This window comes from Variovorax boronicumulans, assembly GCF_029892485.1.
Classification (GTDB): Bacteria; Pseudomonadota; Gammaproteobacteria; order Burkholderiales; family Burkholderiaceae_C; genus Variovorax; species Variovorax boronicumulans_B.
The window spans coordinates 616,724-672,067 of sequence record NZ_JARXVG010000001.1 but is presented as its reverse complement, the minus strand read 5'-3'; the positions used below and the strand labels follow the sequence as shown (position 1 = coordinate 672,067).

55 protein-coding genes (2 of these 55 only partly in view) are annotated in these 55,344 nt (G+C 67.0%); 27 read left to right on the top strand and 28 right to left on the bottom strand.

Annotated features, from left to right (window positions below):
• The 3 genes in view from M2282_RS03245 to M2282_RS03235 are tightly spaced (at most 6 nt apart) and all read right to left on the bottom strand, a layout consistent with a single transcriptional unit that may run on beyond the window.
• Positions 1–257 carry the start of an FAD binding domain-containing protein gene (locus M2282_RS03245; RefSeq protein WP_280807342.1) on the bottom strand. Its footprint begins 625 nt before the window's first position, so 257 of the gene's 882 nt are visible here — the first part of the coding sequence; the start codon lies at positions 255–257; its stop codon lies off the left edge, out of view.
• Positions 250–2,547 carry a xanthine dehydrogenase family protein molybdopterin-binding subunit gene (locus M2282_RS03240; RefSeq protein WP_280807341.1) on the bottom strand — a complete coding sequence of 766 codons (2,298 nt, stop codon included), beginning with the start codon at positions 2,545–2,547 and terminating at the stop codon, positions 250–252. Before M2282_RS03240 ends, M2282_RS03245 begins: the two co-directional genes overlap by 8 nt.
• 6 nt (positions 2,548–2,553) lie before the next feature.
• Entirely contained in the window at positions 2,554–3,546 is a 993-nt protein-coding gene (locus tag M2282_RS03235; RefSeq protein ID WP_280807340.1) for a Bug family tripartite tricarboxylate transporter substrate binding protein, read from the bottom strand.
• A 256-nt stretch (positions 3,547–3,802) separates the two neighbouring features.
• On the opposite strand from M2282_RS03235, the gene M2282_RS03230 reads away from it, so the two are divergent.
• Together M2282_RS03230 and M2282_RS03225 are read left to right on the top strand one after the other, a co-directional pair.
• Positions 3,803–4,384 carry a MarR family winged helix-turn-helix transcriptional regulator gene (locus M2282_RS03230; RefSeq protein WP_280807339.1) on the top strand — a complete coding sequence of 194 codons (582 nt, stop codon included), beginning with the start codon at positions 3,803–3,805 and terminating at the stop codon, positions 4,382–4,384.
• Positions 4,385–4,832: 448 nt separating this feature from the next.
• Positions 4,833–5,561: a DUF4145 domain-containing protein gene (locus M2282_RS03225; protein ID WP_280807338.1), complete on the top strand. Its 729-nt coding sequence runs from the start codon at positions 4,833–4,835 to the stop codon at positions 5,559–5,561.
• Positions 5,562–5,624: 63 nt separating this feature from the next.
• Here M2282_RS03225 and M2282_RS03220 read toward each other — a convergent pair whose 3' ends face one another.
• From M2282_RS03220 to M2282_RS03195, 6 genes are all read right to left on the bottom strand, one after another.
• A complete protein-coding gene (locus tag M2282_RS03220; protein ID WP_280807337.1) occupies positions 5,625–5,768 on the bottom strand; it encodes a hypothetical protein in 144 nt (47 codons plus the stop codon).
• Positions 5,769–5,818: 50 nt separating this feature from the next.
• Entirely contained in the window at positions 5,819–7,693 is a 1,875-nt protein-coding gene (locus tag M2282_RS03215; RefSeq protein ID WP_280807336.1) for an ATP-dependent helicase, read from the bottom strand.
• Positions 7,694–7,967: 274 nt separating this feature from the next.
• Complete coding sequence (locus tag M2282_RS03210; RefSeq protein ID WP_280807335.1) at positions 7,968–8,798, bottom strand: hypothetical protein; 831 nt, start codon at positions 8,796–8,798, stop codon at positions 7,968–7,970.
• 44 nt (positions 8,799–8,842) lie between these two features.
• A complete protein-coding gene (locus tag M2282_RS03205; protein ID WP_280807334.1) occupies positions 8,843–9,787 on the bottom strand; it encodes a hypothetical protein in 945 nt (314 codons plus the stop codon).
• Between the two features lie 666 nt (positions 9,788–10,453).
• Entirely contained in the window at positions 10,454–11,881 is a 1,428-nt protein-coding gene (locus tag M2282_RS03200; RefSeq protein WP_280807333.1) for a tyrosine-type recombinase/integrase, read from the bottom strand.
• A gap of 405 nt (positions 11,882–12,286) precedes the next feature.
• The gene (locus M2282_RS03195) at positions 12,287–12,727 is read right to left on the bottom strand and encodes a hypothetical protein (protein WP_280807332.1); all 441 of its coding nucleotides are present in this window, start codon (positions 12,725–12,727) and stop codon (positions 12,287–12,289) included.
• A gap of 186 nt (positions 12,728–12,913) precedes the next feature.
• On the opposite strand from M2282_RS03195, the gene M2282_RS03190 reads away from it, so the two are divergent.
• The 4 genes from M2282_RS03190 to M2282_RS03175 all read left to right on the top strand — a co-directional run bounded on the left by M2282_RS03190 (position 12,914) and on the right by M2282_RS03175 (position 15,064).
• Positions 12,914–13,336 carry a BLUF domain-containing protein gene (locus M2282_RS03190; RefSeq protein ID WP_280807331.1) on the top strand — a complete coding sequence of 141 codons (423 nt, stop codon included), beginning with the start codon at positions 12,914–12,916 and terminating at the stop codon, positions 13,334–13,336.
• A gap of 289 nt (positions 13,337–13,625) precedes the next feature.
• The gene (locus M2282_RS03185; RefSeq protein WP_280807330.1) at positions 13,626–14,231 is read left to right on the top strand and encodes a hemerythrin domain-containing protein; all 606 of its coding nucleotides are present in this window, start codon (positions 13,626–13,628) and stop codon (positions 14,229–14,231) included.
• Positions 14,218–14,838, top strand: a complete 621-nt coding sequence (locus M2282_RS03180; protein ID WP_280807329.1) for a DUF2243 domain-containing protein — start codon at positions 14,218–14,220, stop codon at positions 14,836–14,838. The genes M2282_RS03185 and M2282_RS03180 overlap by 14 nt, the downstream gene beginning before the upstream one ends.
• 1 nt (position 14,839) lies before the next feature.
• Positions 14,840–15,064, top strand: coding sequence for a hypothetical protein (locus M2282_RS03175; RefSeq protein ID WP_280807328.1), 225 nt, complete (start codon positions 14,840–14,842; stop codon positions 15,062–15,064).
• Between the two features lie 29 nt (positions 15,065–15,093).
• Here the strand turns inward: M2282_RS03175 and M2282_RS03170 are convergent, their stop codons facing one another.
• The gene (locus M2282_RS03170; RefSeq protein WP_280807327.1) at positions 15,094–15,996 is read right to left on the bottom strand and encodes an SDR family oxidoreductase; all 903 of its coding nucleotides are present in this window, start codon (positions 15,994–15,996) and stop codon (positions 15,094–15,096) included.
• Between the two features lie 139 nt (positions 15,997–16,135).
• Between M2282_RS03170 and M2282_RS03165 the strand changes: the two genes are divergently transcribed.
• Both M2282_RS03165 and M2282_RS03160 read left to right on the top strand, forming a co-directional pair.
• Positions 16,136–17,293: a zinc-dependent alcohol dehydrogenase gene (locus M2282_RS03165; RefSeq protein WP_280807326.1), complete on the top strand. Its 1,158-nt coding sequence runs from the start codon at positions 16,136–16,138 to the stop codon at positions 17,291–17,293.
• 40 nt (positions 17,294–17,333) lie between these two features.
• Entirely contained in the window at positions 17,334–17,852 is a 519-nt protein-coding gene (locus M2282_RS03160; RefSeq protein WP_280807325.1) for a hypothetical protein, read from the top strand.
• Positions 17,853–17,904: 52 nt separating this feature from the next.
• On the opposite strand, the gene M2282_RS03155 is transcribed toward M2282_RS03160, so the two are convergent.
• The 3 genes from M2282_RS03155 to M2282_RS03145 are packed head-to-tail and all read right to left on the bottom strand — an operon-like array spanning position 17,905 to position 20,495.
• Entirely contained in the window at positions 17,905–18,072 is a 168-nt protein-coding gene (locus M2282_RS03155; RefSeq protein ID WP_348541721.1) for a DUF2474 domain-containing protein, read from the bottom strand.
• Positions 18,053–19,060 (bottom strand): cytochrome d ubiquinol oxidase subunit II, encoded by a 1,008-nt coding sequence (gene cydB, locus M2282_RS03150; RefSeq protein WP_280807324.1) that lies wholly within the window; start codon positions 19,058–19,060, stop codon positions 18,053–18,055. Before cydB ends, M2282_RS03155 begins: the two co-directional genes overlap by 20 nt.
• Entirely contained in the window at positions 19,050–20,495 is a 1,446-nt protein-coding gene (locus M2282_RS03145) for a cytochrome ubiquinol oxidase subunit I (protein ID WP_280807323.1), read from the bottom strand. The genes cydB and M2282_RS03145 overlap by 11 nt, the downstream gene beginning before the upstream one ends.
• Before the next feature lie 100 nt (positions 20,496–20,595).
• Between M2282_RS03145 and M2282_RS03140 the strand changes: the two genes are divergently transcribed.
• On the top strand, positions 20,596–20,877 hold the full coding sequence (locus M2282_RS03140) for a hypothetical protein (protein ID WP_280807322.1): 282 nt from the start codon (positions 20,596–20,598) through the stop codon (positions 20,875–20,877).
• A gap of 152 nt (positions 20,878–21,029) precedes the next feature.
• On the opposite strand, the gene M2282_RS03135 is transcribed toward M2282_RS03140, so the two are convergent.
• Entirely contained in the window at positions 21,030–23,111 is a 2,082-nt protein-coding gene (locus M2282_RS03135; protein WP_280807321.1) for a hybrid sensor histidine kinase/response regulator, read from the bottom strand.
• A 341-nt stretch (positions 23,112–23,452) separates the two neighbouring features.
• Positions 23,453–24,916 carry an RNA polymerase factor sigma-54 gene (rpoN, locus tag M2282_RS03130; protein WP_280807320.1) on the bottom strand — a complete coding sequence of 488 codons (1,464 nt, stop codon included), beginning with the start codon at positions 24,914–24,916 and terminating at the stop codon, positions 23,453–23,455.
• Positions 24,917–25,166: 250 nt separating this feature from the next.
• Between rpoN and M2282_RS03125 the strand changes: the two genes are divergently transcribed.
• The 4 genes from M2282_RS03125 (at position 25,167) to M2282_RS03110 (ending at position 32,830) form a co-directional block, all read left to right on the top strand.
• Complete coding sequence (locus M2282_RS03125; protein WP_280807319.1) at positions 25,167–25,505, top strand: histidine kinase dimerization/phospho-acceptor domain-containing protein; 339 nt, start codon at positions 25,167–25,169, stop codon at positions 25,503–25,505.
• 93 nt (positions 25,506–25,598) lie between these two features.
• The gene (locus M2282_RS03120; RefSeq protein WP_280807710.1) at positions 25,599–27,074 is read left to right on the top strand and encodes a sigma-54-dependent transcriptional regulator; all 1,476 of its coding nucleotides are present in this window, start codon (positions 25,599–25,601) and stop codon (positions 27,072–27,074) included.
• On the top strand, positions 27,071–31,714 hold the full coding sequence (locus M2282_RS03115; protein ID WP_280807318.1) for a PAS domain S-box protein: 4,644 nt from the start codon (positions 27,071–27,073) through the stop codon (positions 31,712–31,714). Before M2282_RS03120 ends, M2282_RS03115 begins: the two co-directional genes overlap by 4 nt.
• An 84-nt stretch (positions 31,715–31,798) precedes the next feature.
• Positions 31,799–32,830: a chemotaxis protein CheB gene (locus M2282_RS03110; RefSeq protein ID WP_280807317.1), complete on the top strand. Its 1,032-nt coding sequence runs from the start codon at positions 31,799–31,801 to the stop codon at positions 32,828–32,830.
• A 30-nt stretch (positions 32,831–32,860) separates the two neighbouring features.
• Here the strand turns inward: M2282_RS03110 and M2282_RS03105 are convergent, their stop codons facing one another.
• Positions 32,861–33,277 (bottom strand): hypothetical protein, encoded by a 417-nt coding sequence (locus M2282_RS03105; RefSeq protein WP_280807316.1) that lies wholly within the window; start codon positions 33,275–33,277, stop codon positions 32,861–32,863.
• Positions 33,274–34,203, bottom strand: coding sequence for a manganese catalase family protein (locus M2282_RS03100; protein ID WP_280807315.1), 930 nt, complete (start codon positions 34,201–34,203; stop codon positions 33,274–33,276). The genes M2282_RS03105 and M2282_RS03100 overlap by 4 nt, the downstream gene beginning before the upstream one ends.
• Before the next feature lie 284 nt (positions 34,204–34,487).
• Between M2282_RS03100 and M2282_RS03095 the strand changes: the two genes are divergently transcribed.
• The 5 genes from M2282_RS03095 to M2282_RS03075 all read left to right on the top strand — a co-directional run bounded on the left by M2282_RS03095 (position 34,488) and on the right by M2282_RS03075 (position 37,477).
• Complete coding sequence (locus tag M2282_RS03095; RefSeq protein WP_280807314.1) at positions 34,488–34,994, top strand: CinA family protein; 507 nt, start codon at positions 34,488–34,490, stop codon at positions 34,992–34,994.
• Positions 34,991–35,836 carry an ammonia-dependent NAD(+) synthetase gene (gene nadE / locus M2282_RS03090; RefSeq protein ID WP_280807313.1) on the top strand — a complete coding sequence of 282 codons (846 nt, stop codon included), beginning with the start codon at positions 34,991–34,993 and terminating at the stop codon, positions 35,834–35,836. Before M2282_RS03095 ends, nadE begins: the two co-directional genes overlap by 4 nt.
• 40 nt (positions 35,837–35,876) lie before the next feature.
• Complete coding sequence (locus M2282_RS03085) at positions 35,877–36,248, top strand: TraR/DksA family transcriptional regulator (protein WP_280807312.1); 372 nt, start codon at positions 35,877–35,879, stop codon at positions 36,246–36,248.
• Positions 36,245–37,204, top strand: coding sequence for an NAD(P)/FAD-dependent oxidoreductase (locus tag M2282_RS03080; RefSeq protein ID WP_280807311.1), 960 nt, complete (start codon positions 36,245–36,247; stop codon positions 37,202–37,204). Before M2282_RS03085 ends, M2282_RS03080 begins: the two co-directional genes overlap by 4 nt.
• Positions 37,205–37,270: 66 nt before the next feature.
• On the top strand, positions 37,271–37,477 hold the full coding sequence (locus tag M2282_RS03075; protein WP_432422861.1) for a KGG domain-containing protein: 207 nt from the start codon (positions 37,271–37,273) through the stop codon (positions 37,475–37,477).
• A gap of 17 nt (positions 37,478–37,494) precedes the next feature.
• On the opposite strand, the gene M2282_RS03070 is transcribed toward M2282_RS03075, so the two are convergent.
• The gene (locus tag M2282_RS03070) at positions 37,495–38,073 is read right to left on the bottom strand and encodes a hypothetical protein (protein ID WP_280807310.1); all 579 of its coding nucleotides are present in this window, start codon (positions 38,071–38,073) and stop codon (positions 37,495–37,497) included.
• 268 nt (positions 38,074–38,341) lie between these two features.
• Here M2282_RS03070 and M2282_RS03065 point away from each other — a divergent pair, with 268 nt between their 5' ends.
• The 3 genes from M2282_RS03065 to M2282_RS03055 are packed head-to-tail and all read left to right on the top strand — an operon-like array spanning position 38,342 to position 39,365.
• Positions 38,342–38,836 (top strand): ferritin-like domain-containing protein, encoded by a 495-nt coding sequence (locus M2282_RS03065; RefSeq protein ID WP_280807309.1) that lies wholly within the window; start codon positions 38,342–38,344, stop codon positions 38,834–38,836.
• A gap of 14 nt (positions 38,837–38,850) precedes the next feature.
• Positions 38,851–39,051 carry a hypothetical protein gene (locus M2282_RS03060; RefSeq protein WP_280807308.1) on the top strand — a complete coding sequence of 67 codons (201 nt, stop codon included), beginning with the start codon at positions 38,851–38,853 and terminating at the stop codon, positions 39,049–39,051.
• Between the two features lie 44 nt (positions 39,052–39,095).
• Positions 39,096–39,365: a hypothetical protein gene (locus tag M2282_RS03055; protein WP_280807307.1), complete on the top strand. Its 270-nt coding sequence runs from the start codon at positions 39,096–39,098 to the stop codon at positions 39,363–39,365.
• 42 nt (positions 39,366–39,407) lie between these two features.
• Here the strand turns inward: M2282_RS03055 and M2282_RS03050 are convergent, their stop codons facing one another.
• Positions 39,408–40,046 carry a Coenzyme F420 hydrogenase/dehydrogenase, beta subunit C-terminal domain gene (locus M2282_RS03050; protein ID WP_280807306.1) on the bottom strand — a complete coding sequence of 213 codons (639 nt, stop codon included), beginning with the start codon at positions 40,044–40,046 and terminating at the stop codon, positions 39,408–39,410.
• 95 nt (positions 40,047–40,141) lie between these two features.
• Between M2282_RS03050 and M2282_RS31040 the strand changes: the two genes are divergently transcribed.
• Together M2282_RS31040 and M2282_RS31035 are read left to right on the top strand one after the other, a co-directional pair.
• Positions 40,142–41,986: a CheR family methyltransferase gene (locus M2282_RS31040; protein ID WP_348541720.1), complete on the top strand. Its 1,845-nt coding sequence runs from the start codon at positions 40,142–40,144 to the stop codon at positions 41,984–41,986.
• A gap of 33 nt (positions 41,987–42,019) precedes the next feature.
• Positions 42,020–44,257: an ATP-binding protein gene (locus tag M2282_RS31035; RefSeq protein WP_348541719.1), complete on the top strand. Its 2,238-nt coding sequence runs from the start codon at positions 42,020–42,022 to the stop codon at positions 44,255–44,257.
• A gap of 24 nt (positions 44,258–44,281) precedes the next feature.
• Here the strand turns inward: M2282_RS31035 and M2282_RS03040 are convergent, their stop codons facing one another.
• The gene (locus M2282_RS03040; protein WP_280807305.1) at positions 44,282–44,569 is read right to left on the bottom strand and encodes a hypothetical protein; all 288 of its coding nucleotides are present in this window, start codon (positions 44,567–44,569) and stop codon (positions 44,282–44,284) included.
• A 205-nt stretch (positions 44,570–44,774) separates the two neighbouring features.
• Between M2282_RS03040 and M2282_RS03035 the strand changes: the two genes are divergently transcribed.
• Entirely contained in the window at positions 44,775–45,305 is a 531-nt protein-coding gene (locus M2282_RS03035; RefSeq protein WP_280807304.1) for a DUF4142 domain-containing protein, read from the top strand.
• A gap of 55 nt (positions 45,306–45,360) precedes the next feature.
• Here M2282_RS03035 and M2282_RS03030 read toward each other — a convergent pair whose 3' ends face one another.
• From M2282_RS03030 to M2282_RS02995, 8 genes are all read right to left on the bottom strand, one after another.
• The gene (locus tag M2282_RS03030; RefSeq protein WP_280807303.1) at positions 45,361–45,636 is read right to left on the bottom strand and encodes a hypothetical protein; all 276 of its coding nucleotides are present in this window, start codon (positions 45,634–45,636) and stop codon (positions 45,361–45,363) included.
• Positions 45,637–45,657: 21 nt separating this feature from the next.
• Positions 45,658–46,149, bottom strand: a complete 492-nt coding sequence (locus tag M2282_RS03025; RefSeq protein WP_280807302.1) for a ferritin-like domain-containing protein — start codon at positions 46,147–46,149, stop codon at positions 45,658–45,660.
• 117 nt (positions 46,150–46,266) lie between these two features.
• Entirely contained in the window at positions 46,267–47,157 is an 891-nt protein-coding gene (locus tag M2282_RS03020; RefSeq protein ID WP_280807301.1) for an alpha/beta fold hydrolase, read from the bottom strand.
• Entirely contained in the window at positions 47,154–48,053 is a 900-nt protein-coding gene (locus tag M2282_RS03015) for a ZIP family metal transporter (protein WP_280807300.1), read from the bottom strand. The genes M2282_RS03020 and M2282_RS03015 overlap by 4 nt, the downstream gene beginning before the upstream one ends.
• An 84-nt stretch (positions 48,054–48,137) precedes the next feature.
• Positions 48,138–49,922 carry a RecQ family ATP-dependent DNA helicase gene (locus M2282_RS03010; RefSeq protein WP_280807299.1) on the bottom strand — a complete coding sequence of 595 codons (1,785 nt, stop codon included), beginning with the start codon at positions 49,920–49,922 and terminating at the stop codon, positions 48,138–48,140.
• On the bottom strand, positions 49,922–50,242 hold the full coding sequence (locus M2282_RS03005) for a hypothetical protein (protein ID WP_280807298.1): 321 nt from the start codon (positions 50,240–50,242) through the stop codon (positions 49,922–49,924). The genes M2282_RS03010 and M2282_RS03005 overlap by 1 nt, the downstream gene beginning before the upstream one ends.
• 38 nt (positions 50,243–50,280) lie before the next feature.
• Positions 50,281–50,694 (bottom strand): DUF2934 domain-containing protein, encoded by a 414-nt coding sequence (locus M2282_RS03000; RefSeq protein ID WP_280807297.1) that lies wholly within the window; start codon positions 50,692–50,694, stop codon positions 50,281–50,283.
• A gap of 201 nt (positions 50,695–50,895) precedes the next feature.
• Positions 50,896–51,108, bottom strand: coding sequence for a hypothetical protein (locus M2282_RS02995; RefSeq protein ID WP_280807296.1), 213 nt, complete (start codon positions 51,106–51,108; stop codon positions 50,896–50,898).
• A 147-nt stretch (positions 51,109–51,255) separates the two neighbouring features.
• Between M2282_RS02995 and M2282_RS02990 the strand changes: the two genes are divergently transcribed.
• The 3 genes from M2282_RS02990 to M2282_RS02980 all read left to right on the top strand — a co-directional run.
• Positions 51,256–51,627, top strand: a complete 372-nt coding sequence (locus M2282_RS02990; protein ID WP_280807295.1) for a DUF2946 family protein — start codon at positions 51,256–51,258, stop codon at positions 51,625–51,627.
• A 106-nt stretch (positions 51,628–51,733) separates the two neighbouring features.
• Positions 51,734–53,902, top strand: a complete 2,169-nt coding sequence (locus M2282_RS02985; RefSeq protein ID WP_280807294.1) for a TonB-dependent siderophore receptor — start codon at positions 51,734–51,736, stop codon at positions 53,900–53,902.
• A 1-nt stretch (position 53,903) separates the two neighbouring features.
• Positions 53,904–55,344: the 5' portion of an ABC transporter substrate-binding protein gene (locus tag M2282_RS02980; protein WP_280807293.1), read on the top strand. Its footprint extends 116 nt past the window's final position; the window shows 1,441 of its 1,557 coding nt (coding positions 1–1,441); its start codon is at positions 53,904–53,906; its stop codon lies off the right edge, out of view.

Sequence of the window (55,344 nt, the reverse complement as noted above, 5' to 3'; positions counted from 1 at the left end):
ACGAGCGGCGAGCGCGCGACCTCGGCGTGCAGCGTGAGCGCGCCGATGCGCAGGCCCTTGGTCTCGTCGTACGCAATGCCCCTCAGGCTGGGCAGCGTTCCCAGAGACACGAGGTGAGTGGGCGTGAGCATGCGCTGGCGCATTGCCAGCATCAGCGCGGTGCCGCCCGCGATGACGCGGCATTCGTCGCCAAGGTCGGCCAGCATGTGCGTCGCCTCGGACACCGACGCGGGCTGCAGGAAGTCGAAATCACGCACCGGCCGCCTCCTTCTTGTCGCGCAAAGCGGCGAGTATTTTTTCGGGCGTGATTGGCAGATCGACGATGCGCACGCCGATGGCGTCGTACACCGCGTTCGCAATTGCGGGCGCGCCCGGAAGAATCGCCGTCTCGCTCGCGCCTTTGGCGCCGTAGGGACCGTTCGGGTCATTGGATTCGACGAAGCCGCCGCGCAGCATGGGCACGGAATCGGCCGTGGCCATCGTGTAGTCGGCAAAATTGCCGTTGGCGATGCGGCCTGCCTCCAAGTGCAACTGCTCGTACAGCGCCCAGCCGAAGGCTTGCACCGTCGCGCCGTTGGTCTGGCCGTGGATGGCCATCGGGTTGAGAGCCTTTCCGCAGTCGTCCGACACGAAGCTCTCGACGACGGTGACCTGCCCCGTGTCGGTGTCGACCTCCACCTCGACCGCCTGCGCCGCGAATGAATAGGCCGGCGCGATATTGCCGTGGACCTTGTCGTCGTGCATCGTGGTCTTCGCGTCCCATGTCGCGCTCACCTGGACGGCCTCGCCGCCATGGCGCCACACATGCTGCCGCGCGAGATCGCCGATGGTGAGCCGGCGGTCGGCCGCCTCGCGCACGTGGACGGCGCCGTCGGCCATGTCGAGCTCATCGATCGGCACCTCGAGCAGTTCGGCGGCCAGCGCGAGGAGCTTCGCTTTCGCTTTGCGGGCCGCCTCGATGGCGGCATTGCCCGCGACGATGGTTACGCGCGATGCGAGTGAGCCGATGGCGAAGGGCGCGACGTCGGTGTCGGGCGCCATCACGTGCACGTGCGAGAGCGGAATGGTCAACTCGTGCGCGACGATCTGGCTGAGCATGGTCATCGCGCCCTGGCCCATGTCGCATTCGCCGCTGTGGACGACGACGCGGCCGTCTTCGTTGATCTTCACGACCACGGTCGAGCCGTCCCAATTGCCGATGGTGCGGTTGCCGCTGACATGCATGGCCGCGGCCATGCCCACGCCGCGACGCTTGGAGCTGCCCGGTGCGCCGCGCTGCCTCGGCTCGCCCCAGCGCAGCGCGCGCGTCGCCTGGTCGATGCATTCGACCAGCCCGGTGCTCGCGACCTTCCAGCCGTGCACCGACACCTCGCCCGCGCCGATGGCATTTTTCTTGTGGACCTCGGCCGGGTCGAGCCCGAGCTGCTCGGCCATCGTGTGGATGTGGCTGTTCAGCGCGAACAGCATCTGCGTGCCGCCGAAGCCGCGGAAGGCGCCGTGCGGCGGCGTGTGGGTGTAGATCATGGTGGCGTGCGAGCGCACGTTCTTCAGGCGGTGCATGTTGTCGCTGCGCATGGCGCTCACGTGCATCACCTCGGAGGCGAGGCCCGCGTAGGCGCCGCAGTCCGCGACGATGCGTATGTCCTTGGCCACGATGAGGCCCTCGCGCGTCATGCCCAGCTTGAGCGTGATGCGCTCGGGCAGGCTCGTGGGGCACGCGAGAAAGTCTTCGAGTCGGTTGTTGACGAGTCGCACCGGCTTGCCGGTCTTCACTGCGAGCAGGCCGGCAACCAACTGGTTCGCGTCCTCCACGATCTTTCCGCCGAAGCCGCCACCGGTCGTCGCCTGGATCACGCGGACGGTGGACACGGGCCGCTCCAGCGCCGCGGCCAGGCGCGCGCGGGCGAGGAACGCGGATTGCGTCGAGGTCCACACGACAAGGCGCCCTTCGGCGTCGAGCATGGCGACCGATCCCATCGGCTCCAGGTACCCCGGGTACTGCGCATGGGTCGTGTAGGTGGCCTCGTGAACCAAATGGGCCTCTGCGAAACCTTCGTCGACGCTGCCGCGCTCGAAGCGGATCTCATGCGCGATGTTGTCCTGGCGGCCGTCGTGAATGTTCGGAGCCTCTTCGTCGAGCGCCTCCTCGGGCAGCAGGACGGCAGGGAGCTCCTCGTACTCGATGCGGATCAGGTCCAGGGCGTCCCGCGCGATCTCTTCGGTGGTCGCAGCGACGGCGGCGACCTCTTCGCCGCAGAAGCGCACCACGCCCTCCGCAAGAATGCGCCGCTCCTTGTGGCTCACGCCCCAAAGCGCGCGTGGTGCGTCGACGCCGGTCAGCACCGCCTTGACGCCGGGCAGCGCCGACGCCTCAGCGATGTCCACCGAGACGATGCGCGCATGCGGGTAGGGGCTGCGCAGGACCTTGCCGTGAAGCATGCCCGCGACCTTGATGTCGCCCGCGTATTGCGCCTTGCCGAGCACTTTGGCGCGCCCCGTGACCTGCGGCGTGTCGCGCCCCAGGGTCGATTGCGTCGTCATGGTCATGGGGGCTCAGTCCGCCTGGATGTTCAGGTCCTTGATGACCTTGGCCAGGCGCTCGTAGTCGGAGGCGTTGACCTTGGCCATGGCGGCAGGCGGCCCGCCGACCGGCGCCGCGCCGAAGGTGCCCATCTTGGCGATCACGTCGGGCATCTTGAGAACTTCGTTGAGGTTGGCGTTCAGCAGGTTCACCACCGCGGACGGCGTGTTGCGCGGCGCGAAGAAGCCGTTCCATGCGCCCGAGTCGATGTCCTTGTACCCCAGTTCGGCGAGCGTGGGCACGTTCGGCAGCAACGGGGAGCGCTTCGCGTCCGAGATGGCGAGCGCGACCAGCTTGCCCGTGGCGATGTACTGGGCCACCGGGCCGAGCGTCACGTAGGCCAGCGGGATATGCCCCGCGACCACGTCGGTGACCGACGGCGCCACGCCGCGGTAGGGCACGTGCTGCACCTGGATGCCGGCCGACCGGTTGAGCCACTCGCCCGCGATGTGCATCGGCGAGCCGGCGCCCGGCGTGCCGTACGACAACGGCTTGCCCGCCTTCGATTGCGCCACCAAGTCCGCCACGCTTCGGATGCCGGAGGCCGGGTTCGCGACCAGCAGCACCGCCTGGTTGGCTGAGTGGATCACGGGCGTGAAGCCATTGATCACGTCGTACGAGGCCGCGGGTGCGAGCTTCATCACCAGCGGCGCGGTGGTGAACGGGTTGGGCGTGAACAGCAGCGTGTAGCCGTCCGGCGCCGCGCGGCCCACATAGGTGTTGCCGACCGTGCCGCCCGCGCCGGGCCGGTTGTCCACAATGACCGACTGGCCCAGGCGCGCCTGCAGCTTCTCGGCAAAGAGACGAGCCATTGCGTCGGTATCGCCGCCGGCCGGGTACGAGACGACGATGGTGATGGGCTTGGTCGGATAGGCCGGCGCCGGGGCCTGGGCGTGCACAGCACTTCCCCAGAGACCCCCCGCGAGAAAGCCCACGGCAAGGAACAACGGGCGGCTGACTTTCATCTTGGAGCTTTCATAAGGAGCGCGCGCCGGACGATCGAGGCGGAACGGCACAACACCCGAGCTAACAACTTGGATTAAGTAGGCGTTCCATATATGGAACATCGAACCATATTTGAAACGTTAGCGTAATCGTAGAATGAAGCTGTTGATCAATCAACTAAGTGAAACTTCGAATTGACATTCGAGATTTTTCTTCTGTTAACTAATAAATAAGTGTGATCGCGGGCCAAGGCCCGCCTCATCGTCGAAACAACCCATGCAAGACGACGCCCTGACTGAGCGCCCCTCCCTCCCATCCGCCGTGCCCACCGATCCGTGGTCGGGACTCAACGAATCGGGCGACAACCTCACCGTCGACAACTTCATCACCACCGTGATGAGTCAGACCGTGAATGCGCTGCGCCGCGTGACAACGCTGCCCTATGCAAGGCGCTTCGGGCTCACGGTGTCGGAGTGGCGCATCCTGTCCCTGATGGCGCACACGCGTTCGATATCGTTCGCGGAACTCGTTGTGCAATCCACCTCGGACAAGGCGCTCGTGAGCCGCACGCTGCGCCTGCTTGAGCAGCGCGGCCTGGTGTCGCTCAAAGCCGAAGGCCCCACGCCGAGAAAGCGGCTCACCTGCAACATCACGCCCGCCGGCGAGGCGCTGCATGCACAGGTCATCCCGGTCGCGCGCAGGGCGCAGGCATCGATGATCCAGCTCATGACGCCGGAGGAGCGGCGCGTGATGTACATCGCCCTCAAGCGCATCCATGGGCAATGCCTCGACGCCGTCGCGCCCCGCGATGAAGAGGAAGAAAACTACCTAGCGGCCGATGGAAAGTGCACCGACTAAGACAGCAACGGACCGGGTTGTGGGAAAACTCATGCCGGTTGAATTCTGGCAATCCCGACCGGTGACCGGATCAATTTGTGGCAGCAGTCAACACGCGAATGTCGAAGCGCGCATATCGATCACCCCCGAGTGCGGGCTTCGGGCCCTACAGGGTGGCGATGAGGCTGCGCAGCGCGGTCTCGCGCGTGCCGTGGTAGCTGACCATGGCGGCAGCCCAGTCTCGCGTCTGCTCCGCGCCGATCTTGCCGATCACGGATTCGCGCAGCGCCTTCTCCGCGATGCGGATCGGAGACGGCGTGAAGAGGTAGTTCCAAATGTTCTTGGGATTTCCTTTGGGCGTGAAAAAGCCCGCGCTCGGCGGGCTTCGGGGATGTCGTTGTCGGGTCGGTTACTCTTTGGGCGGATTCTGCACCTACCCACCCAATGCCCCGATTCGAACGGATTAAAAATGAGTGAAAAACTTCAAGTTGGTGACTCTCTCGGAATGGTTTTCAGCCTTCCGTGCATGCGCTGCGTTGGCGACACACGGCACTTCGTTCGAGCATCAGCAGACGTTCACGGTCAGACGGAGAGGCAGGACGATGACTATTACTGGTCGATCTACAACCAACTTCTAGAGTGCGGCGGTTGTGGGCAGATCACTTACCGACGCTTGAGAACAGACTCGGATGGCACAGGTGAAGGACCTGACGGAGAAGATCTGATTGACGAGAAGCTCTATCCGCCAAGGGTCTCAGGCAGGAAGAACTTGTTGGCCGACATTTGGATGGTTGATCGGAAGGTTGGGCAGGTCTACCGAGAAACGGCCGAGGCACTCGCGGCGGGGCTAAGGGTCCTCGTTGGTATTGGCTTGCGTGCGATCCTGGAAACCATTTGCAAGGAGAAGTCGGCTTCTGGGCCGAATTTGCTAGCCAAGATTGATGATCTCGTAACGAAACAGGTATTGACGCCGAACGGGGCCGAGGTTCTGCACCAGATTCGAACGCTAGGTAACAACGCAGCTCATGAGGTCGAACCCCACACCGAAAAGCAACTGGCGTTGGCGATGGATGTGATCGAACGCCTCATCGAGGACGTGTACATCATCAGGTCGAAGGCTGCTCGCATTCTTCCGCGAGCCCCGAGTTCCGTCGCTAGTGCTCTTCCGGCGCCAAGGATGCCTCCCGCACCCCCCTAATTCAACATCACCGTCGGCCCTTGCGAGCAACCTTCTTGCGGTCGACCTCGGTGTTCCAGTCGCTCACCTCCTTGTGGCGAGGTTGCGCACGTGGCTGTCCACGGGCGAGGTGTAGTCGCGGCGCCGCCGCGTCGCGCTCGGCAGGGTCAGGCTGTTAAAGGCCGATGCCACGCTGGCGGCGGCCATGCTCGAGGAGCGTACGAGCACTGCGAGGGCGTTCTTCGAGCAGGGCTCTTCCCGGAATCCGCTGCTCCAGCTCAAACTGCACATTGCAAGGCGGCCTGCACCTCCGGCTCAAGGAGAAAGCGACTCAGCTTCGAGTACTCGCGCCGAACGCCGCTCACTTTGATTGGCGAGTGGCCCAGCCAAAGCCGCTTGCGGGCGCGGGTGATGGCCACGTAGAGGATGCGGCGCTCCTCGTCCAGCTGTTCAGCCGTCGTGGATCTGCGATCGGGTAGCACGCCTTCCGTGACACCGAGCACAAAAACGTAGTCCCACTCCATGCCCTTGGCCGCGTGAATCGTCGAGCAGGCGATCGCTTCGGTACCGGCAATCCTGTGGACGTGGGCGTTCATCTCTGCGGCGCACGCGAAGCTTCGGGACAGAGGCTCCCATCGATTCAATGCGTTGCGCAGCGCCTTGTTGGCGTTGACGCCGCCGTGAAGCCTCAAGTAGGCACGGACGCAAGCTCTGTACGCACCCTCCGTGTTTTTTCCGCCGGTGATGTTGAGGAGCTCGTTGACAAACTGGTCCCACTTCTCGAGCTTCGGAAGAACCATCCGCGTGGTCTTGACATTCGGGTTGGCGCCGGAGTCGTCTGTGGCGCTGGGTAGATCGATCAGCCCGGCTGAATCACCGAGGCCCAGCCTATCGCGCATCTCAGCCTCCAACTCAGCTGTCATGCGGGCACGGCGACCGCTGGCGCTGGCGTCAAGACCGATCCCATAGTCGCGCAGATCCTCGAACTTGTCGGCTAGCCAAAGCACATCCATGACGGCCTGGTAGTGGCTGTCGGATCCGGCGAGCAGCGTCGCCACGTTGCGGGCGGCGAGTTCCTGTGCCACGGGGTGGAGAACGGCTCGCGTGCGACCCAGAAGCGCAATTTCGGAGTGCGGCACGCCCCGTCGCAGCAGTTTGCTTACGCGCTTCGCCACGGTGCTGGCCAGGGTGCGTGTATCCGACTCCTGGATCAACACCGGAGCTTTGCCCGTCTTGCCGGTCTTGATGGCGGGCGGATCGAAAGGCGCAGCCACGGCTTGAGCAAGATCTGCGATCTCGGTTGTTAGCCGATGAGACCGGCGCAGCACGTGTTTCTTCGACTCACCGTCAACCAGCACGACGCCAGCCTCGACCAGCGCTCGACGAAGCGAGGTGTACCGGCCGCCCGCGAACCCGTAGATCATCTGCAGGCGATCGCCCAGCACTACGGTCGACTGCATCCGCTGGGCGAGCTCGGCAATCAGTTTGGCCTGAGTGGGCGTGCAGTCTTGCCATTCGTCGACGATCAGGTGATCGATCCCCAGTTCTTCGCCAGATAGTTGGGCCATCAGACGAAGACCCAGCCGCAGCATGTCGTCGTAGTCAATCGCGCCGGACGAACGCTTGTGATCTTCGTAGGCCTGATTGCGGGTCAATCTGGCGGCCGAGGTCTTGGAGCGAACAGAGGACCTCCTTGCGGATCCCCGCTTAGCTGCGCCGAAGCTCGCACCCGTCTTCCCCGCGCGAGAGCTGCCATCGATCCGTTCGAGGATCTTGGTCAAACGGGAAGAGTCGACAACCGCAGGAACTGCACGATAGCCAAGACGACGGTGGTGACGACGAATCAGGCCGTAGAAGAGGGCGTGGATGGTAGACACGTTGACGGTCGCGTCCTTGCTGGTCATGCCGTCTCGTTCGACGCTGCCGGCGCTGATCTCAACGTCGGCGGCCCGGAGGCGTTGCCTGAAGTTCGTGACCGTGGCGTTGGTGGCCGACAGGACCCGAATTCGGGCAGCGGGATCCTGTTTGAGGAGATGCTTAACGCGAGCGACGGCGGTGGTGGTCTTACCACCACCGGGGACGGCTGTGACTTCGGTGAATCTGTCCGTGCTACGGATGACGCGGCGCATGGCCCTTGTGGTCTTGATGGGCACGATGAAGGAATTCCTTGAGAACGTTGATCGACGAAGTGAAGGGCGGCGACTCTTGGCAACTGCCGCCTTTTTGGCCTTCGCCATCCTTCTGAGTGAGCAGGATGGATGGGGCACTCGATGTAGTGTTGCGGCCGAGAAAGTGAGGTGTTTTGGCCGAGGGTGCCGGTGTGAAAAGTGCTCTGAATCGCATGAAAAAGGCCCTGAACACGATGTTTTGATCGGTTGAGGACCAAATGCTGGATGAAGATCCGGTACCTATACCAGGTGCAGATCCTCAGGGCCACTCGCGAGGGGGCGCCGCAATGACGCGGGCTGCTTCGCGCAGCCATGCCTTCGCAGTCATCGGCAGCAGAGCCTTGGTCACCGAGGGGCGCTTCCGGCACAGCATCTGGAGGACGAACGCGTCGCCTGCTGTGTACTTCGGACTCATGAGCGCCCGACGAATACGAGCCTGAAGAGCACTATCCCCAGTATCTCGGCAAGCGGATCGACTCAGCGCGGCCCCCATCGCGGCCCGGTTGCCAAACGAGTGGTAGCGGATCTGCGTTGCCCAGAATTCGCTGAAGTCGAAGGCGAGCAGTGCGTCGATGGAGCCGAGGCCGATTCGCTCGATGAGTTGCGTCTCCTGCAGTCGAACCTCGGTGTGCAGACCGCGATGTCCTCGCGCGGCGGTGGCCAGCTTGGACTTGCGGTCGGAGTAGGTGACGAGGCGACGGGGAGCGTTGGGCTTTCCGAAGTAGTGCGTGTTCTTATGCTTGGTCACCTGCGTCGGTCCGTATTGCATCGTGATCGTGCGAAGGAAGTAACGCTCGAGGCGCTGCGCATCAACTTTCCAACGGACCGGATAGTCCCGGGCAATCTCGACGTACGCGACCTGAGCTGAAATGCGAACGCCCAGCATGCGTCGAAGGAAGTGCAGAGTGCTCGCGCTGGGCTGCAGTACGCGAAGAATGTATTTCCAGCGCGGGTTGTAGGGTACGTTGACCGGATCGATGGTGACCTTCTCGGGCAAGGTGTCGACCCATTCTTGACCAGGGTGCAGGTCAATCCAAATGTCGAGGCGGTCGAACGCATCGAAGAAGCGCTTGAGAAAAAAGTTGAGCATGATGAAGAGCGGCCGCTCGAGGCGGCCGCATTGCGGTTTTGGAGTCAGCGTTTGAGACCGGTGAAATCGAAAAGGCCTGCGTAGCAGGTCACTAAATCTTTGGGCGCATGGGGGGGGCGAAGCGGACGCAACTTGATCAAGCGTTGGTCGATCTCATCGAGGCTCATCTTCATCGCGTTCGCAACGGGGCTGCGATCATTACCTTTGGCTATCGCCGCCCAGATGGCTCGATCGTCTCTGACGCGCGACACGAAGCGAGAGTAAGCGAGGCGATAACCCTCTGGCTTGGTGGCGACCTGCACCATGAGTTTTCCCCGTCCGTCAGCATGAAATGCTTTGGCAGCTGAGAATTCGATCGTCCAAGCTAGGTCATAACGTGGATCTGGCTCGCACGGCTCGGACAGGATGCAATCGTCGACGATGGACGCGACGGGGCCGAACTCATCGATGCTCGAGGCACGCGTGACGAAAACGATCAGTTTTCCGTGAGCCAGAGCGAGATCGCGCAGTCCGGCGATATCTTCGAGGGCAGCCGTTTGGAGGACTTCCGAGGTGACCGGAAGCAGGAGGGTCGCCGACATCTTGGGTGACCGCACGAGATCTTCCAGTCGAGCCCGAGGTTCGCCGCGAAGCCAGTCCAGCCTGGCGTCGATGTGCACATGCTTGATAGTCAAAGCGTCGTCACCGTCGGGACGCGAGACGGCGTGCAGGATCTGGCTGTACAGGTGGCATCTTTCCACCGACCCGCTGAATAAGATGGTCGTTGGGCTCGGCGAGGTGAACGGGCTGCAACTCGGTTGCTTCGCACGACAGATGAGACCTGCCAAACCAGCAACTGCGTGTGCAGCGCTGACGGAGCTCGGGATGAGGTGAGCCAGAACCCCATGAGAAGCTCGGATTTTGCGATGCTCGGCCCAAGTGGCGCATCCGGCTTCTGTTGAAGCCGGATGCGCGTTGGGTGCTGCTTTGGTTACTTTTTTGGTACGCATAAAACTGAAGAAAAATCTCCCCGGAGCGCGCCATCACGACGGCTCTGGGCGAGGAAGTTGAGAACGTAAGCTGGTTTGTCAGCCTAAGGTTGGCGCACCGGCTCAGGCGACGAGAGAGCGTTGAATCTCGGTTACGACGCTTGCGTAATAGCCCTTTGTTCCAGGGCCGTTACTTTGAGCTTTAGGCACGAGTCCCGCGCGGACTCTGTTGTAGTAAGTTGATCGAGACCAGCCCATTAATTTAATAAATGTATTGAGCCGGACGAACTGCTGCGGAGGGTCCATAGGGGTCCTCAAAAGGGGTTCGAACCAAAACGCTTTAGGGAAAGCGCGCTAGTCAGCCGGATACGTGGAGCGATCGCGCGATTCGCGATCCGGCACAGAATAAAGTTTTCGGCCTGCGGAGAAGGCGCAGCCTAAAACTTCGCCCCGTCGCAATGACGGCGGCGTCTGGTGTGTGTGTCGACGACTGGGTGCGCCAGCCGGAAAAGAAGTAGCGCGTAAAAATTAGAGGTCAGCAGCTCAGCAGCTTGCCTGACCTCCGAGCGAGCCATTGCGGCCGTGCCCATCGATCTGAAAGTTTAAAAGTTGTCCCGAAGACCTTAAGTCTCCGGGCAAGCATTGAAGATATCAGCACCTTCAGGTTTGGTCAACTCGGCCCGTTGACTACGCTCGCGGCGGCTGCACTTCAATTCGATCTCGGCTATGCAGTGCTTCCTCGATCTTCTGACTCAGCAGTTCCCATGCCGCGCGCTTCTCCAGTGCGTAGTCGTGGTGCAAATATGCCCGCCGCACTTTGCTGCCACCGAGCACATGGTTTTGGCACCGGTCGATGATGTCCAAGCCAATGCCTGCCCGCTGCATCATCGTGGCACCGGTGCGACGCATGTCATGTGGAGTCCATTCCCCATTGGCGCCATTGGCGAGTACTAGCGTGTTGTCGTTGGTTCGGTTCTTAAGCGCCTTGCGCTCCTTGAACATTGTCTGTCGGTCTCCAATCTGCTTCGATACGCTCTTCAAACATACGTGCGTGTTCTCGGACTTGTTGATTTTCTTGGTGTTGCGAGCGGGGAAACACCAGGTACCGATCTTGTCCCCCTGAAGCGCCTTGAGCGCCTTAAACTGGCCCGCAGCAAACGCGCTTAGGTAGACGATGTGGTCCTGCTGCCTAGCATTCGTTTGTTTGGCGTTTTCCTTCGGGATGCGCCAGACGCCAGCTTCCGTGTCCACGTGCGCCCACTCAGCCATCAGTAACTCGCCAATGCGGCAAAGGGTGGACAAGCAAATCCAGATTGCAATTTGGCTTTCGCGCTTGAGGCCGTGAGCGATGGCGCGCTTGTTCTCGGCGTTTTGCCGTGCCTCGTGCATGGTGCGAAAGACATGCTGGAGTTCCCGAAGTTCGTCCGGTGACAGCACGCGGTCGCGCTCATCGTTGATGTCGTAGTCAGGAGCGACGATTTTTCCGATCTCAAGTAACTCGGCGGGGTTTTGCTCGATGAGCAGTTCTCGCCAAGGCTTGCGTTTCTCGCCCCATGCGAACAGTTGAACAAGGTCGCGATAAACGCGCACCGCCATCCGATTGCGGCCGCGCCCCACGATGGTGAGGAGAACTTTGCGAAGGTCGTGTTCTGTCAACTCCTTGATCGGCTTGTTGCCGATAGCAGGGAGGACGTCTTTTTGGAAGGCTCTGCGCAGCTCTGCATTGCCGTCCTTGCGCAGGACTCCGGTCGCCAGCCATGCTTCGAACATTTTGGAAAACGGGAGCAGAGTGGCGCGTAGCTGTTCTCTCGCCTGACATTCCTTGGCCAGGGCTTCTGCCGCTTGCTGTTGAAAGTCAATGCCGGATCGGGCTAGCGATTGGATTCTGGCGTTTTCAGCGGCGGCGTCGGCCACCCCCATAAACCCTTCGCCGCTGCTCCCAAAAGGCTTGGGAAGGCGGGCTTCTCGCTGCTTGCCGTCGACCACGTATTTGACGAGCCACCGCTTTTCTCCGTTGGCAGCGACACGGATGTACAGCCCGGTGTCTACCGTGAGCTTGTACGCCTTATCTCGTGGCTTGGCAGCCTCGATCGCCCGAACTGTAAGTTTTGCCATGCCCTAATCGTGCCCTAGATATGCCCTAAATATCGCTGCATTTTAACAAACTTGGATGATCGGGGTTGGACAAAAAGCCTTGTAACTTGTTGATTTTAAAGGAAGTTGCGTGTGCAGGGCGGTGCAGCGCAGCGCAAAATTAAATGCATGGGGTGCAAGGGGTCGAAGGTTCGAATCCTTTCACACCGACCAAAACGTTAGTCAGATCAACGGGTTAGAGCCACAAGCTCTGACCCGTTTTTCTTTGGTTTTGACAAACCACTGGGTTCCTGACAAACGCGATCGTGTTCAGCTGGTTCCGCGACCCCGATTGCCGACGGCAAGGGGGTTTCGGTGGGCACTTTGCGGCGGTACACGCGCTTCGGTGCCGCAGCGCATCCGCAGTCCGGCCCCCTCGGTTTCAGGTCAAGAGCAGGACAGCTTCATCGCCTCGATCCGGCCGCCGAAGCCGAGCTTGCGCGTCAGCCCGCCTTCGCGGCTGTTCGGCTCGAAGCGCACGGTCCGGTCCTTGAACATGGCGTGCTCGTACACCTCCAGCGTGGCACGGGGGCCGACGCTCACGCTGTCGATGTCGCGCTTGAGCTGGCGTGCGGTGCCCTTGTCCATGCTCTGGACCTGGGCTGGGCCGACGAGGGTGGCGACGTCGCCCTGGAAATCGCGCTTCGAATAGAACTGTGCCCAGCATCCGGATGCCAGCCGAGGGTCCTCGACCCGCAGCGGGACGAGCAGGACGGTGGGATCGGGCTGGTTGTCCACGCCCGGGCTCGCGGTGGATGTGGGAGCATTGCTGGCGCAGGCGCCCAGCGCGACGGCGCCGGCGATCAGAAGGTAGCGGTGAAGATTCATGGGTCGGAGGCCGGATCGGCCAGTGCGGTTTCGAAGCCGCCAAAGCTAACGTGCCGGTGGCTGCGCTGCGTAGGAGCAAGGCGCAACCGGCGGTCGTTCCTGCTCCCGACAACGGAGCGCTCATCGAAGCCCTCGTTCGCCGCCGCGCACATATTCGACGGCACTCCGCAGCGCTAGCATTTGACGATGCTCAAGCGACTCATCTACGGCAGCCAAGCCGTCGAAGCGAATCCGACGAACCTGCGCGCCATCCTCGCGGCTTCACGCACCGGCAATCCCAAAGCCGGCGTCACGGGTGCGCTCTGCCTGTTCGAGGGGGTTTACATGCAGTACCTCGAAGGCGACGAAGGTGCCGTCGAAACGCTGTACGCAAGGATCGAGACCGATGCGCGGCATCGAACGCCCGTCGTGCTCGACAGGACCTTCATCGCGGTGCGGCAATTTCCGGAATGGTCCATGGCGCTGTTGGCGCCGGACGACCGCATCAAGGCCATCATGGGCTTGCATGGTCTGCGACTGCCGGGCACCACGACGCGCGACATCGCGCCCGACCATGCCGCCGCTTTCTTCCGTGCGCTCGCGGCCACACCCAACTGGATGCCGCTCTGAAGAGGGATGCCTCGCCCCGGCACCGTGCCTCGACCAGCGCCCGGCGGACCTGCACTGCCATGCGAACACGAAGTTTTCCTACGCGGCTCGCAAGAGCGCCATTTCATCTTTCGATTCCCCCACATCCATTCGGACCACACGATGCCCACATCCCGACGCGCAGAGCCCGGTGCCTGCAGCCTCCTCGACGCTGATCGCCGGAACGTCGCTGCGCGCAAGGAAGAACCGATGGAAGAGTTCGGCATCTCGGCCTGAGTTCTCCCGCAACCCACGTGCCCGGAGCTTTCGCATGACCAGCTTTCTTTCACGCCTCTTGCCCAGCGCAACGAACATGATCCGGCTGGATCACACGCACGTGCTTTCCACGTTCCACCAGTACAAGGCGAGCGCACCCGTGCGTGTGAAAAAAGGACTGGTCAATACCATGTGCACCGCACTGGAAGTGCACGCGCAGCTGGAGGAAGAAATTTTCTATCCGGCGGTGCGCAGCGTCACGCAGAGCGAACTGATCGCCAAGTCGCTCGATGAGCACCACGAGATGCGGCGACTGATCGGACTGTTGCGGCAGATGGAGCCCGAGGCGCGTGACTACGACGAGACCGTGGCCACGCTGATGCGCGACGTGATGCACCACGTGGCGGATGAAGAAACACTGGTGCTTCCTGAGGCCGAGCGGCTGCTGGCCGACCGGTTGGGCGAACTCGGCATGCAGATGACCAAGCGCCGCCTGCAACTGGTCGCCCCGCGAAGTGGCGAGATCGCGCTCGACATGGGGCGGGCCGCGTCCGGCAACAGCCTGGCGCTCACTGTCGTCGGACTGACGGCCGTTGGGCTGCTGGTGGCGCGACGCACGGGGCATCTTGGACGGCCGAAGCGCAACCTTGGCCGTCTCTGACCGGCGGCCGCGGGTCTGCCGATCCGGCCCGTCCGTGGCGCCGGTTCCCTTCTCAATGGTTGAAAAAGGCTTCACCGTGCGCGCCAACCCCTTGGGCAAGTTTCCCGTGAGCGCGGGCATTCTGTTCGGGCTCGGCCTCGGAGGTTTCTTCGACGGCATCGTCCTGCACCAGTTGCTGCAGTGGCATCACATGGTAAGCAGCTGGTATCCCCCGACGACCGTTGAAAATCTTCGTCTCAACACGCTGTGGGATGGCATCTTCCACAGCGCGACCTATGTCTTCGTCGTGCTTGCATTGCATCGGCTCTGGCGCGTCGCGCATCGGGGACACATCTATTGGTCCGGAAGGCTGATCTGGGGCACGGCACTGATGGGGTGGGGTGCCTTCAACCTGGTCGAAGGCGTCATCGATCACCACCTGCTTGGCATTCACCACGTCAACGAGGTGGTCGCCGTCGTGCACCGCCCTTATTGGGACGCCGGTTTTTTGATCTGGGGCGCAGCAATGCTGATTGCAGGCGGCTGGCTATGGAGAAGCGGAATTCATGAACACCGGGTCCGAGCCGCCCATCTTCGTGTGATGTCGGCGCCGATCGGAGGCGACTGACATGCTGTTTCCGAGAAGAAACGCGGAAGCGGTGATCCTCGTCCTCGGGCTGCTGATCGCCATGACGCCGATCTGGCGCTGGGCCAGCCTGCCCGCGTCGCCCACCGCGGAGGAAGTCCGCCAGTTGATCTGTGCCGCGCCCCGCGACGGACCCATTGCACAGCGCCCGGAGGCTTCCCGAAGCAACGCATCGCAGCTTGCCGGCGCCACGACTCCGGCGCCATAGCCTGAATGCGCACGGCCGCACGCGCCACCTCAGTTCGGCGAGCCCTTGGAAGAGCTTCCATGCGTGCGTCCTGAATTCCCGGCGCGGTACAGCGCCCCTTCGGGATCGCGCTCGCGGCCGCCCTTTTGCTGGCGCTCGACCTGCTTGGCCGACATGCGATCAGCCACCGAAGGCAGCACTTTCGCGAGCACCGTGTTCATCACCGCCATGCCGCCCACCTTGATGTCACGCCCGCCGCTCACGGCGGCCTCCAGGATGGCCTCGGCGACCTGTTGCGGATCGATCATGGGCGTGGGGAGCTTGGGTTCCTTGTCCATGTAGTTGCGGGCATGTTCGGGGTAGGGCGTGTCGACCGCGGTCGGCTGTATGAGCGTGACGGTCACGCCGCTCTTGTCGACGTCCTCGAGTTCCACGCGCAGCGCATCGGTGAAGCCTTTCACGGCATGCTTGGAGGCCGAATACATGCCCTGAAGCGGTATCACGGCGTCCGACACTTCGCTGCCCACGTTCACGAGCGTGCCCTGTACAAGCTTCAGGTAGGGCAGGGCCGCGAGCGAGCCGTTCACCACGCCCCAGAAGTTCGTGTCGAAGAGGCGGCGGCTGTCGGCTTCGCTCACCTCGTCGAGGCGGCCGTAGATCGAGATGCCGGCGTCGTTCACCCAGGTGTCGATGCGTCCGAAATGGCTGATGGCGAGCAGCGCAACGCGGTCGATCTGCGCGCGGTCGGCCACGTCGGCTTCAACGGATACCGCATGCCCGCCTTGCTCGTTGATGTCCTGCGCGAGCCGCTGCAGCACTTCGCCGCTGCGTGCGACCAGCACCAGGCTCGCGCCCTGCTGCGCAGCAAGCTGCGCCGTGCACAGTCCGATGCCGCTGGAAGCGCCGGTGATGACGATGACCTGCTGGTCGAGGGGTTTGTCTGCTCGGGACATGGTGCTTTTCCTTTCGGTGAATGTGAGTCCGAAGGGCAAGCCGTGTGCCCGGCGGCAGCCGTTCCCCGGGGACATTCACGCTCGGGCATGTGGCTTGCCCCGCACCGCATCTGCTTTCAACCCATAAGGAACATCCACCATGCTGGCAATGAACTATCGCGGGCCGTACCGGGTTCGCGCGGCGCACAAGGCCGAGCCGGAAATCGAGCATCCGGGCGACGCCATCGTGCGCGTCACGCGGTCGTGCATCTGCGGCTCCGATCTGCACCTGTATCACGGCCTGGTGCCGGACACGCGGGTGGGCACGACCTTCGGCCACGAGTTCACCGGCGTGGTCGAGGCGGTCGGCTCGGCCGTGCAGCACCTGAAACCGGGCGACCACGTGCTGGTTCCGTTCAACATCTTTTGCGGCAACTGCTACTTCTGCCAGAAGGAGCTGTACAGCAATTGCCACGACACCAATCCGGAGGCCACCGCCGTGGGCGGCATCTACGGCTACTCGCACACCACCGGCGGGTACGACGGCGGCCAGGCGGAGTACGTGCGCGTGCCGATGGCCGATGTCGGCCCCACGGTGATCCCGCCCGACATGGACGTGGACGACGCCGTGCTGCTCACCGATGCGTTGCCCACCGGCTACCAGGCCGCGGAGATGGGCGACATCGAAGAGGGCGACACGGTCGTCATCTTCGGTGCCGGCCCGGTCGGCATCTTCGCGGCCAAGTCGGCATGGCTCCTGGGCGCGGGCCGCGTGATCGTGGTGGACCACATCGAATACCGGCTTGAGTTCGTGCGCCAGTACGCACAGTGCGAGGTGATCGATTTCAAGCAGGTGGGCGACATGGCCATCCACATCAAGAAGATGACCGAGGGCCTCGGCGCCGACGTGTGCATCGACTGCGTGGGCTGCGAAGCCGCAGGCAGCTTCGCCCACACCTTGCTGGGCGTGAAGCTCAAGCTGCAGGGTGGCGCGGCGACCGTGCTGCACTGGTGCATCAACTCGGTCCGCAAGGGCGGACGGGTCTCGATCGTGGGCGTGTACGGACCGACCTTCAACGCGGTGCCGATCGGCAATGCGATCAACAAGGGCCTCACGCTGCGCATGAACCAGGCCAGCGTCAAGCGCCACCTGCCGCGCCTGATCGAACACATCCAGGCCGGGCGCATCGACCCCAAGCGCGTGATCACGCACCGCATCGACCTCTGCGACGTGGCCGATGCCTACCACCTGTTCTCCAGCAAGCTGGACAACTGCATCAAGACGGTGCTGGTGCCGCCGGCGTCGCTGGCCGCATAGCGCGGCCAATGGACCTCTTTCCTCCAAGGAGCGATTCGCAATGATCATCACGGACACACAAGAACAGAGCCCCGCGCGCAACGCCGATCGCCATGCGCACATCGTCGGTTGGGGCGCCGACCTCGACCACGCCAACCGGCCCGCCTATCCCATGGAGCGCACGCCGCCGCGCCTGCCACACCCGGTGGATGCGCCCGAGCAGCAGCACGCGCATGTGGAGGTGCTGCATTCGACGGAGCGGCCCGGCATCACGCGCATCTTCGGCACGACGCTGCCGCCTTCGGGCCTGAGCGGCTGGCTGCGACGCCATGCGTTCCGGCATTCCGAGAACGACCTGCGGCACTGGATGTTGCTGCTGCTGGCCGACCGGGTGAATGTGGGCGAGGGCCTGGTCGAAGATCTTTCGCGCGGCCATGTGCCCAACCTGTACGCCGAAATGGGCGGCCGCGCAGAGCTCAGGCACAACCCGATGGGCGCCGCGCGCAAGGCCGCCATTGGCGTCGGCGTGCTGGCGCTGGTGGCGCTGTCGATGAAGCGCCGGCGCCGCCGGTTGCGCTAGCGCCAGCACCAGCACCAGCATTGAGGTGAGGTGCGGTGCGGCTGCGTGGCCGCTAGCGGGAGAGGCCGGCCGCGCCCATGGCGAACCGGAACACCGCCGCCAGCAGGAAGAGCGCCGTCACGCTCGCCAGCCAGATGGCCACCAGCCAGCCGATGCGCCGCAGCCACTTGCGCAGCTTGCCCGGCTCGCCCTGTGCGCTGCTAGTGGTAGCCGTCGCCATGCCGCACCTTGCCGCGGAAGACCCAGTAGCTCCAGGCCGTGTACATGAGGATCACCGGAATGATCAGCAGCGCACCCACGAGCGCAAAGCCCAGGCTCTGCGCCGGCCCTGCGGCCTGCCAGATCGAGATGTCGGGCGGAATCACATTCGGCCAGAGGCTGATGCCCAGGCCCGTGTAGCCGAGGAACAGGAGCGCGAGCGTCAGCACGAACGGCGCGCCATGTCCCTGGCCGCGCAACTCGTGCAGCAGCCGCCACACGACCACGCACACCAGCAGCGGCACCGGCGCGAAGTACAGCAGGTTGGGCCACGAGAACCAGCGCGCGGCAATGGCCGGATGCGCGAGCGGCGTCCATACGCTCAGCATCGCGATGACGGCGAGCATCGTCCACACCAGCGGCCGTGCGAGCCTGCGCATGCGCGCCTGCAGCGCACCTTCGGTCTTCATGAAGAGCCAGGTGGCGCCCAGCAGCGCGTAGGCGGCAACCAGCGCGAACCCGGTGAACACCGAGAACGGCGTCACCCAGTCGAACGGTCCGCCCGAGAAATTGCCGTCGACCACCTTCAGCCCGTTCAGAAAGGCGCCCAGGGTCACGCCCTGGAAGAAGGTCGCGGTGAACGAGCCGCCGATGAACGCGGCATCCCACCAGCGGCGCTTGCCCGCGCGCGCCTTGAAGCGGAATTCGAATGCCACCCCGCGAAACACCAGCCCCACGAGCATGAGGATCAGCGGCAGGTAGAACGCGCTGAGGATCACCGCATAGGCCAGCGGAAAGGCGGCCAGCAGGCCCGCGCCGCCGAGCACCAGCCAGGTCTCGTTGCCGTCCCATACAGGCGCGACGGTGTTCATCATCACGTCGCGGTCTTCCTTGGCGGGAACCAGCGGAAACAGGATGCCGATGCCCAGGTCGAAGCCGTCCATCACCACGTACATCATGATCCCGAACAGGATGATCACGGCCCAGATCAGGGGAAGGTCAATGCCCATGGCGAGCCTCCGGTGCGGCAAGGTCGCCTTCGGCATCCATGCCTTCGCGCGCCGCCGACAGCGGGCGCATCGGATGGCGCGGTTCTCCCGGATCGCCATGCACCGGCGGTTCGCGGTCGTCGTCGGCCGGCCCCTTGGCGATCAGCCGAAGCCCGTAGGCCGTGCCGGCGCCGAACACCGCCAGGTACACCACCACGAAGAGGCCGAGCGTGAAGCCCACCTGCGATGCGGAATGCTGCGGCGACACCGCATCGGCCGTGCGCATGAGCCCGTAGACGACCCAGGGCTGCCGGCCGATCTCCGTCGTGTACCAGCCCGCCAGGATGGCCACCAGCCCGGCCGGCGACAGCGCCACCGCAAAGCGCAGGAACAGCCGCTGCGAGAACAGGCGCTGGCCGCGGCGCAGCCACAGCCCCCAGAAGGCCAGCGCGATCATCAGCACGCCGAGCCCGACCATGGCGCGGAAGGTCCAGAACACGATGGTCGAGTTGGGGCGGTCGGCGGGCGGAAAGTCCTTGAGCGCAGGTATCTGGCCGTCCCAGCTGTGCGCAAGCAGCAGGCTGCCCGCGCGCGGAATCTCGATGGCATAGCGCGTCACCTCGGCCTGCATGTCGGGCCAGCCGAACAGGATGAGCGGCACGCCTTCGCCCTCGGGCGTGCGCTCCCAGTGGCCTTCGATGGCAGCCAGCTTGGCCGGTTGGTGCTCCAGCGTGTTGAGCCCGTGCTGGTCGCCGATGAGGGCCTGGATCGGCGCGGCCGCCAGCAGCATCCACAGCGCCATCGAGAACATGGTGCGCACGCGCGTGTTGTCGCGCCCGCGCAGCAGATGCCACGCCGCGGCGCCGCCCACCATCAGCGCGGTCGCGATGTACGCGGCCACCACGGTGTGCGCGAGCCGGTACGGAAACGACGGGTTGAAGATCACGCGCAGCCAGTCGACCGGCACCACGCGGCCGTCGATGATCTCGTGCCCTTGCGGCGTCTGCATCCAGCTGTTGGAGGCGAGGATCCAGGTCGCAGAGATGAGCGTTCCCACCGCCACCGCGAGCGTGGAGACAAAGTGCAGGCCGGGCCCGACCCGGTCGCGCCCGAAGAGCATCACGCCAAGGAAGCCCGCTTCCAGGAAGAACGCGGTCAGCACCTCGTAGGCCAGCAGCGGCCCGGTCACGCCGCCGGCAAAGCGCGAGAAGTTGCTCCAGTTGGTGCCGAACTGGTAGGCCATGACCAGGCCCGACACCACGCCCATCCCGAAGGCCACCGCGAACACCTTGATCCAGAACTGGTAGAGGTCGATGTAGACCTTGCGCCCGGTGCGCAGCCACAGCCCCTCGAGCACCGCCAGGTAGCTTGCCAGCCCGATGGTGAGCGCCGGAAAGATGATGTGGAACGAGATCGTGAAGCCGAACTGGATGCGGGCGAGTGTGAGGGAGTCCATGTCAGGGCCGATCGATGGAAGCATTCGACATCAGTTCGCTCGCGTTGGGAATAGGACGGATTGCCTCACGGGCCGTGCACCAACCGGCAGCGCCATTGCCATGTTCTTGAAAATTCAAACCGGGATCCGCAAAATCGGTACCGAGGCCCTTGCGCCTCCAGACGTCTTGAAGAAAGGAGTGACCATGTCTGCATCATTTCGCGCGTCGCCGTCGACAACCCGGCAGCGGCCTGGCAAGACCGAAAAAGGACGCGGCCTCATCCTGGGCGAGAAACAGATCGAGGCCTATCTCGCCGCCCGCGATGTAGTGCGCCGCCTGCGAACAGCATCTTTCGCAAGCCATGCCGCAGATGCCGGCAACCGGCCGAAACCGCAGGCCTGAGCCAGGTCCCGCAAGGCTTGCGTGGACGCTGCCGCCGCTGCGGATTCCCCATGCGAATGCCGCGGGCAATCACCGAGTCGCCGCTTTTTGCGATGCCATGCCGATGAGCGCTGGCGACGAAGCCGTCGCCAGCTCGCGGTAGCGGCCCGAGCCTATGGCTGCTGCGGCATCGCGGAGCCGGAGCCGGCATGCGCGTCGGGTGAAGGAGGCAGGTCGCCGCCGCTGCCGTTCTCGCCCGTCCAGGTGCTCCTCTTCTGGATGAGCGCCAGGAGTTCCTCCGGGTCGAAGGGCTTGATGAGGTGCGCATCGAAGCCCGCCGTGCGGGCGCGCATCTTGTCCGTCTCCTGTCCCCAGCCCGTGGCTGCCAACAGGAATGCCGTCTTGCCCCAGGGCGTCTCCCGCACCGCCTTCGCCACCTCGTAGCCGGTGAGCTTGGGCATGCCGATGTCCAGGATGAGGATGGACGGCTGGACGGCGTGCGCGACGGCCAGCGCCTGCTCGCCATCGGTGGCGATGTCGACGCGATGGCCTTCCATCCGCAGCAACTCGGCCAGCAGGTTGACTGCGCTCACGTTGTCGTCGGCGATCACGATGCTCATCGGAGCGGCGGGAGAAGGAGCGGCGAGCGGTACGCCGCCCTCCGCGGCCCCGGCCGCCGCCGCGCCGCGCGGCAGCTGCATCACGAAGCGGCTGCCCTGGCCCAGGCCCTCGCTCTCGGCCACGATGCGTCCGCCGTGTGCCGTGACGATCGCGCGGGCCAGCGCCAGGCCGATGCCGAGCCCACCCTCTGGCCGGTGCAGCACCGTGTCTTCCTGCGAGAACATCTCGAAGATCCGCTCCAGCGAGCCCGGCTTCAGGCCCATGCCGTTGTCGCTGACGACGAATTCGCAAAAGCCATCGCCACCGGTGCCGGTGATCGCGATCTGTCCGCCCACCGGCGTGTACTTGGCCGCGTTGGTCAGCAGGTTGGACAGGACCTGTGCGAGCCGCACCGGATCGGCCTCGAGCGTGAGCCGCTCGTCCACCTTCACCGTCGTCTTGTGCTTTCGGCTGCGCAGCAGCGGCCCGGCGTTCTGCAGTGCGAGCTCGACCACCGCGCGCGCCTCGACCCATTCCTTCTTCATGTTCAGCCGGCCGCTCTTGATGCGGCTGGTGTCCAGCAGATCGTCGAGCAGCCGCGACATCTGGTTGACCTGCGAGCGGATCAGGTCGGCGGTCCGGTGGGTCGCGGCATCCGGCGCGCGCTTGAGCAGTTGCGCGGCCAGGCCGATGGGTGCGAGCGGATTGCGCAGCTCGTGCGCGAGCACCGCCAGGAATTCGTCCTTGCGCTGGTCGGCCTCCTGCAGTTCCAGCGCTTGGCTGCGCAGGTCCTGCTCCATCCGCTTTCGCACCGACGATTCCTGCAGCACGCCCAGCATGCCCACCACGCGGCCCGCGTCGTCGGTCTGCGGCGTGCCCCACACCGACAGCCAGCGCGGTGGCTCGGTGCCGGCGAGCCGGTATTCCTCCTTGTAGGTGCGGCCGCTCTCCACGCTGGAGGCAACCGCCTGCAGGGTGCGCTCACGGTCGTCCTCGTGGATCAGCAGCGAAAGCTCCCCCCAGGGGAGCGGCTGCTCGCCAATTCCGAAGAGCGCCGCCGCGCGCGCCGACAGGGTGACCAGGTCGGTGGTGGCGTCCCAGCTCCAGTCGCCGAGCTGGCCCGCGGCCAGCGCGATGCTCAACCGCTCGTTGGTGAGCCGCAGCGCGTGCTGGGCGCGCGTTCGCTGCAGGCTTTCCCAGCACCGGCTGCCCACCATCTGCACCAGCTCGACCTCGCGCGCCTGCCACTGCCGCGGCACATGCTGGTGCACGGCCATGGCAGCCACGAAGCGGCCGTCCTTGTGCAGCGGAATGCAGATGACGGCCTGGATGCTCGTGAGCCGGTAGGCCGCCAGGTCCATGTCCGCCGCGCGCGGGTCGGTGTCGATGTCGTGAACCACATAGGGCTGGTTGCCGCGCATCAGCCGCAGGCAATCGGCGCCGAACTGCGAGAACGAATACTGGCCGACGATGGAGTGCACGCCCTGGCTGTAGTCGCCGGTCAGCGTGAAGCGGTCTTCGTCGGCATGGACTTCGGCGTAGGCGCAGCGGTTGACGCCCATGTGCTGCCCCAGCAGCCGGGCCGTGACCTGCATCACTTCGGCCGGATCGCTCAGCGGTTGCGTGGTCTGCGCCAGGCTGTCGAGAAACGCCACGTGATCGTGCAACGGCAAGGCCGCATCGCTTCGGTCGGTTTGCGTTGGCGGAAGTGCATCAGGAGTCAAGGCTTGACCTCGGCGGTGGACGGAAAACACTGTCGGGCAGTCCGCCCCATGGATGAGTCGGCGAACTTTGACGGCGAATAATGCCACTCCCTGTAAGAAATAATCGCCCGCCGAAGGCAGCCGGTTCCCTCTGCCGGCGTGCGCACCGGGCCCGCCGGTACCTTCGAGGATCGACGCGCGCTCGCATCGTTCGCCGACGCCGCATGCGGCAGATGCGGCGAGGTGTCCGTCGATGCCACCTGTGCAATGCACCGCCATGTTCGGGGCGGCTTTCAGGCGGTCGCGGACTGGCCACCCCCGGCGCCCCGGGCGCGGCGGCGCTCCACCGGATCGATCTCCATCGTCTGGCGGTATTTGGTGATGGTGCGGCGCGCGATGTGAAACCCCTGCTGCGCCAGTTGCCGCGCCAGCGCCGCGTCGCTCAGCGGCGCCGTCGGCGACTCGATCGAGATGAGCTCGCGGATCAGCTGCTGCATCGCCACCGGCGCGCTCGCGCCGCCGGCCGTGTGCTGCAGTCCGCGCGAGAAGAAGTACTGCAACTCGAACACGCCCGCGGGCGTGGCCATGTACTTGTTGTGCACCGTGCGCGACACGGTGGACGGATGCACGCCCACCTCGTCGGCGATCTCCTTGAGTCCGAGCGGCTTCATCGCGAGCGGGCCGTGTTCCAGGAACATCCGCTGGCGCGCGACGATGGCGCGCGCCACTTCCAGGATGGTGGAGGCGCGCTGCGCGACGGTGCCGACCATCCAGCGGGCTTGGTCCAGGTAGGTCTTGAGCGCGCCGGCCTGCTGGCCGCGCTGCGCGTCGAGCAGGCGCGCGCAGTCGTTGTTCAGCTTCACGCGCGGCACCGCATGGGCATTGAGCGTGGTGCGCCATGCGCCGCGCACCTTCTTCACCGACACGTCGGCCATGACGATGCGCGAGCCGGTCTCGCCATGGCGCCAGCCCGGTCGCGGGTTCAGCCGCCGGATGCCGGCCGCCGCGCGCTGCACCTCGGCCGCCGAAGCGCCGAGCGCGCGTGCGATACCGCCGTAGTCCTGCGCGGCGAGCAGGTCGATGTGCGCCTCGAGAATGCGGCGCGCGAGCGTGCGCAGCTCGGGCTGCGCAATGGCATCGAGCTGCAGGCACAGGCACTCGGGCACGCTGCGCGCGCCCACGCCGGGCGGCTCGAGCGCCTGCACGCGCAGCAGCGCGGTCCGCAGTTCGGGTTCGGCCGGGCCCGGGTCTTCGCCGACCGCGAGGGCGATGTCCTCCAGCGAGATGCGCAGGTAGCCGTCGTCGTCCAGGGCCTCGACGATGGCGCAGGCGAAGGCACGCTCGCGGTCGGTCAGGCGCAGCACGCCGAGCTGCGCGTGCAGATGCGCGCGCAGCGAATCGGGCAGCGCCACGCGCTGCATCAGGTCGAAGCTCTCGTCGTGCGACAGGTGCTGCGCGCCAGCGGGCGGAGCGGCCGTGATCCGGTCGAAGGCGGCTGCTGCATCCGCATCGGCCATGGCGTCGGCATCCGCCCCGGTTTGCGATGTGCGCCCGGCCGGGTCTTCGAGCCCGCCGTCCGCGTTCGGCACCGTGGGTACCTCGTCGACTTCGAGAAAGGGATTGAGCTCGGCGGCCTCGCGCAGCGCCTGCGTGTATTCCTGCGAGGAGAGTTGCAGCAAGCGCACGGCCTGTTGCAGGCGCGGCGAGAAGACGGTGGCCTGCGTTTGGCGCGTCTGCAGGGCAAGGGAATTGCTCATGGTTCTCCGTAACGCCCCGACCCCCGGGGCATCGGTGCGCGCGCAATGGTCGTGCCAGCTGGAGATAGCGCAAATGCAGTCTGAATGAGTCCTTAAGTTCGCAGATCGACGCATGCAGCACCGCGGTCGGAATCCCTTGCTGCAAAACCTGCCGTCGGTCCGTGGGCTGACAGCGCGATGGCATTGAAGGACACTTGGATGCATGAAAAGAATCGGTATCGGCAGGCGTGCGCCGACTCGCCTTTCAGCCATGGCCGGCGTGCTCGCGGGCATCGCAGGTTTCGCGGGCGTCTGGGTCGGCGCCGTCCTGCTGCGCAAGGAAACGTCGGTGCCTGCACCTGGTCTTTCCGGCGAAGAGCGCCATGCAGAACTGCGCACGCGCATGGCGCACCAGGCACGGGAATCCCGGCAACTGGATCACGACCTGCGGGCGCCGGTTGGCGCGATGGCCGTGGCGCTGGAGCTTCTGCGCACGGCGGACGACGCGGAACTCAGGCGCGAGGCACTGGACGTGCTCGCGCGCCAGATCGCACGTATGAATACGCTGACGCAGCGACTGCACGATTTCTCACGCGGATTCAACGACTGAGCCGTCGGCCTCTCGTTCCGCGCGCACGCACGATGCGCCAAGGGATCAGGAACAGCGTGCATGACGCGCGGCAGCAACTTTTTAGGGAACGACGTGGGCCACGCATTGATCGTTGAGGACGACGAAGATTCGGCACGGATGATGTCGGCGCTGATCGCGCGAGAAGGGCATTCGGCGATGTGCGCCGGATCGATAGCCGCCGCGCGCCGCTTGATGGCGATGCAGCGCCCCGACCTGCTGCTGCTCGATCTGCACCTGCCCGATGGCGACGGCTTCGACCTCCTGGAGAACAGCGCCGATGCGCTGAGCGACACGGTGCTCGTTCTCATGACCGGCCAGGCGAGCCTGGAAACCTCGATCCGGGCGATGCGCCTGGGCGCTGCCGATTACCTGGTGAAGCCGGTCAATCCCCAGCACCTGAAGGGCTTGCTCTCGCGGATGATCGCGCCCTCGCAATTGCGCGCGGAGTTCGACGAGGTCGAGGAGCTCTGGCGCGAGACCGGCCGCTTCGGCCACCTGATCGGACGCGCGCAGGGCATGCAGCGGGTGTACCGGCAGATCACGCGCGTGGCGCGCACCTCGGTCACCGTGTTCATCCAGGGCGAGAGCGGCACGGGCAAGGAGCTGGTGGCGCGCGCGGTGCACGACATGAGCCGCCGGCGGGACCAGCCCTTTCTGGCGGTGAACTGCGGTGCGCTGTCGCCCAACCTCATCGAGAGCGAGATCTTCGGCCACGAGCGCGGCAGCTTCACCGGCGCTGAGCGCCAGCACCAGGGCTTCTTCGAGCGCGCGCACGGCGGCACCCTGTTCCTGGACGAGGTGACCGAGATGCCGCTGGAGCTGCAGGTGAAGCTGCTGCGGGTGCTGGAGACCGGCACCTTCATGCGCGTGGGCTCCACGCAGGTGCAGCAGACCGATGTGCGCGTGATCGCCGCGACCAACCGGGATGCCGCGGCCGCCGTGGCCGGCGGCCGCATGCGCGAAGACCTGCTCTACCGGCTGAATGTGTTCCCGATCGCGTTGCCGCCGCTGCGCGAGCGCGGCGAAGACGTGGCGCTGATCGCCACCCAGTTCCTGCAGGAGCTGGGGCGTGAGGAGGGCCAGGCCAAGCATTTCAGCAGCGCTGCGCTCGAACGGCTGTCGGCGTGGCGATGGCCTGGCAACGTGCGCGAACTGCGCAACGTGGTCCAGCGTGCATGGGTCATGGCGACGGGTTCCGTCATCGACGAGGAATGGCTGCCCGCGGATGAAGTGGCGCAGGCGCGCGGTGCGCCTGAGGCCGCGCAATTCGCGCAGGTGCCGCCATCGCTGCAGGAGAGCCGGAGCGCGCCCCCGCACGCGGCACTTTCGCCGGGCTACCCGGCGCTTTCGCGGGACAGCGCACCGGCGCCGCTGGAAGCGGGCGACAACCAGATCCTCGTGGAAGTGGGAACGCAGCTGGCGGACGTCGAGCGGCAACTGATCCTCGCCACCTACGAGCGCTGCGGCCGCCACAAGGAGCGCACCGCGGCGCTGCTGGGCATCAGCATGAAGACCCTCTACAACCGGCTCAAGGAGTACCGGCAGTGACACCCGACCGGGCCGAAGAAGACGCGGCCGGTCAGGACGACGACGCCATCCCGTCGCGCGGCTACGGGCTGCTGCCGGTCGTCGGGCTGGGTGCGTCCGAAGGTGGCGTCCAGGCGCTGTACGCGTTCTTCGAGGGTGCCGGAACGGGCGGCGGAATGGCTTTCGTGGTGGTGCTCAACCAGCCCGGCACGAGTGCCGATGCGCTCGCGCAGCTCTTGCGGCGTTCGACGTCGATGCCCGTGGTGCCGGTGGCCGGGCGCCTGCGCATGGTGCCCGACACCGTACATGTGCTGCCGCCGGGCACTTCGCCGCGCATGCGCGGCGACATCATCGAGCCGGCACCGCCGCCTTCGCGAAACGGCCGCTACCTGCCGGTCGATCTGTTCTTTCGAACGCTGGCGGATACCCACGGGCCCCATGCGATGGCCGTGGTGCTCTCGGGCCCGAGCGACGATGGCGTGATCGGCATCAAGCGCGTGAAGGAGCGTGGCGGGCTGACCATCGCGCAGGATCCGCAAGAGGCGCAACAGGCCGACATGCCGCAGGCGGCCATCGCCACCGGCATGATCGACTGGGTGCTCCCCGCGCGGGAAATAGGCGCGCGCATCGGCGCCTACTTCCACATCGAGGGGCAGTTGCATCTGCCGCCAGAGCAGGCGCCGCCCCAGCACGAAGAGCCTGCACCGGCAGAGAACGCCGAAGAAACCGCCTATCGCGAGGTGCTGGGCTTCGTGCGCAGCCGCACCGGACGCGATTTCGAGGACTACAAGCGCGCCACCGTGCTGCGGCGCCTGGGCCGGCGCATGCAGGTCAACGGGGTGAGCGACCTGCAGGCCTACCTGGATTGCCTGCGCACCCGGCCCGGCGAGGCCGGCGCGCTGGTGAGCGACATGCTGATCAGCGTGACCAACTTCTTTCGCGATGCCGACTGCTTCGCCGCGCTGGAAGCGATGGTGCCCGAGCTCTTCCGCCACAAGGGCCCGGGCGACACGCTGCGCGTGTGGGTGGTGGCTTGCGCCACCGGCGAGGAGGCGTACTCCATCGCGATGCTGCTGACCGAGCATGCGCGCACGCTGCCCGAGCCGCCCGCCATCCAGATCTTCGCGACCGACCTGGACGAGGACGCGGTGCGCATCGCGCGCGAGGGCGTCTATCCGGCGGCGGCGGAGGCCGACCTCTCCGAGGAGCGGCTGCGCCAGTTCTTCGTGCGCGAGCCGCGCGGCCTGCGCGTGCGCCGCGAATTGCGCGAGAAGGTGCTCTTCGCGGTGCACGACGTGCTGCGCGATTCGCCGTTCTCGCGGGTGGACCTGGCGAGTTGCCGCAACCTGCTCATCTACCTGAACCGGCAGGCGCAGGCGCGCTTGCTCAAGACGCTTCATTTCTCGCTCAGGCCGGGCGCGCTGCTGTTCCTGGGGACCTCGGAGACCGTCGACGCGCGCAGCGCATTGTTCGCCGCGAGCGACGAGCGCAGCCGCTTATTCATGGCGCTCCAGGTGCCGCGCTCGGACGCGCGCCCGCCGGCCCGAAACGCGGCGCCGGCGGGCGCGTTCGATGCGCGGCATTCGCTCTCGGTGATCCCGGCCGCGGCCATTGCGCCGCCGCTCGCGCAGGCCACGCTGCTGCCGGCGCAGGCCGACAGGCGGGTGATGACCTGGGCCGAGATGCACATGAAGATCGTCGACCTGCTCGCGCCGCCTTCGATCCTGGTGGACGCCAGCAACGAGATGCTGCACATCTCCACCGCGGCCACCCGCTTCCTGTATTTCAGCGGCGGAGAGCCCTCGCGCAACGTGCTGCGCGCCGTCGTGCCGGACCTGAAGGCCGAGCTGCAGACAGCGCTCTATCACGCGGGCGAGCGGCAGACGCTCGTGGAAGTGGCCCCGGTGCGTGTGCGCCTGGGCGACGGCGAGGTGGACGTGTCGATCAGCGTGCAGCCGGTGGATGGATTCGGCAAGAGCTTCCTGGTGCAGCTGCGCAAGGCGCAGGCCGGCGGATCGGACATGCCCGCGGGCGGGGAAGCGCAGGGCGCGGGCCTGGCGGCTGCAGCTGCGCCGGTGCCGCGCCTGGAGCCCGAGCCGATCGCGCGGCACCTGGAGCGCGAGGTCGACCGCTTGAAGACGCGCCTGCGCGAAACCGTGGAGCAGTACGAAGTCTCGACCGAGGAGCTCAAGGCGAGCAATGAGGAACTGCACGCGATGAACGAGGAGCTCCAGTCGGCCACCGAGGAACTGGAGACCAGCCGCGAAGAGCTGCAGTCGATCAACGAGGAACTCAATACCGTCAACCAGGAGCTCAACCACAAGGTCGACGACCTCGGCCAGGCCAACAGCGACATGTTGAACCTGATGGACGCGACCGCGATCGCGACCGTGTTCCTGGACCGCGAATTCCGCGTGACCCGCTTCACGCCCAGCGCCGCGGCGATCTTCAACCTGATCGCCACCGACGTGGGACGACCGCTCTCGGACCTCACCACGAGGCTCGAATACGCACAGTTGACCGAAGACGCGAATGCCGTGCTGCGCACGCTGCAGCCTACCGAGCGCGAAGTGGGCGATGCCGCGGGCAACTGGTACCTTGCGCGCGCGAGGCCCTACCGCACCATCGAGGACATGATCGCCGGCGTGGTGCTCACCTTCGTCGACATCACCGAGCGCAAGACGGCGCAGGAGTCCCTGCGGCGTTCGCAGGAGCGCTACAGCGCCATCGTGAACCAGGCCTCGGTGGGCGTGGTGCAGACGCGGCTGGACGGCGAGATCACTTTCGCCAACACCTGCTACTGCGCGCTCATGGGCTATGACCAAGGCGAACTGGTGGGCCGGCGCGCGCTCGACCTCGTGCATGCGGCGGACAGCGGGGCGGTCGAGCGGCTCTTCGCCCGGCTCGCGGCCCATGGCGAGCCGTTCGAGACCGAGAGCCGCAGCGTGCGCAAGGACGGATCGATCATCTGGCTGCACAAGAGCGTGACCGTGCTGACCGAGCGCAACGGACGCCCCGACTCGGCATTGATCGTCTGCAGCAACGTGAGCGAGCGCAAGTACGCCGAAGAGGCGCTGCGCGAGAGCGAGGAGCGCATGCGCCTGATGCTGGAGAACGCGGTCGAGTACGCGATCTTCTCGCTCGACATGGAGCGCCGCGTGACCAGCTGGAACGCCGGCGCCGAGCGGCTGCTGGGGTACAGCGAGAACGAGATCCTGGGACGCCCGGCCGACGTGATCTTCACCGAGGAGGACCGTGCGGCCGATGCGCCGGGCATCGAGGCCCGCACCGCGCTCGCGGTCGGCCGCGCCGCCGACGACCGGCTGCACCAGCGCAAGGACGGCTCGCGCTTCTGGGCCAGCGGCGCGCTCATGCCCATGCACAACGGCGAGGGCACGGTGATCGGCATGGTGAAAGTGCTGCGCGACCAGAGCGAACAGCGCGCCGCGCAGGACGAGCTCGAGCAGAACCGCGGCGAGTTGCTCTCGGCCCTGCGCGCCAACGAGGCGGCGCGGCGTGCGCTGGAGACCGCCGACGCGGCCAAGGACCGCTTTCTGGCCATTCTTTCGCACGAGCTGCGCAACCCGCTCGCCTCGATCGGCAGCGCCGCGGAGTTGCTGGCGCCCGAGTCGCTCGCCACGCAGGACCAGGTGCGCGCCGCGCGCATCATCCGCCGCCAGGCCTCGGTGATGCGGGTGCTGCTGGGCGAACTGCTCGACGTGTCCAGCCTGCGCCGCGGGCAGCTCGCGCTGCGGCCGGAGCGCATCACGGCGCAGGCCATCGCCGAGGCGGCGCTGGAGGCCACGCGGCCGCTGGTGGAGCAGGGGCACCACACGCTGGTGCTGGAGATCGCCGAAGAAGAAATACCGCTCGATGCCGACCCGATCCGCCTGAGCCAGGTGCTGTCGAACCTGTTGTCGAACGCCGCCAAGTACACGCCCGCGCAAGGACGCATCGTGCTGTCGGTGCGCGCCGATGCGCGGGATGCCGTCTTCGAGGTGGCCGACAACGGCATCGGCATGGAGCCCGACACCGTCGATGCGATGTTCGAGATGTTCGCCCAGAGCGAGCGCGCGCACGACCGCGCGGCGGGCGGGCTGGGGATCGGGCTGGCGCTGGTGCGCAACATCGTCGAGCTGCACGGCGGCGCGGTGGTCGGCGAGAGCGAGGGCCTGGGGCGCGGCAGCCGCTTCACGGTGCGCATTCCGCTGGCCAAGGCGCAGTCCGCCGCCCGGCTGCCGGCACCGGTCACGGCCGAGGAACCGGTTGCCGTGCAGCGGCTGCTGCTCGCGGACGACAACGTCGATGCGCTCTGGGGCATGGCGCAGATGCTTTCCATGGCGGGCTTCACGGTGGACAGCGTGCACAACGGCGTCGATGCGCTGCGCATGGCACAGCAGCTGCGCCCCGACGCGGCGGTGCTCGACATCGGCATGCCCGGCCTGGACGGCCACGAGGTGGCCCGCCGCATCCGCGCGGAGCCATGGGGCCGCGACATGTTCCTGGTGGCCGCCACCGGCTGGGGCCAGCCCGACGACAAGGCAGCCGCGATGGCGGCGGGTTTCGACGAGCACCTGGTCAAGCCGGTGGCCGCCGCCGACCTGCAGCGCCTGCTGCGCGCGCGCCAGGCGGGCGAACGCCCGTCCTCCGGCGATGGATGAGGCCGGCGGCGGGGCGGGCATCCCGTTTGCCCTCCTTCCGTGCACGCCCCGTCGTGCCGCACTTCCACCTCGCATCACCGGCCCATGACACCCACGGACACAGCAGGAAATTCCCGTTCCCCGGCGCAGCGCGCCATCTTCATCGGCGCTTCCGCCGGCGGTGTGTTCGCGATGCTCGAACTCGCGGCGGCACTGCCGCCGGACTTTCCCCTGCCGGTCCTTTTCGTGCAGCACATCGGCGCGCACCGCAGCCAGCTCGCCATGCTGCTCAATGCCAGGGGGCCGAACCTGGCCGTGGAGGCGCAGGACGGCGACGTGCCCTCCGCCGGCACCATCCACGTCGCGCCGCCCGACCGCCACATGCTGCTCGAAGACGGCGTGATCCGCCTGACCCGCGGCCCCAAGGAACACCATGCACGCCCCGCCATCGATCCCCTGTTTCGCTCCGCCGCGCTGGAACTGGGACCGCGCGCCATCGGCGTGGTCCTCACGGGCATGCTCGACGATGGCAGCGCGGGCCTGCGCGCCATCAAGGACTGCGGCGGCACCGTCGTGGTCCAGGACCCCACGGACGCCTACGAGCCCAGCATGCCGCGCTCCGCCCTCGCGGTGGTCGAGGCCGACCACGTGGTGCCGCTCGCGGAGTTGGCGGCGGTGCTGCTGCGCATCGCCCAGGCCGGCGACGGCGAGCGCCCACCTTCCAGCCCCCCTCAGTCACTGCGCCGGGAACATGCCGTCGGCGTTGCGGGCGGTGCGATGGAAAACCTGAAGCAGATCGCCACCCCGTCGACCTTCACCTGCCCCGACTGCGGCGGCGTGCTGTTCGAACTGGACGACAAGCGGCCGGTGCGATACCGCTGCCACACCGGCCATGCCTTCAGCCTGCGCAGCCTGGCCGCCACGCAGGAGCAGGTGACCGACTCCGCGCTGTGGAGCAGCCTGCGCGCGCTGCAGGAAAAGGAAGCCATCCTGCGCCGGCTCGCGGAGGTGCAGCGCGCGAGCGATCCGGCCTCGGCCGCAGGCTGCGAAGTCGAAGCCGACCAGCTCGCGGCGGTGAGCACCGCGCTGCGCGGACTCACGCTGAAGGCACCGAGCCCGGCGAACTTCGAGGCCTGACAGGGGCGGGCCGAAGGCGCGCCATGCGCGTCACGCGTTGTCCAGGTAGCGCTCCATGCGCGCCACTTCCATCACGCGCGCCGGCTGTGCATCGACCAGCTCGATCGGCGTGCGGTGCGCGAGGGCGCAGTGCGGCCGCACGAACCATTGCACGCGCTCCCAGTCGTCGGTCCAGCCCGCCAGTTCGGCGGCCACGCGCTTCACGCCGGGTCTGAGCGACATGTCGGTGCGGTCGAACTGGAACACCGGAAACCAGAGCGCATCCCGCCAGCCGAAGAACAGCAGCTCGCGGCTCGCGATGTGGCGCGCGAGCCAGACGAAGCCGCCCGGATGCCGGGTGGTCACGCGCGCGGCGATCTCGTCGTCGCGCGCGAGGCCGCCGCTGGGCCGGCAGTCGGAGAGCAGCTCGGTGAAGCGCCCGTCCAGCGCATCGATGCCGTCGTTCACCGCAGCGGCTTGCTCTCGGCGCCCAGGCCTTCGGGGTCCAGGGCTGTGCCGGGCTGGTCGATCATGCCGAGTTCGGCGCCGGTGGTGGGATCGCCGTCGCGGTAGGACTGCGTGCGCGCGACCATCTGCTGCACCACCGGCGCCTCGGCATCGCCGAGCACCACGGTGGCCACGCCGTCGCCCCCGTCCACCGGCGCGTCGCCCTGCCCGAGCGTGCGGAAGTCCCAGCGCTCGCCCTGGTTCCAGGGGCCGCGCAGGTCGGGGTCTCCCTTGGACATGTCGAAGTACACGTTGGTGAAGCGCGGATCGCCCGGCAGCTTGCCCGGCGGGAAGTTCGGCTCGATGGCGTAGAGGGCCTTCTCGAACGATTTCTGGTGCGCGATCTCGCGCGTCATGAGGAAGGTCAGCGCGTCCTTCACGCCAGGGTCGTCAGTCAGGTTGATCAGCCGCTCGTACACGATCTTGGCGCGCGCCTCGGCGGCGATGTTCGATCGCAGGTCGGCCGTGGGCTCGCCGATGGTGTCGATGTAGGCGGCCGTCCAGGGCACGCCGGCCGAGTTGACCAGCGGCGGCCCGCCGCCGTAGAGCACCTGCGTGATGTGGCTGTCGTTGCCCGCGCCGGTGATGGTGCGGTACATCTCGCCTTCTTCCTCGACGCCTTCGGCCAGCCGGCCCTTGGCGCCCTTGTTGAGCATGCCGACGATGGTGCCGATGATCTCCAGGTGGCTCAGCTCCTCGGTGGAGATGTCGAACAGCATGTCCTTGCGGCCGGCATCGTCGTCGCCCAGCGCCTGGGTGAAATAGCGGCAGGCCGCGGCGAGTTCGCCTTGCGGCCCGCCGAACTGTTCGAGCATGAGGTTCGCAAGGCCCGGGTTGGTCTCGCTCACGCGGACGGTGTACTGGAGACGCTTGTTGTGAGAGAACATGAAAACTCCTTCGTGGTCGGTGGATGGATGGATGAATGAAAGAAAAAAGACGCGGGTGGCTCCGATGGGGTGAGTGGCCCCGGGGCCGTCGCGGCAAGCGGCATGCCGCCCATGCCCGAACACGCCTGAACACGTCCGCTGCCGCGCGCGGTGCATGCCGCGTGCGTGCGCACTCCCGGCCGGATAAGGCCGCGTCCGACACACGGCCACGGCCCGCCTTCGTAGGTTGGAGCCTTCATCCACAGCAACTCACAGGGGAATGCGGCCACGAGCCCGCGCCAGCCATGCCAACGATCGCGAGCGGCGCCGACCACCGGCGCACTGTCCAATACCTGAAAGAGCACGCACTGGTGGTGGTGACCGCCGAGTCGTGTACCGCGGGCCTCATCGCCTCGCGCCTGGCCGCCGCGCCCGGTGCGGGCGAAGTGCTCGAATGCGCCTTCGTGGTGTACGACCCCAAAGCCAAGCGGCGCTGCCTCGGCGTGCCCGCCGAAGTGCTCGAGCGCAACAACCTCACGAGCGAGCCGGTGGCGCTGGAGATGGCGCGCGGCGCACTGCGCCACAGCGACGCGGACGTGGCCGTCTCCAACACCGGCGTGGCCGACGATTCCGACCCCGACATCGCCCCGGGCACGCAGTGCTACGCATGGGTGTTCCGCGACGGCGGCGGCGCGCAGCGCGAGTTCACCGAGACGCGCGTGTTCGAGGGCGAGCGCAACGAGATCCGCGAGGCCAGCGCCGACTACGCGCTCGGCCGCATCGTTCACTACCACCAGGAAAGCCGTCGATGACAACGCAAATGCGGCAGCAGGACATCCTGCAGGAATTGCAGGTGCAGCAGGACTTCGAAGCCGAGGGCGAGCTCGAGCGCCGCATCGACTTTCTCGCGCGCTACCTGCGGGACAGCGGCCGCCTCGCCTACGTGCTGGGGATCAGTGGCGGCGTCGATTCGCTGGTGGCCGGCGCGCTGGCGCAACGCGCGGTCACGCGCCTGCGTGCGCAAGGCGGGCAGGCCACGTTCGTGGCCATGCGCCTGCCGTACGGCACGCAGCGCGATGAGGCCGAGGCGCAGCGTTGCATCGACTTCATCGCGCCCGACAAGGTGCACACGCTGGACATCCGCGCCGCCGTGGAGGCGATACGCCAGGCGCTGCGCACCGCGGGCGTGGACCTCGGCGACGCCGCCGCGGAAGATTTCCTGGCGGGCAACGTCAAGGCGCGCATGCGCATGGTGGCGCAGTACGCGGTGGCGGGTGCGACCGGCGGGCTTGTCATCGGCACCGACCATGCGGCCGAGGCGCTGATGGGCTTCTTCACCAAGCACGGCGACGGCGCGGCGGACATCCTGCCGCTCGCGGGGCTCTCGAAGCGGCGCGTGCGCTCGCTGGGCTTCGCGCTGGGCGCGCCCGCCGACCTGGTGAACAAGGTGCCGACGGCCGACCTGGAGACGCTGGCGCCGCAGCGCCCCGACGAACAGTCCTTCGGCGTCGACTACCAGACGATCGACGATTTTCTCGAAGGCCGGCCGATCGACCCGGCGGCCGAGCGGATCATCGTCAGGAACTACACGGCCAGCGCACACAAGCGCAGCCCGCCGGCGCGGCCATCCGGTCAGAAAGAAAGCAACCCATGAACCCGGCGATTCCCGACGACGAACGCGCCCACTGGGGCATGTGCTCGATGCGCGCGAAGCCGTGCTTGCGGCCGATCTGCGCACCGCCGCCGCCGAGGTGCCCGGCGGCCGCGACGAGGCCGAAAGCGACCGCGTGCGTGCGCCGGCCAGCGACAGCGTCGACATCGCGGACGAGCGGCTCCAGAACGGCCTGCGCTATGCCGAGGCCGAGCGCGACATGGCGGAGATGCGCGACATCGCCGCGGCGCGGGAGCGGCTGGCGAGCGGCGCGTTCGGCTGCTGCATCGATTGCGGCCGCGCGATTCCGCGCGCGCGGCTGGAGGTGCTACCCACCAGCGCACGCTGCATCGCATGCCAGGAACGGCACGAGCAGGACCATCCGGTGCAGGTGCGCCTGCCGCCTGACCTGTGACCGGACGGCTCGCGCAGCGCAGTTCCAACGCCACGCAAGACGCCATGTACGACGCCATCGTGGTCGGTGCCGGCCCGGCCGGGTTGCTCGCCGCCGTCTACCTCGCGCGCTTCCGGCGTTCGGTCGCGGTCATCGATGCCGGGCAGAGCCGCGTCGCGCTGATTCCCAGGTCGCACAACTATCCCGGCTTCGGCGACGGCGTCTCGGGCCTCACGGTGCTCGACATGCTGCGGGCGCAGCTCGGCCACTACGCCGTGGACCGGCTCGGCGCCTTCGTGGAGGGCGCCGAGCGGCGCGAGGACGGCTTTCACCTGCAGACCCGCACCGGCGCACTGGCGGCAAGGCAACTGCTGCTCGCCACCGGAGTGACCGACATTCCGCCGGCCATGCCGCATGTGCGCGAGGCGCTGGAGGCCGGCGTGCTGCGCTACTGCCCGGTGTGCGATGCCTACGAGGTCATCGACAAGGCGGTGGGCGTCTATGCCGACGGCGAAGCGGGCGTCGGCGAGGCGCTGTACCTGCGCCACTTCAGCGCCGACATCACGCTCTTCATGGCGCCGGGCGGCCAGGTGCTGACCCAGGCGCAGCGCCGCCGGCTGGCCGAGGCGGGCATCCGCTGGAACGAGGCGCCCGTGCATGCGGTGCGGCGCGAAGGCGTCCGTGTCGCGGCCGTGCATGAGGGCGGCACCGCGTGGTGCGACACGCTCTATTGCGCACTCGGCGTTGCCGTGCACTCGCAGATCGCGCAGGGCCTGGGCGCGACGCTGGACGGCACGGGTTATGTCCAGGTCGATGCGCACCACGCCACCGACGTGCCGGGGCTGTACGCGGCGGGCGACGTCTCTGCCGGCCTGAACCAGATTGCCGTGGCGCTGGGCGGCGCGGCCATTGCAGCCTCCGCCATGCACCGCGCGCTGCCGATGGGCACGCCGGGCACGCCGATTGCCTCCAGGTAGAAGGCGGGCCGCAACGGCCCGCGCCAGCGCCGTACGGAAATCGCGCGTACACCTGAAAGACCACACATGAGGACCTTCGACCACGACCGCCCGCGCCCCGGGCGAGGCTTTGCAGGCATGGACCCCGAGCGCCGGCGCGAGATCGCCCGGCAGGGCGGCCGCGCGGCGCACGAACTCGGCCGCGCCCACGAATTCACGCCGGAGGAGGCCCGCCAGGCACGCGCCAGGAGCCTGCGTCCGCAGGGGCTGGAGGGCATGCCGCCGCAGCCCTGACCGGGCGACGCGAAAGCTCAGTCGAAGGGAATGGCTGCGCGCAGCAGCTGCGGCTCGAACGAGCGTGCGAGCACTGCGTCGAATCCCGCGGCGCTGCTGCCGGCCGGCAGGCCTCGCGTCGGTACCGCATCCTCGATGGCGATCAGCCGGCCTTCGAAGCCGGCGCCGCGCGCCAGGTGTCCCAGGGTCCGGGCTTCGCCGGCCGAGGTCCGCAGGTCGACCACCGCGAAGTCGGGCTGCTCGCGGATCAGCGCCTCGTAGCCCGCCGCCGTGCTCACGGCCAGGTCGATGCGGTAGCCCGCATGCGACAGCAGTCCGCCCAGCCGGGCGAGCAGGCGCGCGTCGTCCGACACGACGAGCGCGCGCTCGGTCTCCTCGGTGCCGTGCCTTGCGTGGGTCATGAGCTCGGCGATGCGGTCGGTGAGCTCGTGCGCCTGGCGGGCGATGACGGCCCCCGCCTTGTGCAGGGTTTCGCGCTGCGAGTCGGCGCGCCCCAGCACTTCGGTGGCGGCGGAGATGGCCGCGAGCGCGTTTCGGGCATCGTGTACGCAGCGGTCCAGTCGGGTCGGGGTGCGGAGGGGCGATGGCTGGTTCATGGCAGATCGGGTTGAGGCAACGCGCCGGATGCATGCACGTGGTGTGCCCGCAATTGCCGCGCCTGTCCGCGGTTCGCGACCCAGGCTTGCCGCAAATTTTTCCGGCTCGGAAAAGACTTACAGCGGCCATGCAAGGCGGATGACACGCTTCGATTTCCCGCCGCGCACCATGAAAGGCAACGGGTCGCGCAAATCGATATGCAGATCGAACGATCGGGCCCGTCGCCATTCCGGCCAACCAACCCACTTGTTTGAAGGAATCAGATCCATGCCTACCTACACCAATGCCAGCAGCACCCCCGGTACCACGGTCGATACCGACGACGTGATCGACGTTCTGAACGACCTGCTGGAGAACGCGCGCGACGGCGAGTACGGCTTCAAGGCCTGCGCCGACGAGGTCGAGTCGGCGCAGCTCAAGCAGGTTTTTGGCGACCGCGCCACGCAATGCGCTTCCGCCGCCAATGAACTCGCGCAGACGATCCGCCGCCTGGGCGGCAAGGCCGACGACGGCGGCAGCGTGAGCGGCGCGATGCACCGCGGCTGGGTGCATGTGAAGGGCACGCTCGGCGCCGACAGCGCGCTCTCGATGCTCGAGGAATGCGAGCGCGGCGAAGACGCCGCGGTGGCGCGCTACCGCAAGGCGCTGAAGGCGACGCTGCCGCCGGACGTGCTCGCACTGGTGCAACGGCAGGCCGAGGGCGCCCAGCGCAACCACGACCAGATCAAGCTGCTGCGCGACCAGATGCGCAACAAGGCCTGAGCCGGGGTGCAGCCATGGCCGAAGCACCCAGGCAATCGCCCGTGAACATCGAGCAGAACCGCGCGGTCGGGCAGGACAGTCCCGCCGAGAGCAGCCACATCGGCCGCGAGGCCGACAAGAAGAAAGGCGGGCCCGGCACGCCCGACATCGGCACGAACGCCGCGCAGATCGTGCAGAACGGCGAGAAGCTGCCGCCTTCGAGGGACGGGAGCTAGCCGACGATGCTGGGCACGCCTGTGTTTCTCAGCAGGGGAAAGCGATGAACAAGGATTCGATTCGCCAGATCAAGCCCGGTGCCTTCGACGAGTCGGTCGCCGGCGAGGAAGACCCGGGCGCTTCGGTGGAACTGGCGGCCACGCCGCCGCCGGCGTCAGCGCCAGGAGAGGGCGACGAGGCCGCGCCCGGCACGCCTGGCACTGGCGAAGCCTTGTGCCCGAAGTGCGGCGGCAGCGGCCGCGGCCTCGGTGGCGCCACCTGTCCGGAATGCAGTGGAACGGGCAAGGTGACGCAGGGCATCGGCGGCGGCTGAATGCGGCTCGCAGCGCGCGGCATGTGATGCCTGCCCGGCACACTAGGTGTGCTTCGCGATCCTTGCAATCCAGGCCCCGAGCCTGCCGCGCGAATAGGCGAGGCCGTGGTACAGCGCGAGCGCGGCGCGTGCCCATCCCAGGTAGAGCCACGGCAGCCGCGCCGCACGCGAAAGCGCGAACAGCCGCCGGCTCCCGCTGCTGATGGCGGCGCGCGTGCGGTAGACCAGCTTGCGCCGCCACGGGAGCCGGGCATCCGCACGCACGCGCTTGACCGGGCGCAGTCCCGTGCGGTGCCAGCTCAGGCGATAGGCCAGCCCTTCGCGGCGTTGCCGCAGCCCCGCGGCCTGCGTGCGCGCGACGAAATCGGCATCGACCGGCGACGGCGCGAGCCGGCCGTCTTCGATCCCGCGGTCCACCAGCGCCTGCAGCGCGGCACTGCGCACGATCACCACGTTGGTGCCCCGGCCGTCCGAGGTGTAGGGCTCCAGCCACGCATCGCCGAAGGCGATGTCCGCCGTCTCGCTCACCACGTCGTCGCAGAAGTTGCATGCCTCGTTCTGGAAGAAGCCCGAACCCCAGTCGCCCTCGGCCGGATGGAACCAGTCGCGCTGCACGGTGCGGCCATCGCGGGCCGCCAGCGCGGTATTCCTCTCTGCAGCAATGCCCCTGGATGGGAGCAAAATCGTGCAGTTGTTCACAAGAGGGTTGCCGACTTGCTTGCTTGCGGCGATCCAGCTCACCGAACCCCATGCCCGTTTCAGAACCGTCCGCATCCATGACCCCCGAGGCCGCCAATCCTTCGCACCTGGTCCGCAGTCACCTGAAATTTCCGGTGGTCGGCATCGGCGCATCGGCGGGTGGGCTGGAGGCGGTGATCCGGTTCTTCGAGCAGATGCCCGCCCATTCCGGCATGGCCTTCGTGGTGATCCTTCATCTGTCGCCCGAGCACGAGAGCAGCGCCGCCGAAATCCTCCAGCGCGCCACGCGCATGCCGGTGAGGCAGGTCAGCAAGCCCATGCCGATCGAGGCGGACCATGTGTATGTGATTCCGCCGGGGGTGACGCTCACGATGAACGATGGCCATCTTCGCGTGGCGCCGGGCAAGCGCATCGCGGGTGCGCCCATTGCCATCGACGTGTTCTTCCGCACCATGGCCGAAGTGCACCAGGAGCGCGCCGTCTGCATCGTGATGTCGGGCACGGGCAGCGACGGCGCCGTGGGCCTCACCAGCGTCAAGGAGCACGGCGGCATCGCCCTGGCCCAGACGCCCGAGGACGCCGCGCACGACGGCATGCCCCGCGCCGCCATTGCCACGGGCGTGGTCGACTTCGTGCTGCCGGCCGTCGAGATGCCGCAGCGGCTGATCGACATCTGGCAAAGCGCGCGCCGGATCCAGCTGCCCGACGCCGAGAAGGTGGGCATCCTCGTGTCCGAGCCCGAAGGGCCCGTTGCCTCGCAAGAGGCCGAAAAGGCGCTGCAGGATGTGATGTCCTGCCTGCGCAGCTACACCCGCCACGATTTCACGCACTACAAGCGCGCGACGGTGCTCAGGCGCATCGAGCGCCGGCTGCAGGTCAACCGGCTGACCGACCTGCCTTCGTACCGCGACTTTCTGCGGGAACACCCCGAAGAAGGACCGTTGCTGCTGCAGGACATGCTCATCAGCGTGACCAACTTCTTTCGCGACCGCGATGCCTTCGAGGCCCTGGAGCGCGAGGCGATTCCGCGCATCATCGAATCCAAGCAGCCGGGCGAGCCGGTGCGCGTCTGGGTGGCGGGCTGTGCGACGGGCGAGGAAGCCTATTCGCTGAGCATGCTGCTGCGGGAGCAGGCCGACCTGCAATCCAAGCCGGTGGAGATCCAGATCTTCGCGACCGACATCGACGAGCGCGCCATTTCCACCGCGCGCAAGGGCATCTACGCACAGGGCATCGTGGAAGACGTCACGCCCGCGCGACTGCGGCAGTTCTTCGTGAAGGACCAGGACCAGTACCGCGTCTCCACCGTGGTGCGCGAGCCGGTGCTGTTCGCGCTGCACAACCTGTTGCGCGACCCGCCGTTCTCGCGGCTGGACCTGGTGTGCTGCCGCAACCTCCTGATCTACCTGGACCGCCCGGCCCAGTCGCATGTGCTGGAGATGTTCCGCATCGCCTTGCGCCCGAACGGCTATCTGTTCATGGGAACCTCCGAGTCGACCGATGCAACGGCCAACCTCTTCACCGCCGTCGACAAGAAGAACCGGATCTTTCGGGTCAATCCGGGGCTCCCGGGCGGGCGGCACATGCCGCTGATCAGCGAGTCGCCGTCGGTCGCCGCGTCCGGCACTTCCGCCGAGCCGCCGCGCGGTGCGGGCCGCCGCGCGGTCGGCGCGCTAGGCACCGCGGAACTGCACCAGCGCGCGATCGAGCAGTTCTCGCCGCCCAGCGTGCTGATCAACGGCGAGCACGAGGTGCTGCACCTGTCCAACGGCGTGGGGCGCTTTCTCGAGCGGGGCAGCGGCGAGCCTTCGAACAACCTGCTGAACAACGTTCGCTCGGACATCCGGATCGAACTTCGCACCGCACTTTTCAAGGCCGGCCAGTCCGGACGCAGCGTGGAAACGCGCATCGTGCAGCGCTAGCAGGACGGCAAGCAGGTCTTCCTGAACATCACGGTGCGTCCGCTGCCGCAGGACGCGGGGCCGCCCGGCCTCGTGCTCGTGGTGTTCGACGAGGTCGGGGAGAGCATGCCGCTGCTGACGGCGGAGTCGGGCGACTCCGCGCGCGTGCTGCTCATCGCGCAGCTGGAGGACGAGATACGCCAGCTCAAGCTGCATCTGCAGGACACCATCGAGAACTCGGAGACCTCGACCGAGGAAATGAAGGCTTCCAACGAAGAGTTGCAGGCCATCAACGAGGAACTGCGCTCGGCCACCGAGGAACTGGAGACCAGCAAGGAGGAGCTCCAGTCGATGAACGAGGAGCTGGTGACGGTCAACTACGAGCTCAAGGTCAAGGTCGAGGAGCGCGGCGACATCAACGACGACCTGCAGAACCTGATCTCGTCGTCGGAGATCGCCACGATATTCGTGAACCGCGGCATGCGCGTGAAGCGCTACACGCCCGATGCGGTTCGGCTGTTCAACCTGATCCCGACCGACCTGGGCCGCTCGCTGTTCGACATCACCAGCCGCCTGGACTACCCCGAACTGGCCGACGACACGGCCTCGGCGTTCAAGGACCTGCGCACCGTGGAGCGGCACGTCACCAGCGCGGACGGGCGGCATTACGTCGCCCGCATACTTCCGTATCGCACCGCCGACGACAAGATCGAAGGCGCCATCCTCAACTTCTTCGACATCACCGACCTGCGGGCCGCCGAGGCGAAGGTGCGCGCCGGCGAAGAGCGCCTGCGCATGGTGGCTGCCACCACGCGCGACTTCGCCATCATCACCACCGACCCCGCCGGGCTCATCACCACCTGGAACCGCGGGGCGGAGCGCATCTTCGGCTACACCGAGGAAGAGATGCTGCAGCACCCGATCGCCAGCATCTTCACGCCGGAAGACCAGGCGCACGGCGTACCCGAAGAGGAGATGCGCCGCGCCGTGGAAACCGGCCGCGCCGAGGACGACCGCTGGCACCTGCGCAAGAACGGCAGCCGCTTTTTCTGCAGCGGCGTGATGACGGCGCTGGATGCGAGCGCGGGCGGCGGTTTCGCCAAGATCGGCCGCGACATGACCGGTACCAAGCAGCTGGAACTTGCGCAGGAGCACCGGCTGGTGAAGGAGAAGAAGACCAGCCTGAATGCGCAGCTGGCCAACGAGTTGAAGGACCGCTTCCTGGCGGTGATGTCGCACGAGCTCAAGCAGCCGCTGAACCTCATCCAGATGAATGCCGAGCTGCTCATGCGCCTGCCGGGTGTCGCCGACAACCCGAAGGTGCAACGCCTGGGCGAGGCGATACGCGGCGCGGTGGCCAGCCAGAGCCGCATCATCAACGACCTGCTCGATCTCTCGCGCATCCGTACCGGCAAGCTGCGGCTCAACCGGGTGGCGGTGGACCTGGGCGAGCTGGTCCGGACCGCCGCGACGGCGGCCATTGCCGGCGCGCCCGGCAAGCAGATCGCGCTCGACGCGCATTGCGAAGCCGACGTGGTCTGCAACGGCGACCGCGTGCGCGTGGAGCAGATCGCATGGAACCTTCTGAGCAACGCGGCGAAGTTCACGCCCGACGGCGGGCGCATCACCGTGCGCGTGGCGCCGGAGAACGGGTTCGCCCGATTGACCGTCACCGACACCGGCTGCGGCATTGCGCCCGAGTTCCTGCCCCATGTGTTCGGCATGTTCAACCAGGCCGAAGCGGTGGCCTCGCCCAATGGCGGGCTGGGCATCGGCCTGGCGCTGGTGTACGAGCTGGCGCTCGCCCACGGCGGCCGCGCGGAGGCGCACTCCGAGGGCATCGGCCATGGCGCGACCTTCAGCGTCTGGCTTCCGCTGGTCGGCACCGATCAGGCGGTGAAGGCCGATGCGCGGCTGCCGGGCGTGAACGTCAAGGGCTGGCGCGTGCTGGCAGTGGACGACTACGCGGATGCCCTCGCGCCGTTTGCCGAGGTACTGCGCCTGGAAGGCGCCGTCGTCGACACGGCCGAGAACGGCAAGGAGGCGCTGGCGCTGCTGCAGACGCAGCGGTACGACCTCCTGGTGTCGGACCTCGGCATGCCCGAGATGGATGGCTTCGAGCTCATCGGCGAGGTGCGGCGGAACGAGGTGACGCGCGAGCTGCGCGCCATCGCCATGTCCGGTTACGGACGGCGCACCGATGCGCGGCGCGCGCTCGAGGCGGGCTTCGATGCCCACCTGCCGAAGCCGGCGTCGATCGAGGAACTCAAGTCGGCCATCGCACGGCTCTGAAGAGCCCGGGCGCTTTTTTCCGCGTCAGGCGCGGTGCGATGCAGGGAGCGCGCGCGTGTTGCGGGCCAGCGCGGTGCGGCCTTCCGATGTGATGGCCGTGACGATGGCGCGCGCGATGCGGCGCTCGCCGGTGCGCAGCAACTCCGGCGGTTCGGTCAGGGCCTCCAGCAGCGAGGCGCTGCGCAGCGCCAGGATGCGATGGATGTCCTCCGCCCTCGAACACACGACCGGCAAGTGCCGTCGCGAAAGAAATTCCAGGAGGTCGTAGTACTCGGCCACGCGGAGGTCCTTGGGCGTCACCTTTTTTCTCATGCAAGCTACCTGATCTGAAAAGAACAATGGGAAGCTGTGCAGGGCAATCGGCATGCCCGGTCAACATTGCAGCCGGCGGCGCGGCTTGTTTGCTGGGCACTCCTGCGGGAATTTGAGGCACACGGTTTTGCTCTTTTTCCTACAACGAGGTCGAGGATGCGCGTGCGAGCCTGCCGGCTCTTTCAATCACCTGGAGCCTTTAGAGATGAAACGATCGACACGCCACCTCACCGCAACCGCCGCCATCGCCTTTTCGCTGCTCTCGGCCTCGACCGTGTGGGCCGCCGGCAAACTCGACAGATCCGATGCCGGATTGCTCAAGGACATTGCCCAAGCCAACATCGCGGAGGTCGAGACCGGCAAGCTCGCGATCGAGAAATCCTCGAATCCAGAGATCAAGAAGTTCGCCCAGATGATGGTCGACGATCACTCCAAGGGCTTGGCCGATGTGAAGACCCTCGCGTCGGCATCGGGCACCGAGCTGCCCGACGGGCCCGATGCGAAGCACAAGGCCGTCATGGTCGAGTTCAAGGCGCTCAAGGGCGACACCTTCGACAGCCGCTACGTGAAGCAGGCCGGCGTCGGCGACCACGAAGCCACCGAGAAGCTGCTGAAGAAGACCCAGGCCGAAGCCAAGGACGCCGACCTCAAGGCCTTGGCCACAAAGATGCTGCCCATCGTGCAGGGCCATCTGCAGCACGCGCAAAGCCTGGCGACGAGCACCGCGAAGAAGTAAAGCGCTGCCCGGGCAGAGGGCGAAAGCCGCCCGCGCCCGGGCATGCAGACGACGGTCAATGAAGCGTGCGCGGCCTGGGCATGCCGGCTTCCTCCACGTCGTCCAGATCCTCTGGCTCCAGCATGACCAGCTCGGCACCGGTTCGTGCGTGGAGGAGCAGGGCGCGCTCGTGCAGCAGGTCCATCCAGTCCACGAGCACGGAGAGCTGGTCGATCGGCGCATCGCCCCCGAGAAACTCCAGTGCGGCGCGCGTCACGTGCACCTGGATGCGGCGTCGATCGGGCAGGCGGATGCTGAATTCGAAGCCGTCGCCCTCGTAGCAGTCGGACATGAATCCAGCCTCCGCCTTCGTTCAGCCCACGGCTTCTTCGATCTGCGCAGCCTCGGCGAGCAGGCCCAGGCGCCTGTCGGTCGCCTGTTCTTCCTCGAGGCTGGCCTTGAGCAATGGAATGGCCTCGGCATATCCCAGCTTCTGCGCCAGCAGGCACAGCGAGGTGTAGCCCGCAATCTCGTAATGCTCGGCTTTCTGCGCGGACCCGATGAGCGCTGCGTCCAGCACCGGACCCTTTTCGATCAGGTCGACCAGCGACATCGTTTCCTCGACGAGGCCTTCCATGCCGTCGCACTTGATGCGCTTGATCTTGAAGCCGCAGGTCTCCGCGATCTGTTCGATGCGCTCGACCTGGGTGCGCGTCTCCTGCAGGTGGTCTTCGAAGGCCTGCGAAAGCTCGGGGTCCGTGGCGGCGCGCGCGAGCTTGGGCAGCGATCGCGTCATCTGCTTTTCGGCGTTGTACGTGTCTGAAATCTCGTGCACGAAAAGGTCGTTCACAGACTTGATGGGCATGGATGGCTCCTGTGGTTGGGTGGTTGGAAAAGCTTGAAATTGCGTGCGGCATCCGGCCCTGCGTGTAGTCTTTTTGCGATCCGGAGGGTCCGATGTTTTTGTGTTCCCGGCGGATGTTCACTTCGTCGGGGTGGACGCGCCTTCGCCGAAAAACTCCGTGAGCAGCGCGCTCACTTCATCGGGCTCTTCATGGTGCAGCCAATGCGAGGCCTGCGGCAGCCGGACGACGTGGCCGTCCACGCAGTAGCACAGGGCCGCGTCGGCGAGGCCGGCTTCGAGTGCCGTGTCAGCATCGCCCCAGACGATGCGCACCGGCGCCTGGATGGGCGTGGCGAGCGGCTGGGCCAGCGGCATCGCGCGGTACCAGTTGAGCATGGCGCGCAGGGCGCCGGGCGCGGACCACGCCGTGCGGTAGTCGGCCAGTTCGCCATCGCTGAAGGTGCCGGGCCGGCTCGATCGGGTGAGCGCCGCTTCCAGGAGCGAAAAATCGCGCGCGCCCAGCACGGCTTCGGGCACCCATGGCAGCTGGAAGAAGCCCACGTAGGTGCTGCGGAACATCTGCATCGGATGCGTCAGGGCAAAGCCGACAAAGCTCGCCGGATGCGGCGCGTTGAGAATCGCCAGCCGCTCGATGGCTGCGGGCTCGCGAGCGGCGAGGTGCCAGGCGACCATGCCGCCCCAGTCGTGGCCAACGAGGCTGAAGCGCGAGGCGCCCAGGTGGCCTGCGATGCCCATGACGTCGTCGGCCAGCGTATCGAGCGCGTAGCAGGCGACGGCTCCGGGTTTCGACGATGCGCCGTAGCCGCGCTGGTCGGGAACCGCGACGCGCCATCCGGCGTCGACCAGCGGTTGTATCTGCCGCCGCCACGCGCCCCAGTACTCGGGAAAGCCGTGCAGCAGGATCACGAGCGGCGCGTCGGCGGCGCCCGCCGTGACGACGTGCAGCGCCACGTCGTCCGTACCGAGCGTCAAGGTCTGGTGTTCCAGCGCGGCAGCCATGGCGCTCATCCCAGGGCGGTGTCGAGCACCATCATGAGCACGAAGCCGAGCATCAACCCGCCGGTCGCATAGGCCTCGTGGCCCTTGCGGTGCGACTCGGGAATGATTTCATGGCTGATGACGAACAGCATCGCACCCGCCGCCATCGCCAGGCCCCAGGGCAGCAAGCCGGCGGTGAGCCCGATCACCGCCGCGCCGAACACGGCCGCAATCGGCTCGACCAGGCCGGACATCACGCCCAGCCCCACCGAGGTGCCGCGGCCGTAGCCCACGCTTCGAAGCGCCAGCGCGACCACCAGTCCTTCGGGCGCGTCCTGGATCGCGATGCCCGTGGTCAGCGCTGTCGCGCCGACCGGGTCGGTGCCCGCGAACGCGACGCCGATGGCCAGCCCTTCCGGCAGGTTGTGCAGCACGATGGCCAGCACAAAGAGCCACACCCGCTTCAACGCCCGCGACTCCGGTCCTTCGAGGCCCTTGACGAAATGCTCGTGCGGCACGAGGCGATCGATGAGCAGCAGCGCAAGCGCACCCAGCAGCAGCCCGCCGCCGACGATCGCGCCGCTGCCCCACGGACCCGCGCCTTGCGACTTCGCGGCGGCAAGCGCGGGGATGACCAGCGAAAACGAACTCGCCGCGAGCATCACGCCTGCACCGAAGCCCAACATGCTGTCGTACGCGCGCTGCGAGAACTGATGCGAGAGAAGAACGGGCACCGTGCCCAGCGCAGTCGCCAGCGCCGCGATGCTGCCGCCGGTCAGCGCCGCACCCAGGGGCGATTTCGACTGCGCGAGATCGATGCCTTCGAAGATCAGCAGCAAGAGCCCGAAGCATGCGACGGCGCCGCCCAGCCAGCGGCGGGCGGTGCGGAAGCTCGTGGCGGGTCTTGGAAAGCGGGTTTCATGCATGCCGCGCAGCGTGTTTTTCGGCGACCGGCATGTTCGTAGGACTTGAGCCCGCAGCGTTCGGAAAATTGCCTACTTCCTGTTGTTTCAAGGGTTCTTCCCGCAGCTGGAACCGTCCGGCAGCGGCAGCGCGCCCGCGACCTCGCCGCCTGCGGCTTCGCCTTTGGACCTGCAGCGCACGCGGCTCACATAGTCCGGATGAAAGCAGCGTTCGGCGCCATCGGCGAACGCCACGGTGACGGACCCCGCATCCGCGGCGATGACCACGCCCGGGCCGAATCGCTTGACCTTCACCCGGTCGTCGGCGGCGAAGGCCGGCATCTTCCGCGCGGGAGTGCCGGCCTCATGGCGCATGACGATGGGTTGCGCCATGGCCGATTCGTGGGCCGCGATCCGCCGGCAGTTGTCGCAGGAGCCGCAGCGCTTCAGGTCGGCGGACGGGTCGAGATCGCTCAGAAGCAGTTGCCACCTGCACTGCCCCGACTGCGCATACGAGACCATTCGTTCGAGCGTTTCGCGGTCCTGTATGCGCCGGTCCTTGTACGCATCGAGCACCGCGGAAAAATCGGCGGGCGCGACCGCGCGCTTGCGGATGGCGATGCGTCCTTGCCGATCGATCTTCAGCAGCTGTGCCTGCCTGAGCACTGCGATGCCGGACTGCATCCTCGTGCGTGGCCGCTGCAGCGCGTCGAGCAGGCTGTTCGCGGTCCATCCCTCGCCGTCCGGCGGCTCGGCGAGCAATTGCCGATGGATCGCGTCGAGATCCTCGAGCTGCGGATAGCGCCCGGCCAGAAAGAACTGCTGCACCGTCCGGTCCTTCGCGTGGAACAGCAGCATGCAGCGCGCGCTCTGGCCATCGCGTCCGGCCCGTCCGGCCTCCTGGTAGTAGGCATGCAGGCTCGACGGCATCTGGCAGTGGAGGACGAAACGGATGTCGGCCTTGTCGATGCCCATGCCGAACGCGTTGGTGGCCACCATGGTTCTCGCGGCGCCCGACATGAATGCTTCCTGCGCGGCGTTGCGCTCGCGTGCGCCGAGCTTGCCGTGGTAGAGCGCAACGGATTCGTCGCGCGCTTTCAGCGCGTCGAACGCAAGCTGCGCGGCCTTCACGGTGGCGGCATAGACGATGCCGCTGCCTGCCTCCTGCTGCACGAATTCGACGGTGCGGCGCAGCCGCTCCTCTTCGTTCGCCAGTTGCTCGACCCCGAAGTGCAGGTTGGCGCGGTAGGCGCCGGTGTCGACCAATCCGGAGCGCGGGATGGCCAGGAGCTTCATCACATCGGCGGCCACCTCGTCGCCCGCCGTCGCGGTGAGTGCGAGCACCGGCGGACTGCCCAGCGCCGCGATGGCGGGGCCGATCTCCAGGAATGCGGGACGGAAGTCATGCCCCCATTGCGAAATGCAGTGCGCCTCGTCGACCGCGACCAATGCCACCGGGTGCCTGCCCAACCGCTGCAGGAAGCCGGGGTCGGACAGCCGCTCGGGCGTGGTCAGCACGATGCGCGCGCGACCCTCATCGATGTCGAGTTCAGCCTGGGCCAACTCTTCCGCACCGAGCGAACTGTTGACCTGCACCGCCTGGATGCCCAGCCCGCGGAGCCTGTCGCACTGGTCCTTCATCAACGCGATGAGCGGCGACACCACCACGGTCTGCCCTTCGAGCAGCAGCGCGGGCAACTGATAGCAAAGCGATTTGCCGGCACCGGTGGGCATGACCGCGAGGGTGGACAAACCCGCCATGACGCGGCCGATCACCTCCGCCTGGCCGGCGCGCAGGTAGGCATGGCCGAAGACCTTGCGCAAGGTGCCGTCGACATTGCGCGCCGAAGATCGCTTGTCCCGCGCCGATCTGCCGGCATGCAGCGTGGGCATCAGGCGTTCTCGGCGTCTTCGTCGTCGTCTTTTTCGTCGTCCTCCGCGCTTTCGCCGGCAAGATCCTCGGCACTTGCCGCATCCGGATCTTCGACGCCCGTGGACACGTCCGGCGCTGCGTCGGGAAACACGCCGATGCGGTCGGGCAGGATGTCTGCATCGGTCGGGGCTTCCTCGCCTGCCTGGGCGAGCTCGCGGTCGCCTGTTCCGGCGGCATCGCTGCCGCTGTCGCTGGAGTCGCTGGGGCCCAGGCTGTCTTCGCCGGTTCCCTTGGGTTCGATCGGCGGGTGTTCACCGCCCAGGATGCTGCTGGTTGCCATGCGCTTGTTCCTCTGTGTCCTCTGTTCGGGCGTGCGGATCAGGTCCGGTCTTTCGATGCGTCCCGGTCGATTTGCGCCTCGGCTTCGAGCCAGTCCTCCTGCTCGCGCCCGGGGACGCCCCCGCGGCGCTGGTAGGCCTCGTATGCCGCGCGACGGATCGCTTCTTCGCGCGGGTTGGCTTCGGCGGGTTGCGAGTCTTCCGCGGGTTCGCGGTTGGTCTCCGACGCGAGGTCTTCCGTCAACCCGAAGGCCGCGGAGTCGTCGTGCTTCGTGCTTTCGACGTTCTTCTGCTTGTCCCGCATCCGCTCGCGCGGCGCCGGGCCGGACACGTCTTCGTTCGCCGCGGTTTTCTTGCCGGAGAAGCTTTCGCCGCCGCCGATGTTGTCCACGCCGCCGCTGGTGGTGGGGCGGGTTCCTTCGCCGGAACCGATCGCTGGTCTGTTGCTGCCCATTTCATGCTCCTTGTGAGTTGGGTGCGCCCGTCGTGAGTGGTTGGGCGCGTTGTTCGTGAGAGCAGGTTCGGCCCGGAGAAAGGCAGCCTGCGTAGGAGCACTTCAGCATCGCTTGTATGTGCAGGGAGCAGTTGCCGGCGGGGCATGCGCGAGCCTGGGGCCCGCAGCGTTCGCCATCGATCCGGTCGATGACCACCGGGGTCATCGAGCCGGCGTGGCTGGTGCGGCCGGTGCGGCCGGTGCGGGCTGCGCGGCGCTTTGCGTGGCGGCCGGTGCCGCCGGTGCCTCGCCTCGCTTGTCCACTGCGTAGAAATACGCGAGCGCGCCTAGGAACACCAGGACCGCGGCACTCGCGCCCCATGCAAAGACGCGCCGGTTGTCCCGGTCGTCGCCTGTTTCGTGATCGTTCTTCATGGAAGCTCCTTGTCGGTTCGGGGCGCGTGCCCTTTCCGCCAGAGCATTTGCAGCGCATCGCAGCCTCGATGTAGGAGCCTGCCGCCGTTTGGGGTGCGGTCAACTTCTACAGGCGCGGCACGCGCCGGTATGATTTCGACCCTCGCCATGCCGCTTCGCCTCCTCGGCTTTCAACGCCTCCTTCGTCTTCTGCTGCTGGCCGTGTTCTTCAACGCGGCCATCGGCATGCCGTTGCACGAGGCCGGGCACTTGCGCCAGGCCGCCGACGGCCTGACGCAGGCGGCGGCGTTCGAGGGCTGCGCGAATGCAGCCGATCCTGCCGGCGAGGAAGAGGCGCACGGCGTGTGCGAATGGTGCCTGGCCTATGCGCACCATGCCCCGGCACCCGCGCCGCAGCCAGCTTCGTTCGAAGTGCGGCAATCCGCGGCCATGCCGCGCGCGCCGCCCGTGGCCGTCTTCGTGCCGAATCCTCTGCGCTGGCCCTTCGCCTCGCGCGATCCCCCGCTGGCCTCGACCTGACAGACATCCACTGCGCCGCAGCGCAGTGGCGTTTTCTTCCCTTTCCATTTTTTGCTGCCGCCCGCGTCCAGGGGCGGGATGCAATGTCTCGTCGAGCCTTTCTTTCATGACCACCCTTTCGTTCGAACACGCGTGCCATCGCGTTCCCCTGTTTCGCCGCCTTCCACTGGGGCTCGCCGTCTCGGCGCTGTGTGCGGGACCGGTTCTCGCCCAGTCTTCCGCGCCGCCGGCAGACGGCCAACTGAGCACCATCGAAGTCGTCGGCCGCGGCGAGTCGGGGGCCTACCACGCCGAAGAAGCCGCCGGCGCCAAGACCGACCTGCCGCTGCGCGAGCTGCCGCAATCCGTGCGCATCGTCACGCGCCAGGCCATCGACGACCTGGGGGCCACCCGGCTCGACGATGTGCTCGACTACGTCGGCGGCGTCTCGCGCCAGAACAACTTCGGCGGGCTCTGGGACAACATCGCCATCCGCGGCCTGCCCGGCAACGAGAACACCGGCATGGCGACCCTGTTCAACGGCTTCTCCTCGAACCGGGGCTTCAACGCGCCGCGCGATCTGGCCGGTGTGGAGCGCATCGAGTTCCTCAAGGGCACCGCCTCTGCGCTCTATGGCGGCAGCGAACCCGGCGGCACGCTGAACATCGTGTCCAAGCGACCGCTCTGGACATCGGCGAATTCGGTCGAAGCCTATGCCGGAAGCCAGGGCCTCAAGCGCGGCGCCTTCGACAGCACCGGACCGATCGGCGAGAGCTTCGCCTACCGGCTCAACGTGGCGGTGGAAGACCGCGACAGCTTCCGCGACTTCGTGGGTGCGAAGCGCGAGGTCGTTGCGCCGGCCTTCACCTGGAAGCTCGGACGCGACACGGTGCTGGAGTATTCGGGCGAGTACCTGCGCCATGCCACGCCGCTGGACCGCGGCGTGGTGGCGGTCGACAACCGGCTCGGTGCCATTCCGCGCAGCCGCTTCCTCGGAGAGCCGGCGGATGGCGACGTGACCGTCAAGAACCAGACGCACCAATTCATCCTGTCGCATGAATGGAGTTCGACGTGGCGCAGCCGGGTGGGGCTGTCGTACCGCGAGACTTCGATGGAAGGCTTCTCCACCGAGCCGACGGCCCTGCAGGCCAACGGCAACCTCACGCGCCAGAGGCGCTACCGCGACTTCAGCTCGAACGACATCGCGCTGCAGGCCGAACTGCAAGGCACCGTGACAACCGGCGGCATCGAGCACGAACTGCTCTTCGGTGCGGAGACTTTCCGCTTCGACATGGACTCCCTGATGCTGCGGGCGAATCCGACGGCGGCCCGGCCCTATGCGATCGACATCTACAACCCGGTCTACGGTTGGTTCCAACCCGTGCCCACGGCCAACATCGACACGCTGGAGCGGCAGCGCAACAGCGCGTTCTATGTGCAGGACGCGATCAAGCTTTCGCCTGAATGGCGGCTGGTTGCGGGCGTGCGTGCGGACAACTACCGCCAGTCGCTGCTCAATCGCCGCAGCGGAGTCACGGCCGCGCAGGAGCCGTCGTCGACCTCGCCGCGCATCGGCCTGAGCTGGCTGCCGACGCCGCAATGGACCTTTTATGCCAACGCGGGCCGCTCGTTCAGGCCGAACACCGGTTCAGACGTCGCTTCGAACGGCTTTGCGCCCGAGACCGGACGCGCACTGGAGCTGGGCACCAAGTGGGAGAGCGCAGACCAGCGCATGGGCGCGACCGCGGCGCTGTTCGACATCCGCAAGCGCAACGTGCTGACCTCCGACCCGGTCAACACCGGTTACTCGGTGGCCGCAGGAGAGATTCGCAGCCGCGGCCTGGAGCTCGACTTCTCGGGCCAGGTCGGCAAGAAGTGGCGTGTCAATGCGAGCCTGGTGCTCAACGACGTGGACATCACGAAGGACAACACCCTCGAAGTCGGCGGCCGGCTGCTCAACGTGCCACGGGTCAACGGCAGCGTGCTGGCGGTCTACGAGGATGGCTTTGCGAATGGCCAGCGCTATGGCATCGGGGGCGGCGTGACGCACATGGGCAGGCGGCTCGGCCAGGCGCGCACGCAGGCCGAAGCCGCGGCCGGAACGCCTGCTTTCGATCTTCCTGCGTACACGACCGCCAAGCTGGTCGCGTACTGGCGGCTCAACCCCACGCTGCGCCTGACCCTCGATGTCGACAACCTGTTCGACAGGACCTACTACAGCAGTTCGTACAGCCGCGTCTGGGTCACGCCAGGCACCTCGCGCACCATCACCGTCGGCCTGCAGGCCAGGTTCTGAGATGACATCGACCATCCATCCGACGCGCCGCCGCGCGCTCCAGATTTGCGCGGCGGGCCCCGTCGTCGCTGCATCGGCGGGCTTGCTGGCGCAGCCCGCACGCACGCCGCTGCAGATCGTGGGCCCCTGGGAAATCGGCGGTCTCGCGCCGGCCAGCAGCGGCTACGTCTTCACGCGCATGCAGATCACCGAGACCCTGATGGAGGCGGGCGACGATGGCACGCCGCTGCCGGGCCTGGCTGTGCGCTGGCAGGTCTCGCCGGATGGCCTGGCGTGGCATTTCACGCTGCGCACGACGGCGCGGTTTCACGACGGCACACCGGTGACCGCCGCCGCGGTCGTGCGGTGTCTCCAGGCCGCGCGCGTGGCACCGGCCCTGCTGAGCCTGGCGCCGATCCGGTCGCTGGAAGCCGAGGGCGCCGGCGTCGTCGCGATCCGGCTCGCATCGCCCCATGCGGGACTGCCCGGGCTGCTGGCGCACAGCAGCACGATGGTGCTCGCACCCGTGAGCTACGGTCCCGGCGGCGAGGTGCGGGCCATCGTCGGCAGCGGTCCCTACCGCGTGGTGTCGCTGGCCGCGCCCCAGCAGGTGGAGGCCGCGGTCTTCGACGGCTACGGCGGCCCGAAGCCCGCCATCGAGCGCGTGCGCTACCTCGCCGCCGGCCGCGCCGAAACCCGCGCGCTGATGGCCGAGGGCGGCCAGGCCGACCTGGCCTACGGGCTCGATCCGGTCAGCCTCGTGCGTCTGCGAAAGCGCGGGCAGGTGCGCGTCGATGCGGTGACGCTGCCGCGCACCGCGATCCTGAAGGTCAACGCGGGCCTGCCCGCCCTGAAGGACCTGCGGGTGCGGCAGGCGTTGAGCCTGTCGATCGATCGCGCCGGCATCGCCAGGGCGTTGCTGCGCGATCCCGAACTCGCGGCAACCCAGCTGTTCCCGCCCACGCTGAAGGCATGGCACGACACCGCGCTCGCTCCGTTGCGCCATGACCCGGCCGCTGCCGCCAGCCTGCTGGCCGAAGCCGGTTGGCGCCGCACGGCCGAGGGACTGCGCGACGCCTCGGGACAGGCGCTGCGGCTCTCGCTGCGCACCTTTCCCGACCGGCCGGAGCTGCCGGTCATCGCCTCCGCATTGCAGGAGCAGTGGCGCCAGGCCGGCATCGCGGTGCAGGTCGGCGTCGGCAACTCGGGCGACATTCCCCTGGGCCATCGGGACGGCAGCCTGCAACTGGGCTTGGCGGCGCGCAACTACGCCACCGTGCCCGATCCGACGGGCACGCTGATGCAGGATTTCGGTGCCGCTGGCGGCGACTGGGGCGCGATGGGCTGGCGCAGCGATACGCTGGTCGAGGCGCTGGCCGAGCTGTCGCGTGGCACGTCGACGCCGCAGCGCGCGGCCGCCTTGCGCGCGCAGGTCACGGCGGTGCTGCAGGCCGAATTGCCGG

What these genes read in the sequence shown, in the direction of transcription:
- M2282_RS03175 (WP_280807328.1), top strand. Translation starts at nt 14,840, where the DNA reads ATGCTGTTTCCGAGAAGAAACGCGGAAGCGGTGATCCTCGTCCTCGGG.
- M2282_RS03205 (WP_280807334.1), bottom strand. Translation starts at nt 9,787, where the DNA reads ATGCGTACCAAAAAAGTAACCAAAGCAGCACCCAACGCGCATCCGGCT.
- M2282_RS03065 (WP_280807309.1), top strand. Translation starts at nt 38,342, where the DNA reads ATGCCTACCTACACCAATGCCAGCAGCACCCCCGGTACCACGGTCGAT.
- M2282_RS03070 (WP_280807310.1), bottom strand. Translation starts at nt 38,073, where the DNA reads ATGAACCAGCCATCGCCCCTCCGCACCCCGACCCGACTGGACCGCTGC.
- M2282_RS03040 (WP_280807305.1), bottom strand. Translation starts at nt 44,569, where the DNA reads ATGAGAAAAAAGGTGACGCCCAAGGACCTCCGCGTGGCCGAGTACTAC.
- M2282_RS02985 (WP_280807294.1), top strand. Translation starts at nt 51,734, where the DNA reads ATGACCACCCTTTCGTTCGAACACGCGTGCCATCGCGTTCCCCTGTTT.
- M2282_RS03140 (WP_280807322.1), top strand. Translation starts at nt 20,596, where the DNA reads ATGTTCTTGAAAATTCAAACCGGGATCCGCAAAATCGGTACCGAGGCC.
- M2282_RS03030 (WP_280807303.1), bottom strand. Translation starts at nt 45,636, where the DNA reads ATGTCCGACTGCTACGAGGGCGACGGCTTCGAATTCAGCATCCGCCTG.
- M2282_RS03125 (WP_280807319.1), top strand. Translation starts at nt 25,167, where the DNA reads ATGGCCGGCGTGCTCGCGGGCATCGCAGGTTTCGCGGGCGTCTGGGTC.
- M2282_RS03015 (WP_280807300.1), bottom strand. Translation starts at nt 48,053, where the DNA reads ATGCATGAAACCCGCTTTCCAAGACCCGCCACGAGCTTCCGCACCGCC.
- M2282_RS03170 (WP_280807327.1), bottom strand. Translation starts at nt 15,996, where the DNA reads ATGTCCCGAGCAGACAAACCCCTCGACCAGCAGGTCATCGTCATCACC.
- M2282_RS03010 (WP_280807299.1), bottom strand. Translation starts at nt 49,922, where the DNA reads ATGCCCACGCTGCATGCCGGCAGATCGGCGCGGGACAAGCGATCTTCG.
- M2282_RS31040 (WP_348541720.1), top strand. Translation starts at nt 40,142, where the DNA reads ATGACCCCCGAGGCCGCCAATCCTTCGCACCTGGTCCGCAGTCACCTG.
- M2282_RS03000 (WP_280807297.1), bottom strand. Translation starts at nt 50,694, where the DNA reads ATGGGCAGCAACAGACCAGCGATCGGTTCCGGCGAAGGAACCCGCCCC.
- rpoN (WP_280807320.1), bottom strand. Translation starts at nt 24,916, where the DNA reads ATGAGCAATTCCCTTGCCCTGCAGACGCGCCAAACGCAGGCCACCGTC.
- cydB (WP_280807324.1), bottom strand. Translation starts at nt 19,060, where the DNA reads ATGGGCATTGACCTTCCCCTGATCTGGGCCGTGATCATCCTGTTCGGG.
- M2282_RS03155 (WP_348541721.1), bottom strand. Translation starts at nt 18,072, where the DNA reads ATGGCGACGGCTACCACTAGCAGCGCACAGGGCGAGCCGGGCAAGCTG.
- M2282_RS03055 (WP_280807307.1), top strand. Translation starts at nt 39,096, where the DNA reads ATGAACAAGGATTCGATTCGCCAGATCAAGCCCGGTGCCTTCGACGAG.
- M2282_RS03060 (WP_280807308.1), top strand. Translation starts at nt 38,851, where the DNA reads ATGGCCGAAGCACCCAGGCAATCGCCCGTGAACATCGAGCAGAACCGC.
- M2282_RS02995 (WP_280807296.1), bottom strand. Translation starts at nt 51,108, where the DNA reads ATGAAGAACGATCACGAAACAGGCGACGACCGGGACAACCGGCGCGTC.
- M2282_RS03145 (WP_280807323.1), bottom strand. Translation starts at nt 20,495, where the DNA reads ATGGACTCCCTCACACTCGCCCGCATCCAGTTCGGCTTCACGATCTCG.
- M2282_RS03035 (WP_280807304.1), top strand. Translation starts at nt 44,775, where the DNA reads ATGAAACGATCGACACGCCACCTCACCGCAACCGCCGCCATCGCCTTT.
- M2282_RS03240 (WP_280807341.1), bottom strand. Translation starts at nt 2,547, where the DNA reads ATGACCATGACGACGCAATCGACCCTGGGGCGCGACACGCCGCAGGTC.
- nadE (WP_280807313.1), top strand. Translation starts at nt 34,991, where the DNA reads ATGACAACGCAAATGCGGCAGCAGGACATCCTGCAGGAATTGCAGGTG.
- M2282_RS03200 (WP_280807333.1), bottom strand. Translation starts at nt 11,881, where the DNA reads ATGGCAAAACTTACAGTTCGGGCGATCGAGGCTGCCAAGCCACGAGAT.
- M2282_RS03075 (WP_432422861.1), top strand. Translation starts at nt 37,271, where the DNA reads ATGAGGACCTTCGACCACGACCGCCCGCGCCCCGGGCGAGGCTTTGCA.
- M2282_RS03210 (WP_280807335.1), bottom strand. Translation starts at nt 8,798, where the DNA reads ATGCTCAACTTTTTTCTCAAGCGCTTCTTCGATGCGTTCGACCGCCTC.
- M2282_RS03225 (WP_280807338.1), top strand. Translation starts at nt 4,833, where the DNA reads ATGAGTGAAAAACTTCAAGTTGGTGACTCTCTCGGAATGGTTTTCAGC.
- M2282_RS03190 (WP_280807331.1), top strand. Translation starts at nt 12,914, where the DNA reads ATGCTCAAGCGACTCATCTACGGCAGCCAAGCCGTCGAAGCGAATCCG.
- M2282_RS03110 (WP_280807317.1), top strand. Translation starts at nt 31,799, where the DNA reads ATGACACCCACGGACACAGCAGGAAATTCCCGTTCCCCGGCGCAGCGC.
- M2282_RS03095 (WP_280807314.1), top strand. Translation starts at nt 34,488, where the DNA reads ATGCCAACGATCGCGAGCGGCGCCGACCACCGGCGCACTGTCCAATAC.
- M2282_RS03020 (WP_280807301.1), bottom strand. Translation starts at nt 47,157, where the DNA reads ATGAGCGCCATGGCTGCCGCGCTGGAACACCAGACCTTGACGCTCGGT.
- M2282_RS03100 (WP_280807315.1), bottom strand. Translation starts at nt 34,203, where the DNA reads ATGTTCTCTCACAACAAGCGTCTCCAGTACACCGTCCGCGTGAGCGAG.
- M2282_RS03160 (WP_280807325.1), top strand. Translation starts at nt 17,334, where the DNA reads ATGATCATCACGGACACACAAGAACAGAGCCCCGCGCGCAACGCCGAT.
- M2282_RS03230 (WP_280807339.1), top strand. Translation starts at nt 3,803, where the DNA reads ATGCAAGACGACGCCCTGACTGAGCGCCCCTCCCTCCCATCCGCCGTG.
- M2282_RS03165 (WP_280807326.1), top strand. Translation starts at nt 16,136, where the DNA reads ATGCTGGCAATGAACTATCGCGGGCCGTACCGGGTTCGCGCGGCGCAC.
- M2282_RS03185 (WP_280807330.1), top strand. Translation starts at nt 13,626, where the DNA reads ATGACCAGCTTTCTTTCACGCCTCTTGCCCAGCGCAACGAACATGATC.
- M2282_RS02990 (WP_280807295.1), top strand. Translation starts at nt 51,256, where the DNA reads ATGCCGCTTCGCCTCCTCGGCTTTCAACGCCTCCTTCGTCTTCTGCTG.
- M2282_RS03195 (WP_280807332.1), bottom strand. Translation starts at nt 12,727, where the DNA reads ATGAATCTTCACCGCTACCTTCTGATCGCCGGCGCCGTCGCGCTGGGC.
- M2282_RS03025 (WP_280807302.1), bottom strand. Translation starts at nt 46,149, where the DNA reads ATGCCCATCAAGTCTGTGAACGACCTTTTCGTGCACGAGATTTCAGAC.
- M2282_RS03005 (WP_280807298.1), bottom strand. Translation starts at nt 50,242, where the DNA reads ATGGCAACCAGCAGCATCCTGGGCGGTGAACACCCGCCGATCGAACCC.
- M2282_RS03235 (WP_280807340.1), bottom strand. Translation starts at nt 3,546, where the DNA reads ATGAAAGTCAGCCGCCCGTTGTTCCTTGCCGTGGGCTTTCTCGCGGGG.